Here is a 53,277-nt window from a genome sequence, read left to right on the forward strand (position 1 = left end):
TCGGCGGAACTCCTCGGTCTTGAGGTCGTCGCGGAGGTAGAGAATCGTCCAGTCGTCCGCGGTGTACCGTATCGCGACGCGGAACGCGTCGCCGGCGCGTTCGTGGACGCGTTCGAGGAGTCGCCGGTACCGCTCTGCCATACAGTCACTCACGCGGCCGACGGGGAAAACGTTCGGGGCTACGCGACCCGCGCGAGCCACCGCCCGGGCGTGTCGAGTTCGTCCCGCCGCGGGAGGTTCTCCGGCGCGTTCCAGACGAGACTCGCGGTCTCGATGCCGCGCGCGTCAACGACGGCGTCGAAGAACTCTCGGCCCTGTTCGTACTGCTTGCGCTTCAGACCGAGACCGAGCAGGTGGCGGAACAGTTTGGTGAGGGGGCCGCCGCCGCGCCGGCGGGCGTCGAGTTTCCGCCGGAGGTCGCCGTACTCGCGGTCGAACGCGCGGTCCATCAGCAACTCGGCGTACCCCTCGACGGCGGTCATCGCGAGCAACACCTCCTCGAACTCGTCGGTGTCGAGGCGGTACTCGTCTTCGAGTTCCGTGATGCCCGCGCGCAAGCGGTCTTCGAGGTAGTCCGCGAGCCAGGGCGCGGCCCCGAACTCGGCGGCGTGCGTGACCTCGTGGAAGGCTATCCAGCGCCGGAAGCGCGCGAGCGGCACGTCCAGGGACGCGGCGGCCTCGACGATGTTCGGGTGGACGAAGTAGAGTTCGTGCGCGTCGCCGTCCGCGAGCAGGAGGGGGTCGTACTGGCCGAGGACGTTCCGCGCGAGGAAGGAGAGCGCGGCCGCCGCGCCGCCCGTGTTGAGCGTGCGGGAGACGCCGGGAAGAGAGGCAGACGCGTCGTTCACGGGGCGGAACGCGCGCTCGAACGTCCCCGCGTTCGCGTCTATCCAGTGGTGGCGGTTCATCACCGACACCGTCTCGGGCACGTCGAAGTCGAGCGTGGAGACCTCGCGGATGCGCTCGCGGGCGTCCCGCACGTCCCCCGCGTACGCCTCGCGCTCGGCCGCGGTGAGGGTGAGGTCGCCGGGCGGCGTCCCGGCCTTCGCGGCGTCACGAACCGCGTTCCAGTCGACGAGCGAGTCGCCGGACGCGGACGCGACCGCGCGAACGCCCTCGAACAGACTCATACGTGTCCTCCGCCGCCCGACGAAATAGGTCTTGTGCGTCCCCGTCCGTTCAGTTCAGGAGTTTCTTCACCGCGAACGCGACGCCCGCGAGCACGGCGAGCGCGACCAGCGCCGGCACGACCGCGGACCCGCTCGAACCGGTCTCGGTCTCCTCGTCGGCGTCGAACGACGGTTCTGCGTCGAACACGCTCCCGTCCTCGTCCTCCGCGGGGCCGAAGTTCGCGATGGGTGTGAACTCGCTGTCGTGGAAGTGAATCTCGAAGATTCCCATACTCGGGGGTTCGGCGGGACGCGTGTTAGCCGTTGTGGGACTGGGGCGCTCGGGTTCCGTGGCGTTCATGGTCGCAGACCTTCGAATCGAAGTATGGACAGAGACCGCCGCGAGTTCCTCGACGCACTCCTCGACACCGCGAGCCCGTCCGGGTTCGAAGCGCCCGCCCAGCGCGTCTGGGTGGACTACGTCGAATCGTTCGCCGACGACGTGCACACGGACGCGTACGGGAACGCGGTCGCCGTCTACGAGGGCGGCGACGGCCCCGAGTTCCTGTTCGGCGGGCACGCCGACGAAATCGGCTACATGGTCGCGAAAGTGGACGACGACGGCTTCATCCACCTCACGCCCGTCGGCGGCTCCGATAAGTCCGTCTCGAAGGGCCGCCACGTCGTCGTGCACACGGAGGACGGCCCCGTGAACGGCGTCATCGGCCAGACCGCCATCCACCTCCGCGACCCGAGCGACGAGGAGTACGACGACATCGGCGAGATGACGGTCGATATCGGCGCTGAGGACGAGGCGGAGGCGCGCGAACTCGTCTCCGTCGGCGACCCCATCACGGTCGCGGAGGGCGTCCACGACCTCGCCGGCCACAAGGTCGCGGCGCGCGGCCTCGACAACCGCGTCGGCATCTGGGTCGCCGCCGAAGCCCTCCGGCGCGCCGCCGACCGCGGCGTCGATTCCACCGTGTACGCCGTCTCCACCGTCCAGGAGGAGGTCGGCCTGCAGGGCGCGAAGATGGTCGGGTACGACGTGAACCCGGACGCCGCCGTCGCCGTGGACGTGACCCACGCCTCGGACAGCCCCGAGTTCCCCAGCGACAAGCACAACGAAATCGGACTCGGGGACGGCCCGGTCGTCGCGCGCGGCTCCACGAACCACCGCGAACTCGTCGCCGCCGTCCGCGACGCCGCCGACGCCGAAGCCATCGACGTGCAACTCCAGGCCGCCGGCATCCGCACCGGCACGGACGCCGACGCGTTCTACACGAGCCGGAGCGGCGTCCCCTCCCTCAATTTGGGCCTCCCGAACCGCTACATGCACACGCCCGCGGAGGTCATCGACCAGCGCGACCTCGACGCCGCCGCCGACCTCCTCGCCGCCGTCGCCGACCACGAATCCGGCCGCGACGCCTTCACAGTCGACATATAGGTCCGATATATTTAAGCGTGCGACGGGCCGGAGTGTGGGTATGAGCGGCCGACCTCTCGACATCCTGGAGGACTCCCTCGACGAACCCGTGTCCGTCCACCTCAAGGACGGCGAAATCTTCGAGGGCGTCCTCACCGGCTACGACCAGCACATGAACCTCGTCCTCGAAGACGGCGAAGACACAACCGTTATCCGAGGCGACAACGTCGTTACCATCAAACCATGACCGGCTCAGGAACTCCCAGCCAGGGCAAGAAGAACACCACCACGCACGTCAAGTGCCGCCGCTGCGGCGAGAAGTCCTACCACGTGAAGAAGGGCGAATGCTCCTCGTGCGGCTTCGGGAAGTCCTCGAAGCGCCGCGACTACGCGTGGCAGGGCAAGACCGGCGACAACTAACTCAGGTTCTCTCGGCGACGCCGCGCGTTCGCCGGACGTCTTCTTCGAGCGTTCTCGCGTGTGCGAGCCGCCGCTCCCGCACCTCCGACAGCGATAGCGTTTGTTTCTCGAACGCTCGCGTCGTCGGCGCGTACGCATCGACCGCGAACCCCATCCGGTCGAGGTAGTCCCTGAGCGCGTCCGCGGTGAGGCCGTCGTAGATAGCGGCGTCCACGTAGTCGCGGACGGCGTCGAACGCGGGGAGGACGAGTTCGTCGTCGGTGACGCGGCCGCCGCCGTCCCCGATGCGTACGTCGGTCTCGCGGACGCGCCCGACGACGCCGGCGACGGTGTTGGCGAGGCGGAGCACGTCGCTGGGGAGGGCGGCGTCCGGCGAGCGCCACTCGACGGTCGGGAACGATTCGCGGAGCTGGACGGGCGTCCAGACGGCGCTCTCCCGGTCGAAACAGGACTCGACGGTGTCGGGGTCGACGCCGGCGTCGCGGGCGGCGGCCGTGAACGCCTCGTAGCAGGACTCGACGCGGCGCGTCCAGTCGTCGGTGTCGTCGAGGTAGGGCCAGAGGCGGCCCTGGCGGTCGAAGTCGGCGTACGCCCGTCGGCGGTAGAGGTCGGATCGCGCGCCGGGCGCGACGCGTTCGCCCCGGTAGTAGGGCGAGGAGTTCACGAGCGCGAGCGCGGGATCGAGCGCGGTGAGCGCGTTCAGTTGGTCGGTCTCGTGGCCCGGCCACTGTTCGACGTGGACGTGCGTGCCCGCGCAGTGCCGGACGTACGCGAACGACTCTCCGAGCGTCCGGTTCTGCACGCGCGTGCGAGCGCTGTCGTGTTCGGGTATCTCGTCCGCCCGGAGGGGCGTGGCGAGCGGCACGAGGTGTTTTCCGCGCTCGTCGGCCCGCCGGAGCACCGCGTCCAGTCGCGCGGTGAGTTCGTCGCGGAGTTCGCGTGGCGTCGCGCAGGGCGTGGTCTTCACCTCGACGAGCGGTTCGACGAACTCCCGTTCGACGCCGTCCGTGGCGTCGAGGAGACCGCTCGGGCTGGCGAGTTCGCCGTCGTCGTCGACGACCCAGTACTCGACCTCGACGCTCCGACGGACGGGTTCCGCGTCCGCGGCCGCCCGCGTGCGTCCCCGTCCGCCACCGCCGCCGTGTCGTGACATACGTTACCAGATAACACAATTGGCCGGAGTTCCAAGAACGCTTCGCCGACTCGGACGAAATCGCCCCGACTCCTGGATGTGCGTTCCCGGTTCGACGCGCTCCGCGTACGCACGCCCGACTCACGTTAGTATGCACGATAATGCATACTATTTGGTGGTGTTGGCGGCAACTGAGGCACAATCACGGGTGTTTTTATCTGTGGATGATTCAAGAACTATCCATGGAAGATGGCGCTGGCGCGAGCCGCCCCGCGACCGGAATGACCGAGAAGTGCGGCGTCGTCGGCATCAGTCTCGCGGAGCGGGACGCCGCGCTCCCGACGTACTACGCGCTGTACGCGCTCCAGCACCGCGGCCAGGAGTCGGCGGGCATCGTCACCCACGACGGCTTCCAGCAACACCAGCACGTCGAGATGGGGCTCGTCGGAGACGCGTTCGACGAATCCGATATCGACGCCCTCACCGGAAGCACCGGCCTCGGACACGTCCGCTACCCCACCGAGGGAAGCCTCGATAAGTCCTGCGCGCAGCCGTTCTCCGTGTCGTTTCGCGGGGGCGCGCTCGGCCTGAGCCACAACGGCAACCTCGTGAACGCCGACGAGGTTCGGGACGAACTCGCGGCGACCGGCCACGCGTTCACGAGCGACGGCGACACCGAAGTCATCGCGCACGACATCGCGCGAAACCTCCTCGAAGCCGACCTCGTCCGGGCCGTCAAGCGAACGATGGAGCGCATCCACGGCTCCTACGCGCTCACCATCATGCACGACGACACCGTGATGGGCGTCCGCGACCCCGAAGGAAATCGTCCGCTCTGCATCGGCGAACTCGACGACGGCTACGTCATCACCTCCGAATCCGCCGCCATCGACACCCTCGGCGGCGACCTCGTCCGGGACGTCCAGCCCGGCGAACTCGTCGTCCTCCACGAGGACGGCACGGGGTTCGACGCCTACCAGCTGTTCGAGCGCGACCGGAGCGCGCACTGCTTCTTCGAGTACGTCTACTTCGCGCGCCCCGACTCCGTCATCGACGACGAACTCGTCTACGAAGTCCGCCGGGATCTGGGCCGCGAACTCTGGGCGGAGTCCGGCGTGGACACCGACGTGGTGATGCCCGTCCCCGACTCCGGGCGCGCGTTCGCCTCGGGGTACTCGGACGCCGCGCACGAGGACGGCGCGAGCGTCGAGTTCGCGGAGGGCCTGATGAAGAACCGGTACGTCGGCCGGACGTTCATCATGCCCACCCAGGAGGCCCGCGAGCGCGCCGTCCGCCTGAAACTCAACCCCATCCGCTCGACCGTCGAGGGGAAGTCCGTGACCATCATCGACGACAGCATCGTCCGCGGCACGACCTCGAACCAGCTCGTCGAACTCGTGCGGGACGCGGGCGCGGAGGAAGTCCACGTCCGCATCGGCGCGCCCGCCATCCTCGCGCCCTGCTACATGGGCATCAACATGGCCACACGGGACGAACTCATCGCCGCCGACAAGAGCACCGACGAAATCCGGGAGGAGATCGGCGCGGACAGCCTCTCCTACCTCTCCGTGGACGCCGTCGCGTCCGCCATCGGGAAACGCCGCGACGACCTCTGCCTCGGCTGCGTGACCGGCGAGTACCCCTACGACATCGACGGGGAGACGACCGACCGCGAGGTCGAACGCCCCGGGGTCGCGTCCGCCGACGACTGAGCCGAGTCAGCCGGTTTTTTGCGGGCGGTCGCGCTACCCCGACGCGTGACCCGCGCCCTCCCACTCACCGCGCTCTGCATCGCCCTCGTCCTCGCCGGCTGCGGCGCGCCCGTCGCGGACACCAGCACCACCGCTCCGCGGCCGACGACCGCCGAGACGTCCGAACCGACCACAATCGAGACGACGACCGCGCCCACACCGACGACGACCGACGGGACGGCCGCGCCCGCCGACGCCGACTATCCGCCGGGCGTCACCGCCGAGGGCGTCGAGAACGCTAGTCGCCTGCTCGACGCGCACGAGGCGTCCGTTGCGGCGCAGGGCGCGCACGCGGTCGCGCAGACGACCATCGACGGCGTCGTCCGCGGGGAGGCGTTCGGCCTCGTCTCCCAGTCGGTCGTGCGGTTCGCGCCGAACGGCACTCGCGTCTACTGGACGAACGCGGGCGTGAACTCGATCGGGAACGAGACGAGCGTGCAGGACACGCGGTACTACGCGAACGAGACCGCGGTCGCGACCCGGGTCGTCCAGCGGGGGAACGCGACCGTGCGCGAGCGCAACCGCAGTGACCTCTACGACCGCGTGCTCCGGAACGCCGCGACCCAGCGCCGACTGCTCCAGTCAGCGCTCGCGAACGCCGACTACGCCGTGGCGGGCGCCGAGGAACGGAACGGCACGACCGTGACGACGCTCGTCGCGGAGAACGGCACGTACGACGGCGACCAGCCGGTGACGGCGTTCGACGCGACGCTCGAACTCTCCGAATCGGGGCGCGTGCTGTCGGTCACGCGGACGCGAACCCTCCGCACCGACGCGTCCGTCGAACACCACCGAACGACGGTGACGTGGCGGCCGGTCGCCCTCCCGGTGTCGCCGCCCGCGTGGACGCCGTGGCGTCAGTAGACGACGTACAGGAGGAGGTAGACGACGATGCCGAGGAAGAATGAGACGAGCCAGAGCGACGCCGCGACCCGGCCGACGCGCGCGTGCGGCGTCCCGGGGAGTTCCGCCACGGAGTGCGTGCCGGCGAGGACGAGCGCGTACACCACGAGCGGGACGCACACCATCGCGAGCGCCATGTGCACTATCAGCACCGGGAGGTAGAGGAACTGGTACACCGCGTCGGGGCCGCCGAACTCGGTGGTGCCGTGGACGACGAGCCGGTAGAGGTAGAGTGCGAGAAAGCCCGCGAACAACAGCGTGCTCGCGCCCATCAGCGCGCGGTGCCGGGTGAAGTCGCGGTTCCGGGCGGCCCGCCAGCCGAGCGCGATGGTGGCGATGGCGGTCGCGCTGATGAGCGCGTTCAGCGACGGAATCACGGACACCAACGGCTCGTAGGTCGGGAGGAGGCCGGCGGGAATCACGCCGCGCACCGCGGCGACGACCACCGCGAGCGCGAGCGCGCTCACCACGCCCGCGACTCCGACCGTGTGACGCCGAACGAACGACTGCATACCCGTGCTTGCGTCGCCCGCGCCAAAACACTACCGTGCGGCCGTCCCGCATTCGGCCCGTGAATCGTAGGGGTTTTATTATGGCCGCGGCTACGGTGGAGTGCAGCGAGATACGCGCGAGCGTGGGTAGCCAAGCTAGGCCAAAGGCGCAGCGTTGAGGGCGCTGTCCTGTAGAGGTTCGCCGGTTCAAATCCGGTCCCACGCATCGCACCGGACGGACACACCGTCCAACGCTGCGATGCACGGTGATATCCCCCTACCGGGACATCACCCACGCACAACTTACTGACGACGTAACACCGACCAGCCACGGTGTCGTGTGTCGGCGTGGTGGTCGGCGGCGGTGTCGTGTTTTGTCCGCGCTCGTGCCGGTAAGCGAGGTGTTAAAATGGGTAGTCCATCATAGGGGTGTGTATGGCCAAGTATTCGACCGGTGGGTCCTCCGGTGGGGGATCCAGTGGGTCCTGTGAGCTCTGCGGGACCTCGTCGGAGTCGTTGACGACGGCGAGCGTGGCGGGCGCGGAGTTGCAGGTGTGTTCGAGTTGCGCGAACCTCGACGAGTCGTCGAAGACCGAGCGCGAGGTGTCGGAAGAACAGCAGCGTCGCAAGCAGGCGGCGCAGAACACGGCGCGGCAGTTCGACGCGGCGTCGGGCGATTCGACGCGCTGGGAGGAGGAGGGGACGAGCTACGAGGGCGACCAGCTTCCCTATCTGTCGTCGGATTACGGGCGGACGATTCAGAAGGCCCGGCAGGCGGAGGGCTTGCAGTTGGAGGAGTTGGCGGACGAACTGGACATCGACGAGAACGACCTGCTGGCGGTCGAGCAGGGGCGGGCGACGCGCGCGGGCGTCGGCGGGTCGCTCATCGCGAAACTGGAGGACAGGCTCGGCGTGGACGTGACGCAGGAGTAGTTCTCGCGGCGCGTACGCTGGCGCAGTGCTGAGTAGTCGCGGGTGCGGAACCCGGCGTTTTTTCTCGTCTTCCGGCGAGTATTGCGTATGGAGCTCTCTGCGGAGCAGGAGGCGATTCGGGAGGTCGCGCGCGAGGTGGCCGAGGCGGAACTCGCGCCGGTGGCGGCGGAGGCCGACCGGACGGAGTCGTTCCCGGAGGACGTGTGGGACACGCTCGGCGACCTCGATTTGACGGCGATGACGGTGCCCGAGGAGTACGGGGGGCTGGACGTGGAGAAACTCACGTACAGCGTGGTGAACGAGGAGTTGGCGTACGGGATGCTGTCGGTGGCGACGGCGCTGTCCGTGCACTGTCTCGCCACGTCCTGTCTGGCGGAGTTCGGGAACGAGGCCCAGAAAGAGCGCTGGCTCCCGGAGATGGCTGAGGGGCGTCCGGTGGGCGCGTTCGCGCTCTCGGAACCGCAGGCGGGGTCGAACCCGGCGGGGATGGAGACGGAGGCGCGCCGGGAGGGCGACGAGTACGTCATCAACGGCACGAAGCAGTGGATCACGAACGGCGAGCGCTCGGGCGTCGTCATCCTGTTCGCGAAGACCGACCGGAGCGACCCGGGGAGCGTCACGCAGTTCGTCGTGCCGAAGGACACCGACGGCCTCTCAGTCGGCCCGCGCGAGGACAAACTCGGCCTGCGCGCGAGCGACACGACGACGCTGACGTTCGACGACGCCCGCATCCCCGCCGAGTACCGGTTGACGCCGGAGGGCGAGGGGTTGTCGGCGGCGCTCCACATCCTCACGGGCGGCCGCGTCGGCATCGCGTCGCAGGCGGTCGGACTCGCGCAGGCCGCGCTCGACGACGCGGTCGCGTACGCGAACGACCGCGAGCAGTTCGACCAGCCGATCGGCCAGTTCGGGAGCATCCGGGAGAAGATAGCGGAGATGCGAACCGAACTCCAGGCCTCTCGGCTCCTCTGCCGGGACGCGGCGGCGAAGGCCGACCGCGGCGAGAACTACCAGGCGGCGGCGGCGATGGCGAAGTACCACGCGAGCGAGGCCGCCGTCGACATCACGAACGAGGCCGTCCAGATTCACGGCGGCTACGGCTACACGACGGACTTCGACGTGGAGCGCTACTACCGGGACGCGAAGATAACGACCATCTACGAGGGCACCTCCGAGATTCAGAAGGAGGTCATCGCCCGCGGCCTCCTCGACTAATGGACGGCGTCGTCTACGACCTGGACGGCACGCTCGTCTCCCTTCCCGTGGACTGGCGGGCGGTGACGGCCGACGTCCGCGCGCTCCTCGACGCTGCGGGCGTGAACGCCGCCGAGTACGCGACGTGGGGACTGCTGGACGCCGCCGAGTCCGCGGGCGTCGGCGACGAGGCCGAGCGAATCATCAGCGAGTACGAACGCGAGGGCGCGAAAACGGCCGAACGCCTCCCGTTGGCGGACGAACTCGCCGGGAGCGACGTTCCCGTGGCGGTGTGTTCGCTGAACTGCGAGGCCGCCTGCCGGGTCGCCCTCTCGCGCCACGGCCTGCTCGACAGCGTCGAAACCGTCGTCGGCCGGGATTCGGTCGCGGAGCGCAAACCTCACCCGGAGCCGCTGCGGGCGGCGGTGCGCGCGCTCGGCGTTCCCCCGGAGCGCGTGGTGTTCGTCGGTGACGCCGAACGCGACGAGGAGACCGCTCGCCGCGCGGGCACCGACTTCCGTTACGTCGAGGACTGAAGCGCTTGCTTTCGCGCGTAGAAGAAGACGGGGACGGCGGTGAGAATCCAGACGACAGCGCCGACCCGTACGGCGAACATCGCCATCGACGCCCACGTTCTGAGGTCGGTGAACACGGAGAGCAGCGCGACGACGGGCGCGCCGACGACGATGGTGAGGACGAACGTCGTCTGCATCACCCACGCGTAATCCACGCCCTCGGTCTCGTGCGTCTCGACGCGCTCTGGCACACTCCTATTCTCGACGCGTGCCCGCATAAACCCCGCTCTTCCGGTTCGGAAACGCTTACCGGCCTGCTCGCGCATCTCGACGTATGCCGACCGTTCAGGACATCCGTCGGAAGGCGGGCGACGAGCCGATAACCATGCTCACGGCGTACGACGCGCCCACCGCGGCCGCCGTCGAAGCCGCGGGTCTCGACATGGTGCTCGTCGGGGACAGCATGGGGAACGCCGTGATGGGCTACGACTCCACGCTCCCCGTGACGATGGACGACGTGGTCAGTCGAACCGGCGCGGTCGCGCGCGCGACCGAGGACACGCTCGTCGTCGCCGACATGCCATTCCTCAGTTTCGGCGCGAGCGAGGAGGCGAGCGTCGAGAACGCCGGCCGCCTCCTCAAGGACGCGGGCGCGCAGGCCGTGAAACTCGAATGCGGAGAGCACACCGTCGAACTGACCGACACCCTCACCTCGCTCGGCATCCCCGTGATGGCTCACCTCGGCCTCACCCCCCAGCACGTCAACCAACTCGGCGGCTACACCCGCCAGGGAACCACCGAGGACACCGCGAGCGAAATCCTCCGCCTCGCCGAAGCCCACGCGGACGCCGGCGCGTTCAGCCTCGTCCTCGAACACGTCCCCGCGAACGTCGCCGCCCAAATCACCGACGCCATCGACATCCCCACCATCGGCATCGGTGCCGGCCCCGACACCGACGGCCAGGTGCTCGTCGTCACCGACGTGCTCGGGATGACCGACTGGAGTCCGCCCTTCGCCAAACAGTACGGCGACCTCAAGGCGGAGATGGAGTCCGCCATCGCCGAGTACAAGCAGGACGTCGAGAACGGCGACTTCCCCGCGAGCGAACACAGCCACACCGCAGACGACCTCGACGACCTCTACTAACCCACCTTTTTACTGTGAGGGGTCGCTCCGCGACCCCTCCAGTAAAAACCTGGAGGGAAAAGGCCGGTCGCCTCCGGCGACCGGTGAACGGCGCATCGGAGATGCGCCGACAGACAGCTCGTTCTATTCTCTTCTACCGTCGTCTCGGGCGAGCGCGGTCGGTGGAACTACCCCGTGGTGAGTGCTGGTGGCGATGGCGTTTAGGTCGGGGCGCGTGTACGTTGCGGTACGCAGTCGCTCCCCGGCGAGTGTGAACCGCAATTCTACCGTTAGTCGAAAACCGCCGCCCGTACCACCCACGCTGTAGGAAGCTTTAAATACTTAGCGTCCTAACTATGGGTTAGCATGAACGAACGAACCTCCGTCAGCGAGAGCGGCACGATGGTCCGTCGCTACGACTACGACGACCGGACCGTGGTCGCCGCCGACCTCGGCACGAGCGCCGACGGCGTCTCCGTGGACGTCGTGGACGGCACGGCCATCCTCGTCGATGAGACCGGCGAGCGCCGCCAGCGCGAGTTCGACGTCCCCGCGGGCGACGTGGCGAAAGCAACTATTACGAACGGCGTCGTCACCGTCGAGGTGGAACGATGAAACTCACGGTCAAACCCCTGAAGCAGAAGGACGCCGGCCGTGGACTGGCCGCCATCGACCGCCAGTCGATGCAGGAACTCGGCCTCGAAAACGGCGACTACATCGTCATCAGCGGGAAGGACTCGGGTCGCGCCGTCGCGCGCGTCTGGCCTGGCTACCCCGAGGACGACGGCCAGGGCGTCGCCCGCATCGACGGCCGCCTCCGCCAGGAGGCCGACGTGGGCATCGACGACAAGGTCGAAGTGGAGAAGGCGGACATCAAGCCCGCCGGCGCGATCACGGTCGCGCTCCCGCAGAACCTCCGCGTACGCGGCGACATCTCCCCGATGGTGCGCGACCGCCTGAGCGGCCGCCCCGTCACCGCCGGACAGACCGTCCACATCAGCTTCGGGTTCGGCGGCCTCGGGTCGTCGAGCGGCCAGCAGATTCCCGTGAAAATCGCGGACACGGAACCCGACGGCACGGTCGTCGTCACGGACTCCAGCGAGATTCAGCTCTCCGAGCGGCCCGCCGAGGAGATTCAGACGGGCGGCGGCGAGAGCGGCGACAGCACGCCGAACGTCGCGTACGAGGACATCGGCGGCCTGGACGAGGAACTCGAACAGGTGCGGGAGATGATCGAACTCCCGATGCGCCACCCCGAACTGTTCCAGCAACTCGGCATCGAGCCGCCGAAGGGCGTGCTCCTCCACGGCCCGCCCGGAACGGGGAAGACGCTCATCGCCAAAGCGGTGGCGAACGAGATCGACGCGCACTTCGAGACCATCTCGGGCCCCGAAATCATGTCGAAGTACTACGGGGAGTCCGAGGAGCAACTGCGCGAGGTGTTCGACGAGGCGGAGGAGAACACGCCCGCCATCATCTTCATCGACGAAATCGACAGCATCGCGCCGAAGCGCGGTGAGACGAGCGGTGACGTGGAGCGTCGCGTCGTCGCCCAGCTCCTCAGCCTGATGGACGGCCTCGAAGAGCGCGGGGACGTGACGGTCATCGCCGCCACCAACCGCGTGGACGCCATCGACCCCGCGCTCCGCCGCGGCGGCCGGTTCGACCGCGAAATCGAAATCGGCGTCCCGGACAAGGACGGCCGCAAGGAAATCCTCCAGGTGCACACGCGCGGGATGCCGCTCGCCGACGGCATCGACCTGGACGAGTACGCGGAGAACACGCACGGGTTCGTCGGCGCGGACATCGAGTCCCTCGCGAAGGAGTCCGCGATGAACGCCCTGCGCCGGGTGCGCCCCCAGATAGACCTCGAATCCGAGGAGATAGACGCGGAAGTCCTCGAATCCATCCAGGTCACGGAGAGCGACGTGAAGGACGCGCTGAAGGGCATCGAGCCGTCCGCGCTCCGCGAGGTGTTCGTCGAGGTTCCGGACGTGACCTGGGAGAGCGTCGGCGGCCTCGAAGACACGAAGGAGCGCCTGCGCGAGACCATCCAGTGGCCGCTCGACTACCCCGAGGTGTTCGAGTCGATGGACCTCGAATCCGCGAAGGGCGTCCTGCTCTACGGGCCGCCCGGAACGGGGAAGACCTTGCTCGCGAAGGCGGTGGCGAACGAGGCGAACTCGAACTTCATCTCCGTGAAGGGGCCCGAACTCCTCAACAAGTACGTCGGGGAGTCCGAGAAGGGCGTCCGCGAGGTGTTCGAGAAAGCGCGGTCGAACGCACCGACAGTGGTGTTCTTCGACGAAATCGACTCCATCGCGGGCCAGCGCGGCCAGAACATGAGCGACTCCGGCGTCGGCGAGCGCGTCGTCAGCCAGTTGCTCACCGAGTTGGACGGTATCGAGGAGTTGGAGGACGTGGTCGTGGTCGCGACGACGAACCGCCCCGACCTCATCGACTCCGCGCTCCTCCGTCCCGGCCGCCTCGACCGCCACGTCCACGTGCCCGTGCCGGACGAGGACGCGCGCCGCGCCATCCTCTCCGTGCACACGCGCAGCAAGCCGCTCGCGGACGACGTTGACCTCGACGAGGTCGCCGCGCGCACCGACGGGTTCGTCGGCGCGGACATCGAGGCGCTCGTCCGGGAGGCGACGATGAACGCCACCCGCGAGTTCGTGAACTCGGTCAGCCCCGAGGAGGCCGCGGAGAGCGTCGGGAACGTCCGCGTCACGATGGCGCACTTCGAGGACGCGCTCGACGAGGTCGGGCCGAGCGTGGACGAGGAGGTTCGCGAGCAGTACGAGGAGATAGAACAGCGCTTCGAGACGGCGGAGAGTCCCGAGGAAGAGGCGTTCGAGCCGGGACACGCCTTCCAGTAAGCCCGCGCTCGGCACGTTCTCGATTTTTCGAAGGCCGTAAGGCGTCTCCCTCACTACGTCGGGGTATGATTCCTCCCGGTGCGGACACCGTGCTCGTGCGACACGGGGACGTCGGGTCGAAGTCCGCGAAGGTGCAGTCCGACATGGAGCGCGTGCTCCGGGAGAACCTCGAACGAACGCTCGAATCGCGGGATATCGAGGCGGCCGTGGACGTGCGGTGGGCGCGGATTTTCGCGCGCGGCGACGACGTTGACGCGATAGCGGACGCCGCCACCGACGCCTTCGGCGTCGTCTCCGCCAGCCCGTGTCTCGTGGTCGACCCGTCGATGCGCGGCATCCGGCGCGCGCTCGCGAACACGGCCCGCGAACACTACGACGGCGGCGCGTTCGCCGTCGAGGCGCGGCGTGCCGGCAGCCACGACTTCACGAGCCAGGACATCGGCCGGGACGGCGGGGAAGCCGTCTGGGAGGCCGTCGAGAACGACTTCCAGCCCGAAGTAGACCTGGACGACCCCGACATCACGTTCTTCGTGGAGTGCCGGGACGACGCCGCGTACGTCTTCCTCGAAAAGCGCGACGGCCCGGGCGGCCTGCCGCTGGGAACCCAGCGCCCGCTCGTCGCGCTCGTCTCCGGCGGCATCGACTCGCCCGTCGCGGCGTACGAAGCCATGAAACGCGGCGCTCCCGTGATTCCGGTCTACCTCGACCTCGGGCCGTACGGCGGCCCCGACCACGAGGCGCGCGCCATCGAAACCGTCCGCCGGCTCTCCGCCTACGCGTCCGGCCGCGACCTCACCGTCCACCGGGTGCCCACCGGCCCCGCCGTCGAGCGCGTCGTCGAGGCGACCGGCGCGGAGCGGATGCTCGTCTACCGCCGCCTGATGTACCGCATCGCCGAAGCCGTCGCCGAGGAGGCGGGCGCGGTCGGCGTCGTCACCGGGGAGGCGCTCGGCCAGAAGTCGAGTCAGACCGCCGCGAACTTCGCCGCCGTGGACGACGCCACCACGCTCCCGATTCACCGCCCGCTCTTCACGCGGGACAAACAGGACATCGTCTCCCAGGCCCGCGACATCGGGACGTTCGACACCGCCACCGTGAACGCCGGCTGTAACCGCATCGCGCCAGACTACCCCGAGACGAACGCCGACCCCGCCGCCGTGCGCGCCGCCGTCCCCGACGACCTCCCCTGCCTCATCGAGACCGCCGTCGAAGACCGCGACCTCGTGGAGGTACCATGACATGACTCGGGTCTGCCTCGTCGAGGACGACGACTCAAGCCTCCCACTCGACCTCTACGGCTACGACACCGCCCGCCGCGCGCTCGCCACCTACGACCTCACCGAACCCTGGGACAACACCGTCGTCCTCGACACCGTCAGCCTCGGCGCGGCCGTCAGCCTCCTCAACGACCTCAACTGGTACCTCGCCCGCCTCACCAGCGACGCCTTCGTCCAAGACCCCAGCGTCAGCCGCCACGAGTGGCTCTCCCGCCCCCTCGCCCGCGAAATCCGGGACGGAAACGTCTCCCCCGACGACCCGATCAACCGCCTCAAGGTCTACGGCGTCGAAAACGGCCGCCTCGTCGACCCGACCAACGTCCTCCGCGGCAGCGGTGGCGACGGCGACTACGAACGAAGCGAATACGACGACACCGTCGTCGTCAGAGTCACCCAAGACGAGTTCTTCTGACCCACCGTTTACGCTGCGCGCCGGCGATACCGGCGCGCTCGGAAAAAGCTGGACGAAACGCCGTCGTTACCCTCTTCGCGGGTTCCTCGGCCCGCGCTTCGCGCGGCGAATCTCTGCGCTCGGGCTCTTCGAGCCGTTACCAGAAACGCGATGCGTTTCTGGTTAGCGAACGAGACGCAACGCGTCTCGTCAACGCTCGCTTGAGAACGCTCCGACCGTGTCTGCTTGGGTTTCTGTGAGCGTTCGGATTTTACCGACGGAAATCGACGGCTTCTGGCTGCATAGCGAGACGCAACGCGTCTCGCGACTGGCGACTGGCTTTAACTGGTTTCCTTTGGCGACCCATCGAGAATCGGGTATCAGAGTTCAACGATATCACAGAACGAACGATGTAGTTGTTCTAGCGAAGTTGGAGGGCGTATTTCAGTGTACGGCATATCGGGGACTGGTATACTATTCAGATATTGGACAAGTTCTTTTGGGAGATACCATTCTCGACTCAGACTGCACGCACCAACTGAAGAGGAGTGGTTAGTCGGTGTTTACGGCCCAACGCAATCGTCGTAGGAGAGATCTGCCGCGTTTACCTTCAGGGTATCTCCATTGTGGTCAGTTGCGGTATCCCACGACCCGCCAGAACTCGACCAGCTGAGTGAGATAGCTCCGACTGAGATACTCAGCCCGTCCCAGGTGCCTTCGTACGTGTGTTCGTACTCCCCATAGATAGTGCGTTGAATGGCTGAATCGGAGGTGCCTTCATTCCAGCGGAGTTCACATCCGGCTGAACAAACTCCCTGTGTGTCGACTGATATGTCGTGAACGTTGAACGCGATCCCCTCGGGGCCCTCTGATTCGTAGCCGATATCGCTTGTACTAGTCCAGTACTCGTTGCCGTTCAGATCTGGTATCCAGAAGTGGCGGTCAGACCAGGTTATTTCCTAGCACTTTGCTCGGTCTTCCCCCTGTGGACAAGGAGTATCATAGTACCAGCAACCGTCAATATAATATCTCTGGCATCGTGGCCATCTCCTCGAAACAGGGGGTGAACAAGTCCCAATAACTGTTTGTGAACAAGATCCGGCTTGGCAATAAACACGAGCACGGATAGGCTGTCCGCTGGTCGGATTATAACAATACGTAAATATGGAACCTTGTGTTACTACATCGTATTCATCTATTTTATGTATTTGGTCCTCACTGTTAACTGGTGATTCTTGCTTATTGCTTATATGGCGAATTATGCTATTGTTTTTCGTTCCGCTTACCTGGGAAAGTGGTTCTATGAGCGCATATGCGCGTTTCTCCCCCGGGGTTATGATTATAGATATACGGGTCTCGTCTTCAAAGTATCCGAGTTCACTCGGCTGGTGAAGGGTGTATTGAATTTTTGTTCGTTCTTCGCCCAGCCGTGAGCGGTAACCCAATACTATTCCAGATTCGGGTTTATCCAGATCAAACTTTGTGGATTCAAATGCCTGTCCACTTAGTAGGTCTTCTGCGTCAATACTGGCTACATCAAACACACCCTTGTCCTCTAACCGATATATGAGTTCGCTGGCTTGGTCTCTAATGTACTCGCCTAGATGATTCTGTTGCGAGTCAGAGAGTGTAATACTTGATCCGTTACGTGAATCGCCAAATATGTCTTCAAACGCGCTGTTTCTTTCTACCGGCGTCATGGTCAAGTTGCTTGGTGATTCAGCGCTAACTGACATTGGAACAGCTCCGACGCCTGATGTTGCTACAGCTCCCTTTAGAACCTTTCTCCGATTGACACTAACTTGCTCATCACCCGTGTCACTATTGTTATCGCTATTAGCCAAGCCAATACGATTACGAATCCACCTGATGATTACCATACAAAACCCCACACAATAATAACATAAATATATTACTATAGTTAGAAAGTAGTACTATATTAACAGTCGATATAACTACGCGGTGGTATTTGAGGCCCTATGATACCAAGTTGGCTGTTTTACGGGATTAGAATCTACCATCTCAAACAAAATTGTACGGTGGACAGTGGACCCTCCGGCTCTGTAAGTGATATTAAGTTGTTGGATAACGCCTTCACTCGAAACGTGCATCTGGAACTCAACCCCGGTCACTCTTGAATTAGCGAATGTCACTTCATCGGTTGTCCCGTGGATGTGGATAAGGTCTGCTCCCGCGCGTTCAACGGTTATATTTGCGTTGGCAATCAATTGGTAGACAAGATTCCGCTCAAAGACTTTCTCTGGCAGCACCCGCTTAGGTGGGACTGGTGGATCATCGGGGAAACTGTTTAACTGTGGAACGTGGTAGGTAGTATTCTTACCCCCATAGAGCCTGTATATCACGCGTTCTCCCTCAGTATATCCAATGACGGTTCCATTCGTTATGTTGAAGCCGATCGGAACTCCCTGACTAGTTCGGTTCCATCGCCAGTAGGATTGGTTCGCGTAAGAAAGTCTAGATTCTCGGATTGACGTTGTGGTAGACCCATTAACAACCTCAAAGGTAGTTCGCTTCACGAATTGCCCCGATCGGAGGGTTGTCAGATGGCTATTCGCCAATTCCATCGCATCTGACACCCCCGAAGTTGTGATTCCAGGAGCGAGTTGTTCCGGTTCTGCCATTGTCGACTGGTTATCGCTACCAGATAGGCCGGCACAACCAGCACAGGCAACAAGTATCATACACAAAATAACAGCCGTTACATTCCGGGAGCGCATAGACTTACATTTGGCTTTCTAATAAGTAAAACCTTTCATTATTTGGGAGCCATTCACAGGTCCGTGGGAGCATATATCTGTGCTGTAGAAGTAGGTTCAATTAATTATATAACCTATTAATGTGGAAATTGGATGGGGAATAGCCCGCTCCTAATCATATCCATTCGGGTCTGGACTTCCCAAAATTAATATTAATACGAACGATAGTACTGGCCGAATGAAAGTTGATGTGGTGGATTTGCTCCACCAACCGGATTACACCGGTGAAAACAGATGTGAACCGTGCACGGTACTGAACCTCGCCATCGCCGGAATCGTCGGCTCGTTGGTCGCACGAAAGACCCGGCTTGGTAGCCTTGTCGCGGTAGGGATTTCCGTTGGACTCATCTATCTCCGTGGGTATCTTGTGCCGGGAACCCCTGTATTGACGAAGCAATACCTCCCACCAACTGTTCTCGAGTGGTTCGGGAAGAACCCAGACCCAGACCTCGCGTCCGGATTCAATTCGAGCGCGACCAGAAGTTCGACGACAGGCACTCGTACGACTTTAGATACCACGCCGCAGACACCGTCGGAGCCAGCCTCGGAACTAGGTGACAACGGCAACAATGAGGTTGAACATGAACAGAACATTCCCGATAACGACCTTGAGGCGTTCTTTGTGAATCACGATATTCTTGAACCGTGCGCGGATTCCGACGACCTCTGTTTGACTGATGAGTTTGCGAACGCGTGGACTGCTGCAACCGAAGCACTCGTCGATACAGACCTCACTGCGGAGACAGTTGCAGACGCCCTCGGTATCGACGAGGAAAATCAGGCATTTGAACTTACCACCAACAACGAGGTACGAATCCTTCGATCAGAGACGGGTACCCTCGGACAGTGGCCCTCTCAGGCAGCGCTCGTCGCGGATGTCGCAGCGAGTCGCGTCCTTCAGCGCCGGATTCTAGGCTGGGATGAGTTTGATCCGGAAGAGCGGGGGCCGCTTCTGAACAGTTTGCGAATGTTCCTTGAGACGTGCCCGACGACGGGTGGCGATGTCCTACTCGGTGAGGAGGTCGTCGAGTCGTGTTGTAGTTCTCACAAAGTCCTCGCTGTCAGTTGTAAGGACTCGGGTGAACGTCTTTTCGAACACCCATTCCCAGAGTCTGAGTAGTGTTCCCGGTGTATATAGCAGGCTGGGTTGCATACTTATGTTGATAGAGCCATAGATATGAAACATGCCGATGCGAAATCAAACTGGTAAACTCCGGTTTCCGGCTAGTGTTGCCGGACTTATTCTCATTGCATTCCTCCTCGACGCCGGTATAATGTGGCTCTCAGATTCGATTATGGCCGGCACAGCATCTTGGATTCCAACTGTTGGAACAGTTGGCCAAACTATACTCCTCTACAGCTCGGCTGCAACCCTGTTTGCGTTCGTTATCGTTCCAGTCATGGCCTTCTGGCTCGGTAAAAAATACGGACAAGAAGCTGAATGATTTGCCACAGGGTGTATTGAGCACACAGGTATCGTTTATTACACGGAATTGGTAGTGGCCCCTCGTTCGGTAGGTGCGCCGTCACGAGGTCGCGTTCGTCCGTCGCAACGGACTACCCGAGCAGGCTGGGAACGGACGTATCGCCTTCCTCTTCCGTGACCGACGTTCCCGGGAGCGTTCTGGATCGGAACTGCCAGAACGATCTCGAAATCGCGCTTGCGCAGGTCGACCACGAGCGGTTCGAGAAACTCGCCGCAGATATCGTGAGTGAACGTAGGCACGCGGTCTCCCCGACCGAAGGAAGCGGGGCGGACGGGGGCCGTGATGCCGACCTCCGACGCGGCGAGAGGATTAGCCTGTGTGTTCAGCACAGCCTCTCCAACCTATCCGTACAGAGGACTTCAACAGACGCGAAACGTTCAATCGAAGGTGCCGGCGCTGAGGTAGCGTTCGCCGGAGTCGGGGAGGATGGTGACGACGAGCGGGCAGTCGTCGTACTGGCCCCCATCGGCGAGCGCGGCGGGGGGTTCGGGGCAGTCGAGTTCGGGTTGGGCGAGGCGGTCGGCGACGCGGGTGGCGGCGATGGATGCCGCGCCGCTGGACTGGCCGACGAGGATGCCTTCCTCGCGGGCGAGCCGGCGGCATTCGGCTTCGGCGTCGTCCAGCGGGACGGTTTCGACCGAGTCGAGGAGGTCGGTGTCGAGGAGGTCGCTGACGAACCCGGGCCCCATTCCCTGGTAGTCGTCCTCGCCGGGTTCGCCCGTGGTGAGCACGGGGTTCTCGGCGGGTTCGACGCCGACGACGTCCATGTCGGGGTATTCTTCGAGGAGGCGGGTGGCGGTTCCGGTGATGGTGCCGCCGGTGCCGATGGCGGCGACGAGCGCGTCCACCTCACGGCCCTCGACCTGTTCGATGATTTCCTCGGCGGTGGTGCGGTAGTGCGCGCGGGGGTTGGCTTCGTTCTCGAACTGGCTGACGAGGTAGGTGTCGGGGTTCTCGCGCGCCATCTCGGCGGCGCGGTCGTTCGCGTCCGCCATCTCGCCCGCGACGAGTTCGAGGTCTGCGCCGTACGCGGCGAGGAGATGGCGGCGTTCCTCGGACTTCGACTCGGGCATGACGATGGTGAGGTCGTAGCCGCGGGCGGCGCACACCACCGCGAGGCCGATGCCGGTGTTTCCGCTGGTCGCCTCGACGAGTCGGTCGCCCGGCCGGATGTCGCCGGCTTCCTCGGCGGCGCGAACCATCTCGCGCGCGGGCCGGTCTTTCGCGGAGCCGCCGGGGTTGAAGGATTCGACTTTCGCGGCGACGGTCGCACCCTCGGGCGACGACAGGCGAACCAGCGGCGTGCCGATGGTGTCGAGGATGCTGTCTCTCATTACTCCTACTGACGCTCCCCAGTCCTAAACACGTACTGGACGCCGGCAGGGAGTGCCGGGACACACGCGTTAAGCCCCCCGAGCGCGTACCCCGGGGTATGACGCTCGACTGCATGACGCCAGCCCCCGAGTGGGACGAGTCCGCCCACGAGGACGCCGTGAAGACGCTCGCCTCCCTCGACGACTCCACGCACTTCCGGGTGTGGGGCGCGGACTGGTGTCCCGACTGCACCGAACAACTCCCCGCGTTCGCCGCGGCGCTCGCCGCCGCCGACGTGTCCGACGACCGCGTCTCCACCTACCCCGTGGAGCGCGAGAACGGCGTGAAGACCGGCGAGAAGATGACCGAGTACGAGGTCTCGCTCATCCCGACCGTGCTGGTGGAGGACGCGGACGGCGACGAACTCGCGCGGTTCGTCGAGGAAGAAGACCAGCCCATCGCGGAGTTCCTCGCGAGCGAACTCCGCGCGATTACGGCCTGAACTCCCGAACCCACTCCTCGATTTCTCCGGCGGTCGTGAGCGGCGGCGAGCACGCGCGCCGACACACGTACGCCGTCGCCCCTGCTCCCGTCTTCCCGCTGGCTTCCCGGCCCGCCCAAATCGGCGGGGCGTCCGCAACGCCGAGGTCGTTTAGCCACCCCGCGAGCGCGCCGTCGGTCGGCGGTCGCCGGGAGAGCAGGCGGTCGGGGAGGTAGGTGTCTGCGAGTACTCGCCGCCAGTCTTCTGGAAGTTCGTCGGCGGCGACGGTGAGTTCGAGGTGGCCGGTCTCGTGGGTGTCCGCGGCGAGCGCGAGCGACGCGTGCCCGAGCGGCGACTCCCGTATCTTCGCGCCCTGCGTCTCCAGCGCTCGCTCCGCCACCTCCGCGAACCCCTCGTCGGGCGCGAACGCGTCCAGCGCGAGCAGGGTCTCGCAGGCGACGCCGACCGGCGAGGGCGTGGAGCGGTCTTCGGTCTCCTGCGGGCGCGCGAGCGGCGTGTCGGGCGTGCTGAAGTAGAGCGCGCCCGTTCCCGAATCGTAGAACTGTTCGACGAGTTCGCGGGCGAGCGACAGCGCGAACGCGAGGTGGCGGTGGTCGCCCGTCGCCTCGTACGTCGTGAGCGCGCCGCGCGCGAGGAAGGCGTAGTCGTCGAGGTAGCCCGGCCCCGAGCGCTCGCCGTCCAGCCACCGACGCGCGAGCACTCCATTTCCGTCCCAGAGTTCCTCGCGCGCGAAGTCGAGCGCCGCGGCCGCCCGCTCCGCGTACGCGTCGTCCAGCACCAGTCCTGCCTCGGCGAACGCCCGTACGGCGAGGCCGTTCCACGCCGAAATCACCTTCTCGTCGCGGGCGGGCCGCGTCCGTTCCGCTCGCGCCTCGAAGACCTGTTCGCGGGCGCGGTCGAGGCGCTCCGCGACCGCGGAGTCGCGCAGGTCGTGCTCGTCCGCCAGCGCCGCCACGGACTCAGCGACGGTGAGCACGGTGTCTCCCTCGAAGTTCCCCGTCTCGGTGACGCCGTAGCGCGCCCGGAACAGCGCGGCGTCGGTGTCGTCCGCGACGGCGGCGTCCACCTCGTCGGGCGTCCAGACGTAGAACGACCCCTCCTCGTCGCCGCTTCGCGCGTCCAGCGTCGCGTAGAACCCGTCGCCGTCGCTGAGTTCGCGGTCGATGAAGTCGAGTGTCTCCCGCGCAATCTCCGCGTACCGGTCGCCGTCCGCGACCTGGTGGGCGGCGGTGTAGGCGCGCGCGAGTTCGGCGTTGTCGTACAGCATCTTCTCGAAGTGCGGGACCGTCCAGTCCCTGTCCACGCAGTACCGGTGGAAGCCGCCGCCGACGTGGTCGCGGAGGCCGCCGTCCGCCATCGCGTCCAGCGCCCGGGTCGCCGTGTCGAGGGACGAGCGGTCGCCGGTGCGGTCGGCGGCGCGGAGGAGCGCGTGCACCCGGCCCGGCTGGGGGAACTTCTGCTGGCCGCCCCAGCCGCCGTGCTCGTCGTCCGCGCGCTCCCGGGCGGCGTCCGCGACCGCGGTGAGCGCGTCGCTCCCCGGCGCGTCGTCGAGGGGGTCGGGAACGTCCTCCAGTTCGCCTCGGGCCGCCGCCGTCCACTGGTCGGCGCGCGCCTCGATGTCCTCGCGCTCCGTCCGCCACGACTCCGCGATGTCGTCCAGGAGCTGTCGGAACCCGGGCTGGTTCCGACTCGCGTCCGGCGGGAAGTACGTCCCGACGTAGAACGGCTTCAGGTCGGGCGTGAGCCAGACGGAGAGCGGCCACCCCCCGCCGCCGCGCACGAGCTGGCAGACCGTCATGAACACGTCGTCCAGGTCGGGGCGCTCCTCCCGGTCTATCTTCACGGGCACGAACTCGTCGTTCAGCTTCGCGGCGATGTCGGGGTCGGAAAAGGACTCCTCCTCCATCACGTGACACCAGTGGCAGGCCGAGTAGCCGATGGAGACGAACAGCGGGCGGTCGCGCTCCCGGGCGGCGTCGATGGCGGCGGCGTCCCACGGCTGCCAGTGAACGGGGTTGTCGGCGTGCTGGCGGAGGTAGGGGCTTCCCTCGTCGTCCAGTCGGTTCCGCGCGAGCGGGTCGGTCATACCCGCTGGTTCGGGGGCCACGCGGAAAAACACGGAGTTCGAAGATACGCACGAACGCGCATACTCGCCCGCTCGTTAAGAGGAACCTTTACACTCCTTTGCTGACTGTCGTCGGGTATGACCGAGACCGTGCTCCTCGTCGGCGGCGGCGGCCGCGAACACGCCGTCGCGCGCTCGCTCGCCCCGGACTGCGACCTCCACGCGTGCGCGAGCAACCGCAACCCCGGCATCGACGCGCTCGCCGAGTCCTTCGAGACGCTGGACGAAACCGACCCGGACGCGGTCGCCGCGCACGCCGAGGCCGTCGGCGCTGACCTCGCGGTCGTCGGCCCGGAGACGCCGCTCGCCGCCGGCGTCGTGGACGCGCTCGAAGCCGCGAACGTGTACGCGTTCGGCCCGCGGGAGGCCGACGCCCGCATCGAGACGGACAAGGCGTTCCAGCGCGAGTTCATGCGCGAGCACGACATCCCGGGCTGTCCGGACTTCGAGACGTTCACCGACACCGAGGCGGCCTGCGAGTACATCGACGCCTACGACGGCGACCTCGCCGTGAAACCCGCGGGCCTCACCGGCGGGAAGGGCGTGAAGGTCACGGGCGACCAGGTCACCAAGGAAGAGGCGAAGGCGTACCTCCGCGAGGAGGACTACGACGAGGTCGTGCTTGAGGAGCGGTTCGTCGGCGAGGAGTTCACGGTGCAGGCGTTCGTCGCGAACGGCGACGTGCGACCGACGCCCGCGGTCCAGGACCACAAGCGCGCGTTCGAGGGCGACGAGGGCCCGAACACGGGCGGGATGGGGAGTTACTCGGACGCCGCGCGCACGCTCCCGTTCATGACCGCCGAGGACTACGACGACGCCGTCGCGGTGCTGGAGGCCGTCGTGGACGCCCTCCCCACGTACCGCGGCGTGCTCTACGGCCAGTTCATGCTCACCGCGGACGGCGTCAAAGTGGTCGAGTTCAACGCGCGCTTCGGCGACCCCGAAGCGATGAACACGCTCCCCGTCATGGAGACGCCCTTCCTGGACGTGCTCACGGCCGCGCGGGACGGCGAACCCCTCCCCGAACTCGCGTTCGACACGACCGCCACCGTCTGCAAGTACGCCGTCCCCGCCGGCTACCCGACCGACCCCGAAGCGGGCGCGCGCGTCACCGTCACCGAGGACTCGGTGGGCGAGGACGCCATCCTCTTCTACGCGAGCGTGGACGCCCGCGACGACGGCGTCTACACCACCACCTCCCGGAGCTTCGCCGTCGTCGGTCTCGGAGAAACAATCGCGGACGCCGAAGACCGCGCGAGCGACGCGCTCGCGGGCGTGACCGAGGGGTTCCGCATCCGCGAGGACATCGGAACCGCGGAGCTCGTGCAGCGCCGCATCGACCACGTCGAACGCCTCCGCGACTAACCACGAGACGGCGTAGCGATTAACTCTAAGTAGCGCGCACGCGTCTTTCTTCCTGTATGTCGAGCGACGAAGTCACCCGGTTGTTGAAGCAGGCGTACCAGGACGAAATCGAGACCGTGATGAACTACATGTCGAACTCCATCGTGCTGGACGGCGTGCGCGCCGAGGAGATCAAGGAGTCCCTCCAGACGGACATCCAGGAGGAACTCGGGCACGCCGAACAGCTCGGCGAACGCCTCAAACAGCTCGACGAGTCCCCGCCCGGCTCCGGCGAGTTCGAGGCGCACCAGGACAGCCTCCAGCCGCCCGCGGACACCACGGACGTGCTCTCCGTCATCGAGGGCGTCATCGAGGCGGAGGAGGACGCCATCTCGACCTACCGCGACCTCATCGACGCCGCGGAGGACGCGAACGACCCCGTGACGGAAGACCTCGCGGTGACGCTGCTCGCGGACGAGGAAGCCCACCGCACGGAGTTCCGCGGCTACCGCAAGGAGTACAAGAACGACTAACCCCTCGGACGCCCCAGGTGGCGTATGAACGCTATCTACGTCGTCCTCGCGCTCCTCACGGGCGCGATTACGGGCGCGCTGTTTCGCTTTCTGGACGTGCCGATTCCCGCGCCGCCCAGCCTCGCGGGCGTGATGGGAATCGTCGGTATCTACGTCGGGTACAAGCTCGTGGAGTACGCGGGCGTCGAGTACGATATCGTGGAAGCGCTCGGCCTCTAGATGCCGAAGGTCGCGCGGAGCATGTCGCGGGTTCCGGGGCCGAGTCCGACCGCGAGCACGGCGACGAGGAGGAGGACGGCGAACCGCGGGTTCTCCTCGTAGAGCTCGTCGTTGAACAGCCAGACGACGAACGTCGCCGCGACCAGTTTCAGGAGCAGGAAGCCCCAGGCGTCACCGATGACGGCGGTGATGCTCTGCGGGACGTACTGCTGGGTGAGGTCGACGACGGCGCTGTTCACGGGGTGTTTCGGGACGAGGTCGCCGTTCGGGTAGCCGAGTTCCGCGCCCCAGTCGAGGCCGATGACGTTCGACACGCCGTCGACGGCGTGCCCCCAGATGACGACCGCGCCCGCGAGCCCCGTCCCGTAGTTGATTTCGGGCGCGAACGCGTCCGCGCCCTTGTAGACGGCGACGGCGAGCACGGTGGCGATGCCGATGGTGAGCACCGTGAACACGGGGAGGAAGTGGACGCGGTCGGTGGTCGCCGCGAGGTAGCCGAGGTAGGCGAGGGACGCGGCGAGCACGGCGCTCCCGATGGCGGCGAGCGGCCGATAGTAGTCGTCCGTGTAGTCGCGCCGGGCGATCCAGACCGCGAGGACGAGCGCGCCGACCGCGAGGAAGAAGACGGTGAAGTAGATGAGCGGACTGATGATGAACGAGTTCCACGGGTAGGGGACGGCGCTCCCGCCGAGCGCGTCGTTCGCGTCCTCGACGACGCGGAGCGCGCCGCCGAAGAACATGAACGGCAACAGCGCGAACAGCAGGCGGCGGTTCTCCCCGACGTTCAGGCGGTCGAGCAGGAAGACGACGCCGCTGAGCATCACGATGAGCGTCACCATGTATCCGACTTCGCTCACGAGCGTGTATCCGGGGTACGCCACGGGCTCCGTCGCGCTCGCGCACTGGACGGCGCTGTCGAGGAGGACGGGACTGCCGCCGTTCCACGCCGCGCACGCCGCGCCGTGGGCGTCCGCGTACACCGGCCCCCAGAAGTAGTGCCAGACGAACCCGCCGTACACCGTGTCGTAGAAGAGGAGCGACCCGCCGACGAGCGCAAGCACGGCGGCACCGACGCCGGCCGCCCACGTTCGCTCGCGGTCGGTCTCCGGGAAAGTCATGTGCGAGAAATCGTCTCAGGGGCCGCTTTACGCTTCCGGTCTCAGACGGGGAGTTCGTGCGTTCGGTACTCGGTGTCGAGGACGACCATCGTCTGCGAGCGCGCGAACCCGTCCACCTGGGCGATGCGGTCGAACATGAGTTCGCGGAGTTTCGACGTGTCCGGCGCGTACACCCGCATCACGATGTCCCACTCGCCCGTCGTGAGCGTTATCTCCTGCACGCCGTCGATGCTCTTCAGGAGGTCGAGCGCCTCGTCCTCCCGGCCCTGCTCGACTCGCAGTCCGACGATGGCGGAGAGACCGTACCCGATGGCTTCCGGGTCGACGTCGGCGTGGTAGCCGCGGATGACGCCCTCTTCTTCCATGCGTTTCACGCGGTCGTGGACGGTCGCGCTCGACATGTCGATGCGCCTCGCAATCTCGCTGAACGCCACGCGCGCGTCCTCCTGGAGCGCCTGGAGGATTGCGCGGTCCGTGTCGTCGAGGTCCATACGCCCCGTGGGGTTCGGGAGCCCAATACGTTTGCTACTCGATTGCACGCCGCGCGGCGGCGAGCACCTCCTCGTGGCGGGTGTCGTTCGACGCCACCAGGCCCGTGCTCTCCGGCGTCCACTCGTCGCCCTCGATGTCGGTCACGCGCCCGCCGGCCCGCCGAATCATGTGCACGCCCGCGACCGTGTCCCAGGGGTGCGTCTCGACGTTCGTCACCGTCGCTTCCAACTGGCTTGCCGCCACCATCGACAGCGTCACCTGCGCGCTCCCGAACCGACGCATGTCCCCGAACCGCTCGACGACGCCCTCGCAGATGCCCGCGTACTCGTCGCGGTCGGCGAACGCCCACCAGACCGTCGGCGACACCGTGAACGCCTCTGGGTCGTCCTCCTCGCTCACCGACACCGGGTCGCCGTTCACCCACACGCCCTCCGCGTTCGAGACGTAGGTGTCGCCGAGCGCGGGCAGGACGTTCGCCGCCGCCACCGCCTCACCGTCCTCCACCGCCGCGACGCTCGTCGCCCACAGCGGAATGTCCCGCACGTAGTTGTTCGTCCCGTCGATGGGGTCGATGACCCACACCGGCCCCCGTCCCGGCACCTCCTTCAGTTCGTCCTCCTCCTCCCCCACGATAGCGTCCTCCGGGAACGACTCCCGAACCACCTCGATGACCTCGCGCTGGGCGTCCCGGTCGGCGTGCGTCACCACGTCCGTCTTCCCGTCCTTCGTCTCCACCTCGATGTCCGTCCGGAAGAACTCGTCCGCCACGCGCGCACCGGCGCGCGCCGCCGACTCCACCACCGACGCCCTATCGCGTTCGCTCATACTCGGTGGAACGACGGCACCGGCAAGAAAACGTCGATAAAGCGACCGCTACCGAGCACGTGAGTTTGCGGGGGAAGTCCGCCTCGCGGACTTCCGCGCATGTTCGCGCTTTCGCGCACACATGCGGGGGAAGGGATTCGAACCCTTGAACTCCTACGAGAGCGGGGCTTGAACCCGCCGCCGTTGACCAGGCTTGGCGACCCCCGCACGCGTCCCTGAATCGGGGTGTGGCGCGCTTAAGGACTGCGGATTACGGCGTGGGCGCGCCTCGTCGGATGTCGCAGGTCGCGTGGGGGAGCGCAACGCACTTCCCGAGCGCGCCCCTCCGTTCTAGCGAATGCGCGTCGAACAGTTGGGCGACGGCGACCCCGAGTTGGCCGTCGTCGGCGGAGTGCACGGCGACGAACCCTGTGGGGTTCGCGCGATCGAGCGACTCCTCGACGACGACCCGGACGTCGAACGCCCCGTGAAGTGTATCGTCGTCAACGAGAAAGCCCTGGAGCGCGGCGTCCGGTACGTGGACGCCGACCTGAACCGGTCGTTCACGCCGGACACGCCCGCGGACGCCCACGAGCGGCGACTCGCGCAGGAGCTCGCGGAGGAAGTGCAGGGGATGACCGTGTTCTCCATTCACTCCACGCAGTCCCACGCCGACCCGTTCGCGGTGAGCGACGGGCGCGCCGAGCACGTCCAGCGCATCGTCCCGCGGCTCTCCGTCGTGGCGCTCGTGGACACGCAGGACTTCGGGGAGGGCCGCATCTTCGCCGCGGACGCCGACATAGTCGAGGTCGAGGCCGGCCTCCAGGGGTCGGAGACCGCGGCGGAGAACGCGTACACGCTCACCCGGGAGTTCCTCACCGTCGAGGGCGCGCTCCCCGGCGACGCCGTCGCGCGCGAACTCCCCGCGTTCACGATGGGCGACCCGATTCCGAAACCCGCGGCCGACGAGTACGAGGTGTTCGCGGAGAACTTCTCGTTCGTCGAGGAGGGCGACCCCGTCGCCGCCGCCGACGGCGAGGTCATCCGCGCCGACCGCGACTTCTACCCCGTGCTCCTCTCCCCGTACGGGTACGCGAACCAGTTCGGCTACCACGGGCAGAAACAGGAGTCGCTCGGTCAGTCGCCCTCGGGCGCGAACTCCACGAGCGTCAACTCGCGGCCGAGCGCGCAGTAGTCGTGGGGCGGGTCGCCGACGATCTCCTCGATTTTCCGGTTCTCGTCGAAGTCCACGCCCATCGGCTCGCAGTACTCGTGGCTCGGGCACTCGGTGTGCGGACACGGCCCGAGCAACTGGCCCTTGCTCCCGGCGTACGCGCCCTTCGACGGGACGTTCGCGCGGACGCTCGCGGGTTCCACGTCCACGGCGACCACGCCACCGTCGTGCACGCCGCAGTCGAGTTCCTGGCCGTTCTTTCGGACGTCGGTCACCTCGTACCGGACGCCCTCGGTGAGGTTCAGGCACTGCTTGCGGTACGGACAGCCCTCGCAAGTGCTCGCTTCGCCCCGGTAGACGAACTCCGTCCCGGGGTCTGCGAGCCGCGTCCCGACGAGCGTCAACATACTCCGGGATTGCCGGCGAACACGCATAAGCCTCCCGTCACCGCATGAGCCTGCTCGTCGCCTTCGGCCCGCCGGCCGCCGGGAAGACCACGCTCGCGACCCGACTCGCCGCCCGATTCGACGCCCCCGTGCTCCACTCCGACGACTACACCACTCGCACCTACGAGCGCCTGCTCGACGACGCCCGCCACCTGCTCCGCGAGCACGCGCTCGTCGTGCTCGACGGCACGTTCCACGACCCCGACTGGCGAGCGTGGGCGCGCGACAGCGGCGACACCTACTTCCTGTACGCCACCGCCGACCTCGACACCTGCCTCCGCCGCGACTGGGAGCGCGCGGACTCGATAGGCGAACCGGGCGTCAGAACCATCCACCGCGCGTTCCGCGAGCAGGACGCGACCGCGGACGCCGACTTCACCGTGGACACGCGAATCCTTCCCGAAGAAACGACGTTCTCGCTCGCCAGCCGGCGAGTCGCGGACTGGCTCAGTCCGTGAGCCCTCTCAGTTCGTGAGCCGGTCGAGTTCGTCCAGGTAGTCCTCGCGGGGCACCTGGTAGGCGTCCCGGTACGTCACCTCGCCGTTCGCGAAGCGTTCCGCGAGCCGGGTGGCGGCCGCGACGGCCTCCCGGCGCGTGTCCACGGTCTCGTCCGCGGCATCGACGCGAACCTCTGGTTCGAGCGAGAGCGAGACGTGCCACGGCCCCGTTGTTCGGTCGCGCTGTCGGAGCCGTTTCTCGGGACTGCGACGGCTCACGTAAATCGTCGGCATGCAGGGCGCGGGGAAGTCAGCGCCGTCGAACACGTCCGGCCGGAACACCAGCACGGCGCGCCCGCCGTCCTCGTCGCTCCACACCGTCCAGCCGTCGGGCAGCGACCACTCCGTCATCACTCTACGATTGTACCGGATTCCGGATAAGGCGTTCGGGGAACGTCGCCACTACAAAGAATAGCTCCGTGAGAATGCTCGATAGGGGAGTCTGAACCTCGGTCACTCCGCTTCGCTTCGTTCCCTGGTTCAAATCCCCGCCGACTCTCTCGTTTCTCGGGATGTTCGGAAATAGATTCCACTACCGAGAATAGCTCCGTGAGAATGCTCGATAGGGGATTTGAACCCCTGTCGGGGGCTCGAAAGGCCCTCATGATTGGCCGGACTACACCAATCGAGCGTTCGCATTCTGAGTGAGAGGATACGGACTCTTAAATCTCTCTAATCGGAACGAGCGTGAAAGGCGTCGGCACACCGCGGTCGCTCGCGGAAAATCGGGGACTGCGAGCGGCTTACTTGCCCTGGAAGTCGGGGTCGCGGTCGCCCATGAAGGCGGTGACGCCCTCCATGAGGTCGTCGGTGTTCATGAGCTGGCCGAACGCCTGCGCTTCGGCTTCGAGGCCGGCTTCCGTGCTGTCGCGGCCGGCGCGCATCGCGCGCTTCGTGTACTTCTGGGCGAGCGGCGGGCCCTGCGCGAGCTTCTTCGCGAGGTCGAACGCCTCGTCTTCGAGGCTGTCGTTCTGCGTGACCTCGTTCACGAAGCCGTAGGACTCCATCTCGGCGGCCTCGTAGCGGTCGGCGGTGAAGATGATCTCCTTCGCGCGGCCTTCGCCGACGATGTTCTTCAGTCGCTGGGTGCCGCCCCAGCCGGGGAGCAGGCCGAGGTTGTGTTCGGGCTGGCCGAACTCGCTGCGCTGGCTGGCGACCCGGAGGTCTGCGCAGGTCGCCATCTCCATGCCGCCGCCGAGGCAGTAGCCGTCGATACCGGCGACGACGGGGAGGTCGACGCGTTCGAGTTTGCCGAACGTGGACTGGCCGAGACGGGAGAGTTCGACGGCGTCGAGGGGGTCGGCGCTCCCCGCCATGGACTGGACGTCCGCGCCGGCGCTGAACGCCTGGTCGCCCGCGCCCGTGATGAGGATGGCGCGCGCGTCCTCGTCGTCGTCCAGCACGTCCACGGCGGTGCCGAGTTCGTCCAGCAATGCCTCGTTCACGGTGTTCATGCGGTGCGGGCGGTCGAGCGTGATGTGCCCGACGTTCTCCGTCACCTCGATGCTGATGGTGTCGAAGTCCTGCTCGGTCTCCTCGCCGCCGTGCTCGGGGTGGAAGGTTCCCTCCGAATCGGCGAGTTCGACGAGGTAGTCGGCGGGCGCGTAGCGCTCCGCGCCGGTCTCCTCGTGGAGGTCGTCGAGCGTGTCGCGGAGCGTCGCGAGGTCGGACTCGTCCGCGAGGCGCGCGGGGCCGTCCGGGAAGCCCGCGCCGAGCATCACGGCCTCGTCGATTTCGGCGGGGTCGGCCACGTCGTTCCCGACGAGCTTCGCGACCTCGTTCGCCATCACGGCGGTGAGGCGGAGGCGCACGTCCTCCGAGGACTCGTCGGTCGGGATGTCAGCGCCGCCGTCCTCGTAGTCGTAGAAGCCCTGGCCGGACTTCTTCCCGAGTTCGTCCGCCTCGACCTTCTCCACGAGGAGCGGGCACGGCTCGTACGCCGCGCCGAGCACGTCGTTCATGTATTCGAGCACGTCGAGCGCCACGTCGATGCCGACCTGGTCTGCGAGCTCGAACGACCCCATCGGGAGGCCCATGTCGTACTTCGTCGTGGAATCGACCTCCGCGATGGTCGCGTCCTCCTCGTGAACCGTCCACGCCGCCTCGTTGAGGAGCGGGACGAGCACGCGGTTCACGATGAACCCCGGGCTGTCCTTCCGGACGCGCACGGGCGTCTTCCCGAACTGGCGCGCGAGGGCCTCGGTGAGGTCGAGCACCTCGTCGTCGGTGTGCTCGCCCGAGATGACTTCCACGAGCTGCATCCGGATGGGCGGATTGAAGAAGTGCATCCCGCAGAAGCGCGCGGGTCGCTCCGTCACCTCGGAGAGCTCCGTGATGGAGAGCGAGGACGTGTTCGTCGCGAACACCGCGTCGTCGGGCGCGTGGTCTTCGAGCTCCCGGTAGACGTTCTTCTTGATGTCCATCTTCTCCGGGACGGCCTCCACGACGAAGTCCGCGTCGCCCGTCGCGTCCTCCATGTCCACCACGGGAGTCACGCGGTCGAGCGCGCTGTCGGCCTCGTCCTGGGTTATCTGACCGCTGTCGGCGAGCTTGTCGAGACTCCACTCGATTTGCTCGTAGCCGTTCTGCACGAACTCCTCCTTGATGTCCCGCAGGTTCACGTCGTACCCCGCGAGCGCGGCGACCTCCGCGATGCCGTGGCCCATGTTTCCGGCGCCAAGCACCGCGATGGTGTCGATGTCTTCGACGTCCATACACGACGACTCACACGGACGCCGATTGAAGGTTTCCCTCCCGCCCGACGTGAACGATTCGCGGGTTTACACGGGTTTTCACGGGTGACGTAACGCCTATTCTCGCGGCCCTCCTTCGACGGGTATGGGAGAGCCCCACGACTTCCTCCGCGACGACCCCCACCTCGGGCCGCTGGTCGAGGCGCACGGCGAACTCACCATCGACCCCGCCGAGGACATCTTCGCGCGGTTCGTCACCTCCGTCATCCGCCAGCAGGTGTCGATGGCGTCCGCCGCCGCGACCCGCGAACGCCTCTTCGACGCCGTCGAGGTCACCCCGGCGGGGATTCGGGAAGCCGACGACGCCGTCCTTCGGGACGCCGGGCTGTCCCGGCAGAAGACGCGGTACGTGAACAACATCGCCGACGCGTTCGCCGAGAACGACTACACCAGGGAGTTCTTCGAGGAACTGAGCGACGACGAGGTACGGGACGAACTCACCGCGATTACGGGCGTCGGCGAGTGGACGGCGGACATGCAACTACTGTTCTCGCTCGGCCGCGAGGACGTGTTCCCCGTCGGCGATTTGGGCGTTCGGAAGGGTATGGAGGCCGTGTTCGAGGACGACCTCACGCGCGCCGAGATGCGCGAGCGCGCCGAGCGCTGGAGTCCGTACCGGAGTTACGCGAGCCTCTACCTCTGGCGCGCCGAGGAGGACATCGCCGAAGCCGTCGCGGAAGTCGAGGACTGAACTACTCCTCGGAGAGCTCTTCTTCCTCCGCTTCCTCGCTGTCCGTCGTCCGCGTCACGTCCACCTGGTAGTGCTTGAGGATATCCCGGCCGAGCAGGAGCGGGTAGTCCATGTGGCCGCGGTCTTCGAGGCTCGCGGCGACGGTGTGACGGTCGCCGTTCACGCTCACCACGATGTCCACGACGGGCCGCGCCTTCCCCTGCTTCAGGCTCCCCGACTTCACCTTCGTCATGCGCTTGATTGGGCCCGCGCCGATTTTCGCCGCGAACGACGTGTCGAGGCTCGTGCGGGACGCGCCCGTGTCCGACTTCGCGAGCGTGCGCTCGGTGCCGCTCGTCCCCGAGACGAGGACTTCCTCCGTGTACCCGATGACGCGGCGCTCCGTCGGTTCGCTCGGCGTCCGCGGCGCGCCCGACGGCATCGACGTGTCGAACTGGCCGCGGAGGCGCTCGACCGCGTCGTCGCTCACCGCGCCGCCCGCGCGCTGCACCGCGAGCCGCGCGATGTCCGGCGCGGGACTCGTGCCCGTCGCCTTGAACAGGCCCTTGAAGCCCGCGGTGGGATTGACTTCGAGGACGTACCAGCCGTCCTCGCCCTCCACGAGATCCACGCCCGCCATGTCGAGGCCGAGCGTCGTCGCCGCGTCCCGCGCGAGCGTCTCGGCGTCCGCGGGGAGGTCGGGGACGCCCTCCACGTCGCCGCCGAGCGCGACGTTCGTCCGCCAGTCGTTCTCGGGCGCGAACCGCCGCATCGCGCCGATGACCTCGCCGCCGACGACGTACACGCGGAGGTCGCGGTGTCTGTCCTCGTCGCGGTCGATGAGCTCCTGGAGGAACGCGTACCGCTCGCCCACGCGCGGGTTCACGTCCTCGTCCGCCCCGACCTTCCACGTGCCGCCGCCGTGCGTCCCGATGGCGGTCTTGAACACGGCCTCCTCGCCGAACCGCGGGCGCTCCTCGTTCAGGCGGTCGGCGGACAGCGAGAGGAAGGCGTCCGGCACCGACAGCCCCGCCGCCGCGAGGTGGGTGGCGGTCGCGTACTTGTGGAACGCCGTCAGCACGCTCGACGGCTCGTTCAGCATCGGCGTCACGCCTTCGAGGGTGTGCGCGAGCCCGAGCAGTTCCGCCGGCTGCTCCGTGTTCGAGAGCAGGAGCCGGTTCACCACCACGTCCACGTCCGGGTCTATCGACACCTCGCCGTCCCGCACGTCCACCGACAGCGTCTCCTCGCGCAACCACGTCCCCTGATGGCCGAGTTCCTCCACCGCGTTCAGAATCGCCTTCGTCTCCTTCGACGTGTGGAGACTCAACACCCCCACGTGTACCGAATCAGTCATACCCGACGTGACTCGCGGGCGGGCTAAAGGCGTGCCGCATCACGTCCGCTCGACCGCCCGCACACGTTTTTACGTGCCGCGCGCCGAGGAACGGGCATGACAGACGGGGCGTTCACGTACAACGGCGGCCGAGTCGACCCCGGGGAGACCGCCGACATCCGGTACAGCATCAGCGAGACCTACCTCGGCGACCCCATCCGCGTCCCCGTCACCATCGTCAACGGCCCCTACGACGGCCCGACCGTCTTCCTCTCCGCCGCCGTCCACGGCGACGAACTCAACGGCATCGAGGTCGTGCGGGAAGTCGCCCAGGACTGGCCGCACGACAACCTCCACGGCACCCTCGTCTGCCTCCCCGTCGTGAACGTCCCCGGATTCACCGCCCAGCAGCGCTACCTCCCCATCTACGACCGCGACCTCAACCGCTCCTTCCCCGGGAACGACACCTCCACGAGCGCGAAACGGATGGCCCACCAGCTGTTCACGAACTTCGTCGAACCCTGCGACTACGGCGTGGACTTCCACACCTCGACGCGCGGCCGGTCGAACATGCTCCACGTCCGCGCCGACATGGAGAACGACGACGTGGCGGCGCTCGCGCGCGCGTTCGGGTCGAACGTCATCATCGACAGCACCGGCCCCGACGGGACGCTCCGCCGCGAAGCGAGCGACGCCGGCGTCCCCACCGTCACGGTCGAGATGGGGGAAGCCCACCGGTTCCAGCGGCAGTTCATCGACGAGGCGCTCGACGGCGTCGCGAGCGTGCTCGCCCAGTACGGCCTCCACCCCGCCGCGCCCGTGGACTGGCCGGGCTGGCGAACCGTCATCGACTCCGGCGAGAAGACGTGGTTGCGCGCGGACGCCGGCGGCATCGTCGAAACCCACTACGCGCACGGCGACCTCGTCCGCGAGGGCGACCGAATCTGCACAATCACGAACCCCTTCAAGTCCACGCGGGACGAGGTCGCCGCGCCGTTCACGGGCCTGCTCGTCGGCCTCCTCGAAAACCCCGTCGTCTACCCCGGGAACCCGCTCTGCCACCTCGTCGAACTCGACGAACCCACGCGGCGCGCGTACGAACGCGACCGCTCCGGCACGATGCCCGAGCGCCCCGCGTAGGATGCGGGGTTAGTAACTTCTATGTGGAGCGGGGTCAGAGATTCACGTGGTATGAGTCAGTCGTACGACCGGGGCCTCATCGAGGACTTCGGCCGATGGCGGGAGTTCTCGGCCGGCATGTGGGCCTGGGTGTTCCATAAGTTCACGGGATGGGTACTCATCGCGTACCTGTTCACGCACATCGCCGTTCTCAGCACGTCTATCGAAGCGGCGGACGCGTCCGCCGCCGTCATCGCGAACGGCGAGGACGTCTACACCCAGACGCTCCACGGCCTCGAAAGCATCGTCATCGTCCGATTCCTCGAGGTCGGACTGCTCGCGGTCGCCGTCTTCCACATCCTGAACGGCGTTCGCCTGCTCCTCGTGGACCTCGGACTCGGACTCGAACAGCAAGACAAGAGCTTCTACGCGTCGCTCGTCCTCACCGGCGCTATCGTCGTGGCGAGCGTCCCGACGTTCCTCACGGGGGCATTCTAACATGGCAGAACGCTACTCCTCGTTCAGTCGCGGCGGCCTGGCGTGGTTCCTGCAGCGAGCAACCGCGGCGTTCCTCGTTGTGACGCTCGCGTTCCACTTCTTCCTCCTGCACTTCTACAACCACGCGCCCGAAATCACGTTCGCGGGCAGCATGGGCCGAATGGAGGTACCGGCGTACTGGCTGACGATGGTGTTGTTCCTCGGAACGGCGACGTTCCACGGCGTCAACGGCGTCTACAACGCGCTCGTCAACCAGGGAATCAGCGGCACGCCGAAGCGCGTCGCGAAGTGGGTGCTGGTCGTCGCCGGAGTCGCGCTGTTCGTGCAGGGACTCCGCGTCTCGTTCGCACTCGCCGGAGGTAGTCTACTATGAGCACGCAATCACCGGACACGCAGACGGAGTCGGAGACGGATCCGCAGGCTGAACGCCTCGAACGCAAGGAAGAACGCGCGGACGAAGCCGCGTCCTCGACCACCGAGACGGCGGAGGACACGGTCGAACTGAAGGTCTTCCGGTACGACCCCGAAATCGCGGACAAACAGGAACCCCGCTTCGACACGTTCCACGTCCCGCGAAAACAGGGGATGACGGTGCTGGACGCGCTGATGCACGCGCGCGACCACTTCGACTCCAGTCTCACCTTCCGGCACTCCTGCCGGCAGGCGGTCTGCGGGTCGGACGCGCTGTTCATCAACGGCAGTCAGCGCCTCGGCTGTCAGACCCAGATTCAAGACCTCAACAACTCGGACACGGTGCGGGTCGAACCGCTCCCGCACGCGGACGTCGTGAAAGACCTCGTCGTGGAGATGGAGCACTTCTACGACCAGATGGAGTCCGTGGAGCCGTACTTCGACCCGAGCGAGGAACCGGAGGGCGAACAGCTCCAGTCCCGCGAGAACCGGGAGAAGATCAAGATGAGCACGCGCTGCATCTGGTGCGGTGCGTGCATGTCCTCCTGTAACATCGCCGCTGGCGACAACGAGTACCTCGGGCCCGCGGCCATCAACAAGGCCTATCGCTTCTACTTCGACGAACGCGAGGGCGAGGAACGCCAGCAGGAACGCCTCGAAATCATCGAACAGGAACACGGCGTCTGGCGCTGCCAGACCCAGTTCTCCTGTACCACGGTCTGTCCGAAGGACATCCCGCTCACGGAACACATTCAGGAGCTCAAGCGGGAGGCCGTGAAGAGCAATCTCAAATTCTGGTAAATCATGTACGAACACGACGTACTCGTAGTCGGTGCAGGCGGTGCCGGCCTCCGTGCGGCCATCGCGGCGCACGAGGAAGGCGCGGACGTGGCGCTCGTCACGAAACTCCACCCGGTTCGCTCCCACACGGGCGCGGCCGAGGGCGGTATCAACGCCGCGCTGCGGAACGGCGACTCGTGGCAAGACCACGCGTACGACACGATGAAGGGGTCGGACTACCTCGGTGACGCCCCCGCCGTCGAAACGCTCGCGCAGGACGCCCCTGAGAACGTCATCCAGCTCGAAAACTGGGGGATGCCGTTCAGTCGCGAGGACGACGGCCGCGTCAGCCAGCGGCCGTTCGGCGGTCTCTCCTTCCCCCGCACCACGTACGCGGGCGCGGAGACCGGCCACCACCTCCTCCACACGCTCTACGAACAGGTCGTCAAGCGCGGCATCGAGGTGTACGACGAGTGGTACGTCACGAACCTCGCCGTCACGGACGAGGACGACCCGAACGAACGCAGCTGTCACGGCATCGTCGGCTACGACGTGCAGACCGGCGAACTCGCGGGCTTCCGCGCGAACGACGGCGTCATCCTCGCGACCGGCGGGATGGGGCAGGTGTTCGACCACACCACGAACGCGGTCGCGAACACCGGAGACGGCGTCGCGATGGCGTACCGCGCGGGCGTCCCGATGGAGGACATGGAGTTCATCCAGTTCCACCCGACGACGCTCCCCTCGACGGGCGTCCTCATCAGCGAGGGCGTGCGCGGCGAGGGCGGCATCCTCTACAACACGGAGGGCGAACGCTTCATGTTCGAGTACGGGTACGCGACCAACGACGGCGAACTCGCCAGCCGCGACGTGGTCGCGCGCGCCGAACTCACGGAAGTGAACGAAGGCCGCGGGTTCGAGGACGAGTACGTGATGCTCGACATGCGTCACCTCGGCGAGGAACGCATCCTCGACCGCCTGGAGAACATCCTCCACCTCGCGGAGGACTTCGAGGGCGTCGACGGCCTCGAAGAACCGATGCCCGTCAAGCCCGGCCACCACTACGCGATGGGTGGTATCGAGACGGACGAACACGGCCAGACGTGCATCGACGGCCTCTATGCCGTCGGCGAGTGCGCGTGCGTGAGCGTGCACGGCGGGAACCGCCTCGGCGGGAACGCCCTCCCCGAACTCATCGTGTTCGGGAAGCGCGCCGGCTCGCACGCCGCCGGCCGCGACCTCGGCGAACCCAAAATCGAGACCGGGAAACCCGCGAACCCCGAACTCGAAGACCTCGACACCACCGCCTCCCTCGGCACCGTCGGCGACGACGAAGCCGCCGCGGACGGCGGACTCGCCGCGGAAGACCCCGAAACCGTCGTGGACGCCGCCGTCGAACGCGAGGACGAGCGCATCACGCGCCTCCTGGAGAAGGACGAAGGCACCCAGCACGCCGAAATCCGCTCCGACATCCAGAAGACGATGACCGCGAACGTCAACGTCTTCCGGGAGGAGGACGCGCTCGAAGAGACGCTCCACGACATCCGGGACGCCCGGGAACGCTACGAGGACGTGTACGTCGCCGACAAATCCCGGACGTTCAACACCGACCTCCAGCACACCCTCGAAACCCGGAACATCCTCGACATCGCCGAAGCCCTCACCATGGGCGCGCTCGCCCGCGACGAGTTCCGCGGCGCACACTGGCGCAAGGAACACCAGGAGCGCAAGGACGACGAGTGGCTCAAACACACCATGGTCTCCTGGAACGACGGCCAGCCCGAACTCTGGTACCGCCCCGTCATCCTCGACGGCGAAAACAAGACCTACGAACCCAAAGAACGGTCTTACTAACCCACTTTTTCTCGTGAGGGGGTCGCTTCGCGACCCCCTCCGGAAAAACCTGGAGGGAAAAATGCTCGCTCGCTCCGCGAGCGAGTGAATCGCGGCGCGACGCGCCGCGAATGCCGGCGTTTATTTTGCTATTTGTGCACTCCGAGCGTTCAAGTACGATAGCGCGGCCAGCGGTCGGTATGTCCTGAGTAGTGGGGCGCGCCGCACTCGCGAAAGTCGGGGACGGCCGGCGCGCTCGCAGAAGTCCTCGTGTTCGCCCTAGAACGTCTGCACGCCGTCCTCGGTGACGACGCGGTCGAGGAGGCGGGTCGGCGTCTCGTCGTACGAGGGGTTCGCGACCTCGAACCCCTCCGGGGGTTCGCGGATGACTTCGCTGGCGGTGCGGAACTCGTTCTCGAACCGGAACCCCTCGCTATCGACGATTTTCGCGCTCGACCCCGCCACCGTAACGGGCGTGTCCGTGTCGTTCGCGGTCGCGCAGAGCGGGTACGTTCCGACGCGGTTGTAGAGCGTGTCGTCCACGATGCAGTCCATCCCGACGAGCACCTCGTCGCAGTCGTCGAGGTAGTAGCCCGCCGCGCCGTCCACGATGAGCGTCGGCGTGACGCGGTCGATCTCCGCGAGCACGCGCGCCGCCTTCCGGCCGAGATGACGCGGCCGGGCCTCCGTGACGTACACGTCGAGGTACGTTCCGTCCTCCGCCGCGAGCTCGATGGCCTCCAGGACGGTCGTCGAGTAGTCGTGCGTCAGGATCGTCGCGCCGTCGTCGAGGTCGTCCGCGACCTGTTCTGCGGCCGCGTGTTTCGCCGATTCGACGCGCTCGACCACGCGCTCGACCGCCGCGCGCGTCGCCTCTTTCGCGTCCTCAACGGACTCGGGGTCGGCGTCGTGAATCGCGTCCACGATTTCGCGCTGCGTCGTGACGAGACTCGCGTGCGAGGGGCTGGCTCGCCGGAGCGCGCGGCTGTTCCGCTCCAGCGCCCGCACGTACTCCTCCACGGTCGGAAACTCCTGGTCGTCGAGTTCGCGGAGCGCCCGCGCGGCCTTCACGGCGACGACCGAGGAGGAGTGCGTTCGCATCTCCCGAATCTCCTCGGCGGTCTCGTCTATCATACTCGGGGCGTCGCCGCCGCGGGGGAAATGCGTTTCGCCACGCGGCCCCAGCATCGGGTATGGCCGACGTGACGTACTACTGTCCGCGCTGTGAGACGCTCGCCACTGTCGAGCGGGACGCCTACCTCGCCGACAAGTCGGTGACGCCGTACCCATTGGAGGGCTGGTCGTACGACCCGCCCGGCGCGCTCCCCGACGCTGACGCCGCCGGAATACGGTTCGTCTGCGGGGAGAGCGAGGGCGTCGAGTGGAGCGCGGACGGCTGCGGGGAGCCGTTCTACCTGAACTTCGTTCGGCACGACGACGGACGGGAAGTCGAGTCGGAACCGGAGTCGGAGTTCGTCGAACTGAACGTCGGGCCGAGCGAGCCGCGCGGCCCGCAGGGCCCGGGCGGCCCTACCCCTTGATGTTGCAGACGGGGAAGGTTCGCGCGACCTTGTCGCCGATGCCGAGGTCGTCGGAGACCCGGATGACTTCGTCCACGTCCTTGTAGACGCCGGGCGCTTCCTCCGCGATGGTCTCGCCGCTCTGCGCCTTCACGTAGATGCGGTCGTGTTCCTCCAGTCCCGTCTGCACGTCGTCGGCGTCGAACTGCTGTTTCGCGCGAGTGCGACTCATCAGGCGGCCCGCGCCGTGCGCGGTGGAGCCGAACGTCACGTCCAGGGAGTCCGCGCCGCCGCGGAGCACGTAGCTCCCCGCGCCCATACTCCCCGGGATGATGACCGGCTGACCGACGTCGCGGTACGCGGGCGGGACTTCTTCGCGGCCCGCCGGGAACGCGCGCGTCGCGCCCTTCCGGTGGACGTAGAGTTCGCGCTCCGCGCCGTCGACGGTGTGCGTCTCCTTCTTCGCGATGTTGTGCGCCACGTCGTAGAGGAGTTCCATCCCGAGTGCTTCCCACGAGGTGTCGAACACGTCCGCGAACACCTCCCTGGTCTGGTGCATGATGAGTTGGCGGTTCACCCACGCGAAGTTGATGGCGGCGCACATCGCGCCGTAGTACTCGTCGGCGAGCGCGCTCCCGGCGGGCGCGGCGGCGAGGTTCTTGTCCGGGAGGCTGTCGAGGAAGTCCGGGTGTTCGTCCTCGATGCGCCGCAGGTAGTCCGAACACACCTGGTGGCCGAGGCCCCGCGACCCGCAGTGGATGAGCACGACGAGTTGGTCTTCTTCGAGGCCGTACGAGTCTGCCACGTCGTCTCGGAAGACATCGGTGACGCGCTGGACTTCGAGGAAGTGGTTCCCGGAGCCGAGGCTCCCGATCTGGTTCGCGCCGCGGTCTTTCGCCTTCTGACTCACCGCGCTCGGGTCGGCGTCCGGCCGCCGCCCCTCGTCCTCGCAGTGTTCGAGGTCGTCGGGCACCGCGTACCCCTCGCGGAGCGCCCACTCCATGCCGTCCTCCAGAATCTCCTCGACCGCGCTGTGACTGGAGTCCACGACGCCGCCGCCGCCGAGGCCCGTGGGGACGGCGTCGAACAGCGCGTCCACGAGTTCCTCCTCGCGGCCCGCCACGTCCTCATAGGTGAGGGTCGTCTTCACCATCCTGACGCCGCAATTGATGTCGAAACCCACGCCTCCAGGGCTGATGCAGCCGTTTTCGGCGTCCATCGCGGCGACGCCGCCGACCGGGAAGCCGTAGCCCTGGTGGCCGTCCGGCATGCAGAGCGCGTTCGTGACGACGCCGGGGAGGTGGGTGACGTTCGCTATCTGGTCGAGCGTGTCGTCGTCTTTGATGTGTTCGAGGAGTTCCTCGCTGGCGAGCACGCGCGCGGGAACGTTCATGCCGTCCTCCTGGGGGAGTTCCCAGACGTGTTCGCGGACGCGTTCGAGGGTGCGGCCGTCGGCGTCGAACGTGGTCATACTCGTCGGTGGGGCCGGGACGGAAGAATACGTTTCGTCCTACACGTCGAAGACGACGTACGCTCGCCAGCCCGTTTCGGTCTCCGCGACGTCCATCTCGGAGTACGTGACGGCCTTCAGGTCGCGGGCGTGCACGTCCGCGAGCGGGACGCCGCGCGCGCTCCCGGTGAGCCGGTAGCCGTCCGCGGTGTCGGTGACGGTGGCGGCGTTGTCCACGGGGAGGACGCCGCGCACGTCGCGTTCGTAGATGAGGCGGTCGAGGTAGTCGTAGAGCAGGCGTTCGCGCGAGTTCGCGGTCTCCGCGACCTTGAAGCGCTCGCCGCCGTCGGGAACGTCCTCGCACATCGCGGCCGCCATGCCGTCCGCGGCGGCGGCGAACGCGTCGCCGAGCGTCTCCCCGCCGGCTTCGACGGCGACGTCGGCGGTGTGTTCGCGGAGTTCGTACATCTACTCGTCGTCTGAGAGCGCGTCCGCCATGTCGCTTCCGGTGAGCCGCGAGAGTTCCTCCTGTGAGAGGCCTTCCGTGTCGTCGCCGGCGACGGCGACGCCCGTGGTGACGACGGCGCGCATCCCCTCCTCGACGGTCATGTCCACGTCCATGATGCGTTCTTCGGGGATGTGCGCGAGGAACCCGCCCATGACCGGGTTCGGGGCGAGCGGGAGGAAGAGCGTGCGGAGTGTGTCGTCGCTCGCGGCGTTCCGGAGCGGCTTCGGCGTGCGCGTGGTCTCGAACCCGAGCGTGTACGTGCCCTCGTGGGGGTACTCGACGAGCTTCACTTCCTGGAAGTTGTTCGCGTCGGATTCGAGCATCACGTCGCTCATCTGCCGGAAGCTCTTGTACACCGCGCCGATGCCGGGGACGCGCTCGACGAGTTTGTCGAAGTACGCGATGGCTTTCTGGCCGTACGAGAACGAGGCGGTGAACCCGACGGCGAAGATGACGGCGACGAGCAGGACGACGGCGGTGAGTTCGATGAGGAGCGTGGACGCGAACGGCGCGACGTCCGCCTGCAGCATCGCCTCCCGCACGGGTCGCAGCATGTCCTCGAACACGCCGATTGCGGCGGTGAGGACGTAGATGGTGATGAGGAGCGGGATGATGACGGCGACACCGGTGAGCGCCGCTTCCCGGACTTTCGCGTAGGCGTTCTCCCCGGCTTCTTGCACGCGATCCGGCGGCGGCATCGAGTCGGCGGACATGTACCTCTCCCAACGCCGCGGGGTGCCGAAAGGATTGTGGCAGGGGGACGGTGGAATTATATTCGACTACGGCGTACGCGTGGGTAGTGAGCGTCACCGTCGAGAAGCGCGTCGTTCCCCGGGGCGACGACGACTACCTCCAGGAGGCCTGGGAGTTGAAGGAGGAGATTCGGGAGGACGAAGCCCTCCTGAAGCAGCGGTGGCGGTTCTTCGCGGACGCCTACGAGCGCGCGACCGTGTACGCGTACGTCGCGGGCGACGACACGCTCGTCGGGTTCGCGGCCGCGCGCCGCGACGGCTACATCCTCTTCCTCGCGGTCTCGCCCGACTATCGCGGCGAGGGGTTCGGGGAGCGCCTCGTCGCGGCGGTTGCGGAGGACGCGGAGACCGTGTCGTGTCACGCCCGCGCGTCGAACGAGAACGCGCTCGCGTTCTACAAGCACCTCGGGTTCGAGGTGGAGCGCCGCATCGAGAACTACTACGAGGACGGCGGCACCGCGTACTACCTCCGTCTCGGGGAGCGCGGGAAGTTCCGGGACAAACTCAGCGAGTTCCTGCGGCGGTAACGACACGTCTTTTACAGCGGCCGCGGTAGGGTTCGAGAAGTATGGAGGAGCGGACGCGAGCCTACCTGCGGGGCCGGTTCCGGGACTACTACCGGAACGTGAGTCTGTCGCCGCCGCCGGGCGCGGACGACCGCGAGTGGGGGTACATCCCGTGGACGTCCGGCCCGGACACGACGATGGTTCGGCATAAGTCCCTGCTCGACCTCGGCGACCTCGACGAGTTCGCGCGCCGGGAGCGCCCGCGCCACGTCTACTTCTCCGCGGGCTACTACGACGAACCGAGCGCGAGTTCGATGGACGCGAAAACGTGGCGGGAGTCCGACCTCGTCTTCGATTTGGACGCCGACCACCTGCCGAACGTGACGCTCGGCGAGGACTCCTACGGCGAGATGCTGGCGAAGTGCAAGGACGCGCTCTACCGCCTCCTCGACTTCCTCGACCGCGACTTCGGGTTCGACGACCTCGAACTCGTGTTCTCGGGCGGCCGCGGTTACCACGTCCACGTCCGCGACCCCAGCATTCGGGGGTTGGAGCGCGAGCAGCGCCGCGAGGTCGTGGATTACGTGCTCGGGAACGGCCTCGAACTCGACTCGCTCGTTCGGGAGGAGACGGTGAGCGGCGTCGGCCTGAAGAACCCGACGACGAAGCGCACGCTCCCGACGGACGGCGGGTGGGGGCGGCGCGCGGTCGACCACATCAGCGCGTTCGTGGACGACCTCCTCGAACTCGACGAGGAGGAGGCCGTGTATCGGTTGCAGACGTTCGACGGTATCGGCGAGAAGTCCGCGCAGGCCATCTACAACGTCCTCGAAAACAACACGGCGGAGGTCAAGGCGGGGAACGTGGACGTGCATCCGGCGTTCCTGAAGCTCGCGCGGAAGCTCGTCGCGGAGGCCGTCGAAGACCAGCAGGCCGCCATCGACGAACCCGTGACGACGGACACCCACCGCCTGATTCGGTTCCCGGGCACGCTCCACGGCGGGAGCGGCCTCGCCGTCCAGCGGCTCTCCCGGGCGGAGTTGGACGACTTCGACCCGCTCGTGGACGCCGTCCCCGAGACGTTCGTCGGGCACGACATCACGGTGGAGGCGACGCGGGAGTACGAGTTCTCCCTGCTGGGCGAAACGTTTAGTGTGGAGCCGGGCGTGGTGTCGCTACCTGAGTACGCGGGCATCTTCCTGATGGCTCGCGGGTGGGCGGAGAAAGGCCAAGAATGAACTTAGAAGACCTCCGCGCGGTGCGCTCGCGCGAACGCGCCTCGGACAGCCTCCAGGATCTCCGCGACTCCTTCTACGAGGAGGTCGCGGACTACATTCAGTCGCGGAAGGACGAGCGCGAGCGGGCGGCCGAGGCGGCCGACGACCCCTTCTCCTCCGGGGAGGTGCAGACGCTCACCGACGAGATAGAGACGGCGGAGCAGGTCGCGGAAGCCATCTACGAGCGCCGGATGGGGAAGCTCGTGAAGCAGGCGAGCCTCGCGGCCGCGGGCATGACGGGCGACACGGAGGGGTTGACGAACGAGGAGCGCCGGCTGTACGACGACCTCGTCGCGCGCATCGAGGAGAACAAGTCTCACGTCCTCGACGTGCTCGCCGGCGAGGCCGACGCGCGCGAGGAACCCGCGTCCGCGAGCGGCGACGCGACTCCCGACCCCATCGACGCGTCCCACGCGAACCCCGACCCGGGCGACGGCCCCGAACCCGACCGGGACGCGGCCGATACCGGCGAGCCGACGCCGTCCCCGGAGCCGGATGAGTCGAGCGCCGCGGCGGCGATGGGCGGCGGTCTCGACGCGCCCGAGGAGTCGCCGTCTCCGGACGGGGCGAGCGGCGACGAAATCGCGGACGGGGACGACGAGGGGGACGCGGGCGCGGAGCGGACGACGGTTCGCATCACGCGGGACGTGGGTGACGTGTTCGGCGTGGACGAACGCCAGTACTCGCTTGAAGCCGAGGACGTGGTCGTGCTCCCGGAGGAGAACGCGAAACCGCTCGTGGAGAAGGACGCCGCGGAAGAACTCTAGAACGTCGTCAGTTCGCCGTCGATGACGCGTTCGGTGATGTCCGTGACGTGTTCGAGGTGGTGGTCGATGCGCTCGCGGACGTCGTCCTCGATGTCTTCGATGTCGGTGTCGTCGGTGGTGACGAGGTGGGCGTCCGCGACGTGTGGTTCGTCGATGGGGCGGCCGATCTGACTGAGGAGGCGGATGCGGAGGTCGCGGATGCCGTCTACCTCGTGCACCACGTCGTGCGCGATTTCGGTGGAGAGGAGGTTGTATATCTTCCCGATGTGGTTCACGGGGTTCTTCCCGGAGGTGGCTTCCATGCTCATCGAGCGGTTCGGCGTGATGAGGCCGTTCGCGCGGTTCCCGCGGCCCACTGAGCCGTCGTCGCCCTGTTCGGCGCTGGTGCCGGTGGTGGTGAGGTAGATGGAGCCGTCCTCGTAGTCGTCTGCGGTGTTGACGTGGACGGTCACCTCGCGGTCGGTGTACTCGGCGGCGAGGTCGGCGACGAACTCGCGGATGGACTCCACTTCGGCCTTGTACGCGTCCATGTCGGGGACGTGTTCGTCCACGAGGGCGGCGGCGACGGTGAGGTCTATCTGGTCGCCCTCGCGCTTTCCCATGACTTTCACGTCCTGGCCGAGCGCGGGGTTCTCGTCGTGGTACTCGGTGTTGAGTCGGTACTCGGTCTGGTGGACGAGCGTCTCCGTCTCCGTGAGCGGGGCGTGGCCGACGCCGAAGCTCGTGTCGTTCGCCATCGGCACGGCCTTTCCTTCTTCGCCGAAGACGGTCTGGAGGTCGCCGGAGCCTTCACCGAGTTTCACGTCCACGATGACGTCGGTTTCGAGGTCGAGCGCGGGCAGGGTCTCGCGGAGATAGTTGCGGGCGGCGTCGAGCGCGATGGCGTCCACGGGGATGCGCTGGCCCTCGTACTCCTTCGTGGCGCGCCCGACGATGAGGACGTAGATGGGTTCGATGACTTCGCCGCCGCCGAACGCGGGCGCGGCGGTGCCGGCGACGAGCTGGGTCTCGTCCGTGTTGTAGTGGAGAACCTTCCCGACCCGGTCGAGGTAGGCCTGTGCGAGCGCCTGGGAGACGCGTTCGGCGATGCCGTCACAGATGGAGTCGGGGTGGCCGAGGCCCTTTCGCTCCACGATTTCGACTTCCTCGTCTTCGACCGCGTCCCTGTCGATGGGGCGGACGCGAATATTGCGCTCCGTCATTACCCGAGATACCCGACAGCCGCTTCTATAACTTGCGGAAACGACCGACCCCGGGAATATTCCCCGTGGTTATTCGAGGAGGAGGCCGAGGTAGGAGGTTCGAATCTGGTCGTTCGGGTCGAGGCCGAGGTCGCGGAGCACGCCGTACGCGCGCTCCCGGGCGTCCGAAATCTCGGGTTCGGACTCGACTTCGAGTTCGACCTCGACGTACTCCCCGAGGTCGCGCACGTCGTCCAGCGTCACCGTCACGCCCTCCAGCGTGTAGTACGACCGCACCTTCCGCACGCGCGCCGCCTCCGCGAACCCGAGACCGTCCAGCACCGCCCGCATCTCCGCCCCCGATTCGACGCTCGTCTCGTGTTCCTCCCGCGTCTTCGACTCGTCGTCCACGAGCGGGCCCTTGTAGGTCACGCGGGAGTCCGCGCCGTCCAGCGCCTCGCTCGGGGACTCGCCCTCGCGCACGGTCGCCTGCTCGCGCACCCGGAGCGCCTCGTCCGTCTCCGCGAAGTCCCGGTGGGGCGCGTCGAAGTACGTGTCCTCCTGCACCACCGTCTCCCCCGCGCCCGCGCCCCGCTCGTTGAGTTCGCGGCGCACGCGCTCGTGGGTCGCCTCCACCTTCACCTCGACTTCGTACATACCCCGTGGTCGCGGCCGTGCCGCCGAAAGCCTGCCGACTCCGGACGGCTCCCGAGACCTATACGCGTCACATAGCAGGGCTCTTCCCCGTTCCGCGGCCTTCCACGCGTGTCGTGACTCACTCCACGCACCCGGCCGGCACCGGTGACGCGATTCCCCCGCTGCGCGCGCAGACGGTGCGCTCGACCGACGGCCCCGCCCGCTGCACGCTCTCGCCCGCCGACGCGAGCGACGACGAGCGCACGACCGCCTGGCTGACGGTGAACGCGTCCGTCCTGCGTTCGCTCGACGAGTTCCGGTAACGCACCGGAACCGTGCTTCTTAAGGATAGAACGGCAGTCCATTGGGGTATGAGCGACGAAACCGAGGCCGACACGGCCGACGAATCCGCCGAAGGACTGCAGGAAGGCGACTTCATCGAACTCGCCTACACCGCCCGCACCGTCGAGGGCGGCGAACTCGTCGACACGACCGACGAGGAAGTCGCGGAAGAGGAAGGCGTCGACACCGAAGAACAGAACTTCGCGCCCCGAACCATCATCCTCGGCGAAGGCCACATCTTCGAACCCGTCGAGGAGGACATCGTCGGCAAGGACGTCGGCGACGAGGGGAGCGTCGTCGTCGACCAGCCGTTCGGCGAGTACGACGAGGAACAGGTTCGCACCGTGAAGTCGGACAAGATTCCCGAGGACTCCCGGTTCCCCGGCGCGCACGTCGATATCGACGGCGAGCACGGTCACGTCGAAACCATCGTCGGCGGCCGCGCCCGCGTCGACTTCAACCACGCGCTCGCCGGCCAGGACGTCGAGTACGACTACGAGATTCTCGGCGAGGTCACCGACCGCCTGGAGAAGGCCCAGGGCCTCCTCTCGATGTACTTCGACGTCGACCTCGACATGCACCTCGAAACGGACGAAGTCGAGGAGGACGTCGAGAACGACGAGGGCGAGACCGAAACGGAGACGGTCGAGAAGGAGACGCTCTACATCGACCAGAACCCCCAGCTCCAGTTCAACCAGCAGTGGATGATGGGTAAGCAGCAGATCCTCCAGCAGGTCATCGACCAGCTCGACATCGACCGCGTCATCGTCCAGGAAGTCATCGACGGCTCCGGCATGGGCGGCATGATGGGCGGCATGGGCGGTATGATGGGCGGCGGCGCAGGCGGCGAAGACCTCGGCGACATCGAGGACGCGCTCGAAGACGCCGACGTGGACGCCGACGAAATCGCGGAAGAGCTCGAAGCCGAAGAGCTCGAAGAGTAAGTGAAGCCGCAGGCTTCGCTGGACGAACGAGCGCCGAGTCGGAGCGGCGCGAGTAAGCGAAGCCGCAGGCTTCGCTGAATAGACGGGCGGCGACGCCGCGAGCGCCCTGTCGATTCTCTCGTTTATTCCCTCGGTGAGCGGCGGGGCTGGAGTGCGGCGGCGAGGGCGTCGTAGGCGGCGGTGGCGTCCGCGTTCTTGAGCGGGGGGTCGCGTTCGGGGATTGCGACGGCGGTCGTGGTGTCAAGGGTGGCGGTGAGTCCGTCGGGGACGGTGTGGTGGCGGGTGACGACGACGCCGGCTATCGGGGTGTTGACGGCGCGCGCGAGTTCGGCGGTTTTGACGGCGTCCTCGATTGCTTCGCGGTCGCGGGTGGTGACGAGGACGGCGCGGTCGGCGCGGCGGAGCGGGGTGACGGCGTCGGGGCCTGCGCCGGCGGGGCAGTCCGCGAGCACGGGGCCGCGCGGATGCCGGGGGAGCAGGTCGTCGATTGGGCGGCCGCCCCGGTTCGCCACCACGTCGATGCCGGTGACGCCCGCGGTGTCGGCGGCGATGGCGAGGTTCGGCATGTCGCGGTCGGCGTCCACGACGGTGGGGCGGCGGCGCTGGCGGGCGTACGCGGCCGCGAGGCCGAGCGTGGTCGTTGTCTTTCCCGTTCCGCCCTTTCCGCCGGTGACGGCGAGCACGCCCCCGGCTGGGTCGGCTTCCCACTTGAACTCCGGGTCGGGGGATTCAAGGTATCGGCGCACCCCCTACTCGGTGATGCGTCACGACCACTTGCTGACCGCCAAACAACTCTCGCGCGCCGACATCGAGGCCGTGCTCGACCGCGCGAGCGAGTTCGCGGCCGACCCCGCGGCGTTCCGGGAGCGACACCCCGAGTTGTTGCTCGCGCTCTGCTTCTTCGAGCCGAGCACGCGCACGAAGATGAGCTTCGAGACCGCGGCGAAGCGCCTGGGCGGCGACATCGTCGATATGGGGAGCGTGGAGTCGTCGTCGGTGAAGAAGGGCGAGTCGCTCGCCGACACGGTGCGCGTCATCGAGGGGTACGCGGACGCTATCGTCCTCCGGCACCCCAAGCAGGGCGCGGCCCAGCTCGCGAGCGAGTACGTGGACGTGCCCGTGGTGAACGCGGGCGACGGCGCGGGCCACCACCCGAGTCAGACGCTCCTCGACCTCTACACGATTCGGGAGAACGCCGGGCTGGACGACCTCTCCATCGGCATCCTCGGCGACCTGAAGTACGGCCGAACCGTGCACTCGCTCGCGCACGCGCTGACGAAGTTCGACGCCCGCCAGCACTTCATCAGCCCGGAGTCCCTGAAACTCCCGCGGAGCGTCCGGTACGACCTCCACGAGGCCGGCGCGAACGTCCGCGAACACGAGAGCCTCGAAGACGTCCTGCCGAACCTCGACGTGCTGTACGTCACGCGCATCCAGCGCGAGCGCTTCCCCGACGAGGAGGAGTACCGGAAGGTCGCCGGGAAGTACAGCATCGACGCCGACACGCTTGAACACGCTCGGGACGACCTCTCCATCATGCACCCGCTCCCGCGCGTGGACGAAATCGCGCCCGAACTCGACGACACCGAGCACGCGACGTACTTCAGTCAGGCGCACAACGGCGTTCCCGTCCGAATGGCCCTCCTCGACTCCCTGCTATGACAGACACCGAACTCCGCGTCAGCAAGATCCGCAACGGCACCGTCATCGACCACGTGAACGCGGGCGAAGCCCTGCACGTCCTCGCGCTCCTCGAAATCGACGGATCGGGCGGCGAGACAGTGAGCCTCGGGATGAACGTTCCGAGTCAGACGATGGGGAAGAAGGACGTGGTGAAGGTCGAGGGCCGGGAGTTGAGTCAGAACGAACTCGACGTGCTGTCCCTCATCGCGCCGGACGCGACCATCAACATCATCCGCGAGTACGAGGTCGCGGAGAAGAAGCACGTCGAACCCCCGGAGACGGTCGAGGGCGTGCTCTCGTGTCCGAACCTCGACTGCATCACGAACGACGACGAACCCGTTCAGCCGCGCTTCGACGTGCTCTCCGAGGGCGTGCGGTGTGCGTACTGCGAGACCATCGTTCGCGACGACCTCACCGACCACCTGCTCGCGTAAGCCCTAACACTAAGGGGGGTGGCGGTCTACTGTCAGGTATGGCACGCAAACTCCTGAAGGTCGGTATCGCCCTCATCCTGCTCTACGTCGCGGTGAAGTTCCTCACGGGGAGCGACGAGGGCGAGGAAGCCGTCGACCGCATCGACTAACGAACCACTTACCCTTCCTGGAGCCCTCCGATTCTTTATGTACGGCGTCGTCACGCGGAACGCCGAGGAACTGGACTGGCCGGAGTTCGACCGCGGGTTCTACGAGGTGAAGGACGTCACGGGCCGCCACACCGACCCCGTGGAGAACGGCGTGAACATGGTGTCCTGTTTCGGCGACACCGCCACCGCCGAGACCGACCCGGGTCTCGTGCCCGTGGACGACGAGGGGAAGCGGGCGACGAAAGAGCGCACGTACTTCGACTGGGGTTACATCTGCCCGAGCGCAGGCCACTACAAGAACGGCCTCGTCGAGGTCGTGGAGGCCTGCACCGACGCGAACGACGACCTCCGACTCGACGACGTGGGCTTCCCCCGCGGCGAGTACTGTCACTGCGAGCGTTGCGAACAGGCGTTCGCGGAGAGCGACTACGACGACTGGGGCGAGTGGCGCGCGTCGGTCATCACGGAGTTCGTCGCCGAAATCCGCGACCGCGTCCCGGGGAGACTCTACCTCACCCTCCACCCCGACCCCTATCCCGGCCACCTCTACGAGCGCAGCGGCCTCGACATCGAGGCGCTCTCCGAGTACGTGGACGAGTTCGTCGTCCCGCTCTACGACACGAACTACGGCACGACCTACTGGCTCGAAACCATCGCCTCGGGCTTCCAGTCCCTCCTCGACACGCCGTTCAGCGTCGAACTCTACGCCGTCGATATCGACATCGACAACCTCCTCCACGCCGCCGAAGTCGCCGAGGAGTACGCGGAAGACGTGTTCTTCGGGTACCACGCCGGCAACGCCCGCGCTGCGCTCCGGCGCATCGACGCGGAGACGCGAGAGGGCGTGGAGTTCGGCGCGGAGTAAGGAGTTGCGTCAGGCGAGCACGCGGTTGCGCCACTGTTCGAGGTCGTCTCTATCCCGGGTGTCGTCGGGGAGGTCGTCGAACCAGCGGGCGGCGCTGATTTCGTCGTCGGGGTCGCTGATTTCGGGTTCGGTGCAGTCGGTGGCGTCGGCGGCGAACACGGGGAGGACGCCCCGGGTCTCGTAGGGGCCGGAGCGCACCGTGATGCGGGTAAGCATCGCGAGGCCGCGGTAGGCGGCGTCCACGCCGGCTTCCTCGTCGAGTTCGCGTTCGGCGGCCTCGCGGTACGTTTCGTCGGTTTCGACGCCGCCGCCGGGGAGCACCCAGAGGTCGACGCCGTCGTGGCGGACGAGGAGGAGTTCGCCGGACGGCCGGTAGACGATGGTGTGCGCGCCGAACGGCGCACCCGTTTTCTCGATGCGTTCGGCGAGCGTGCGGAAGCGCTCGCGGCCGACGTGGCGGGTGCGGGAGAACTCTACGAAG

At 66.8% G+C, this 53,277-nt stretch carries 60 protein-coding genes and 3 tRNA genes (2 of these 63 cut by a window edge); 37 read left to right on the plus strand and 26 right to left on the minus strand.

Annotated features, from left to right (window positions below):
- The 3 genes in view from LI334_RS04610 to LI334_RS04620 are tightly spaced (at most 49 nt apart) and all read right to left on the minus strand, a layout consistent with a single transcriptional unit that may run on beyond the window.
- Positions 1-141, minus strand: partial view of a hypothetical protein gene (locus tag LI334_RS04610; RefSeq protein WP_227262001.1) — the start only. 240 nt of this gene lie to the left of the window's left edge; only the first 141 of its 381 coding nucleotides appear in the window; its start codon is at positions 139-141; its stop codon lies beyond the left edge, outside the window.
- Between the two features lie 38 nt (positions 142-179).
- A complete protein-coding gene (locus LI334_RS04615) occupies positions 180-1,130 on the minus strand; it encodes a zinc-dependent metalloprotease (protein ID WP_227262002.1) in 951 nt (316 codons plus the stop codon).
- Positions 1,131-1,179: 49 nt separating this feature from the next.
- Complete coding sequence (locus LI334_RS04620) at positions 1,180-1,401, minus strand: hypothetical protein (protein ID WP_227262003.1); 222 nt, start codon at positions 1,399-1,401, stop codon at positions 1,180-1,182.
- A gap of 93 nt (positions 1,402-1,494) precedes the next feature.
- Here LI334_RS04620 and LI334_RS04625 point away from each other — a divergent pair, with 93 nt between their 5' ends.
- Genes LI334_RS04625 through LI334_RS04635 form a run of 3 tightly spaced genes read left to right on the plus strand, consistent with a single transcriptional unit; the run spans position 1,495 to position 2,955 of the window.
- A complete protein-coding gene (locus LI334_RS04625) occupies positions 1,495-2,556 on the plus strand; it encodes a M20/M25/M40 family metallo-hydrolase (RefSeq protein WP_227262004.1) in 1,062 nt (353 codons plus the stop codon).
- 40 nt (positions 2,557-2,596) lie between these two features.
- Positions 2,597-2,782, plus strand: coding sequence for an LSM domain-containing protein (locus LI334_RS04630; RefSeq protein WP_145848348.1), 186 nt, complete (start codon positions 2,597-2,599; stop codon positions 2,780-2,782).
- Positions 2,779-2,955 (plus strand): 50S ribosomal protein L37e, encoded by a 177-nt coding sequence (locus LI334_RS04635; RefSeq protein ID WP_227262005.1) that lies wholly within the window; start codon positions 2,779-2,781, stop codon positions 2,953-2,955. Before LI334_RS04630 ends, LI334_RS04635 begins: the two co-directional genes overlap by 4 nt.
- Before the next feature lies 1 nt (position 2,956).
- On the opposite strand, the gene LI334_RS04640 is transcribed toward LI334_RS04635, so the two are convergent.
- Positions 2,957-4,108, minus strand: coding sequence for a glutamate-cysteine ligase family protein (locus LI334_RS04640; RefSeq protein WP_227262006.1), 1,152 nt, complete (start codon positions 4,106-4,108; stop codon positions 2,957-2,959).
- Positions 4,109-4,368: 260 nt separating this feature from the next.
- Between LI334_RS04640 and purF the strand changes: the two genes are divergently transcribed.
- Both purF and LI334_RS04650 read left to right on the plus strand, forming a co-directional pair.
- Positions 4,369-5,799 (plus strand): amidophosphoribosyltransferase, encoded by a 1,431-nt coding sequence (purF, locus tag LI334_RS04645; protein ID WP_227262352.1) that lies wholly within the window; start codon positions 4,369-4,371, stop codon positions 5,797-5,799.
- A 45-nt stretch (positions 5,800-5,844) separates the two neighbouring features.
- Complete coding sequence (locus tag LI334_RS04650) at positions 5,845-6,702, plus strand: hypothetical protein (RefSeq protein ID WP_227262007.1); 858 nt, start codon at positions 5,845-5,847, stop codon at positions 6,700-6,702.
- Here LI334_RS04650 and LI334_RS04655 read toward each other — a convergent pair.
- On the minus strand, positions 6,696-7,253 hold the full coding sequence (locus tag LI334_RS04655) for a DUF420 domain-containing protein (protein WP_227262008.1): 558 nt from the start codon (positions 7,251-7,253) through the stop codon (positions 6,696-6,698). The genes LI334_RS04650 and LI334_RS04655 overlap by 7 nt on opposite strands.
- A 120-nt stretch (positions 7,254-7,373) precedes the next feature.
- Between LI334_RS04655 and LI334_RS04660 the strand changes: the two genes are divergently transcribed.
- The 4 genes from LI334_RS04660 (at position 7,374) to LI334_RS04675 (ending at position 9,895) form a co-directional block, all read left to right on the plus strand.
- Positions 7,374-7,458, plus strand: a tRNA-Leu gene (locus tag LI334_RS04660).
- A 209-nt stretch (positions 7,459-7,667) separates the two neighbouring features.
- Complete coding sequence (locus LI334_RS04665) at positions 7,668-8,165, plus strand: helix-turn-helix domain-containing protein (protein WP_227262009.1); 498 nt, start codon at positions 7,668-7,670, stop codon at positions 8,163-8,165.
- Between the two features lie 87 nt (positions 8,166-8,252).
- Positions 8,253-9,380: an acyl-CoA dehydrogenase family protein gene (locus LI334_RS04670; protein ID WP_227262010.1), complete on the plus strand. Its 1,128-nt coding sequence runs from the start codon at positions 8,253-8,255 to the stop codon at positions 9,378-9,380.
- Positions 9,380-9,895 (plus strand): HAD family hydrolase, encoded by a 516-nt coding sequence (locus LI334_RS04675; protein ID WP_227262011.1) that lies wholly within the window; start codon positions 9,380-9,382, stop codon positions 9,893-9,895. Before LI334_RS04670 ends, LI334_RS04675 begins: the two co-directional genes overlap by 1 nt.
- Here LI334_RS04675 and LI334_RS04680 read toward each other — a convergent pair.
- On the minus strand, positions 9,880-10,125 hold the full coding sequence (locus tag LI334_RS04680) for a DUF5822 domain-containing protein (RefSeq protein WP_227262012.1): 246 nt from the start codon (positions 10,123-10,125) through the stop codon (positions 9,880-9,882). The genes LI334_RS04675 and LI334_RS04680 overlap by 16 nt on opposite strands.
- Before the next feature lie 83 nt (positions 10,126-10,208).
- On the opposite strand from LI334_RS04680, the gene panB reads away from it, so the two are divergent.
- From panB to LI334_RS04705, 5 genes are all read left to right on the plus strand, one after another.
- Positions 10,209-11,021, plus strand: a complete 813-nt coding sequence (panB, locus tag LI334_RS04685; protein ID WP_227262013.1) for a 3-methyl-2-oxobutanoate hydroxymethyltransferase — start codon at positions 10,209-10,211, stop codon at positions 11,019-11,021.
- Between the two features lie 345 nt (positions 11,022-11,366).
- Positions 11,367-11,615: a DUF7127 family protein gene (locus LI334_RS04690; protein WP_227262014.1), complete on the plus strand. Its 249-nt coding sequence runs from the start codon at positions 11,367-11,369 to the stop codon at positions 11,613-11,615.
- Positions 11,612-13,882: a CDC48 family AAA ATPase gene (locus LI334_RS04695; protein ID WP_227262015.1), complete on the plus strand. Its 2,271-nt coding sequence runs from the start codon at positions 11,612-11,614 to the stop codon at positions 13,880-13,882. Before LI334_RS04690 ends, LI334_RS04695 begins: the two co-directional genes overlap by 4 nt.
- 65 nt (positions 13,883-13,947) lie before the next feature.
- Positions 13,948-15,120 carry a tRNA sulfurtransferase gene (locus LI334_RS04700; RefSeq protein WP_227262016.1) on the plus strand — a complete coding sequence of 391 codons (1,173 nt, stop codon included), beginning with the start codon at positions 13,948-13,950 and terminating at the stop codon, positions 15,118-15,120.
- Between the two features lies 1 nt (position 15,121).
- Positions 15,122-15,571 (plus strand): DUF5804 family protein, encoded by a 450-nt coding sequence (locus tag LI334_RS04705; RefSeq protein WP_227262017.1) that lies wholly within the window; start codon positions 15,122-15,124, stop codon positions 15,569-15,571.
- A 938-nt stretch (positions 15,572-16,509) separates the two neighbouring features.
- On the opposite strand, the gene LI334_RS04710 is transcribed toward LI334_RS04705, so the two are convergent.
- Positions 16,510-17,430, minus strand: coding sequence for a hypothetical protein (locus tag LI334_RS04710; RefSeq protein ID WP_227262018.1), 921 nt, complete (start codon positions 17,428-17,430; stop codon positions 16,510-16,512).
- Between the two features lie 1,075 nt (positions 17,431-18,505).
- Here LI334_RS04710 and LI334_RS04715 point away from each other — a divergent pair.
- Positions 18,506-19,447: a hypothetical protein gene (locus tag LI334_RS04715; protein WP_227262019.1), complete on the plus strand. Its 942-nt coding sequence runs from the start codon at positions 18,506-18,508 to the stop codon at positions 19,445-19,447.
- A 64-nt stretch (positions 19,448-19,511) separates the two neighbouring features.
- A complete protein-coding gene (locus LI334_RS04720; protein ID WP_227262020.1) occupies positions 19,512-19,772 on the plus strand; it encodes a hypothetical protein in 261 nt (86 codons plus the stop codon).
- A gap of 419 nt (positions 19,773-20,191) precedes the next feature.
- Here LI334_RS04720 and LI334_RS04725 read toward each other — a convergent pair whose 3' ends face one another.
- The gene (locus tag LI334_RS04725) at positions 20,192-21,148 is read right to left on the minus strand and encodes a PLP-dependent cysteine synthase family protein (RefSeq protein WP_227262021.1); all 957 of its coding nucleotides are present in this window, start codon (positions 21,146-21,148) and stop codon (positions 20,192-20,194) included.
- Positions 21,149-21,246: 98 nt separating this feature from the next.
- Between LI334_RS04725 and LI334_RS04730 the strand changes: the two genes are divergently transcribed.
- Positions 21,247-21,630, plus strand: coding sequence for a TlpA family protein disulfide reductase (locus tag LI334_RS04730; RefSeq protein WP_227262022.1), 384 nt, complete (start codon positions 21,247-21,249; stop codon positions 21,628-21,630).
- On the opposite strand, the gene LI334_RS04735 is transcribed toward LI334_RS04730, so the two are convergent.
- A complete protein-coding gene (locus LI334_RS04735) occupies positions 21,620-23,716 on the minus strand; it encodes a thioredoxin domain-containing protein (RefSeq protein WP_227262023.1) in 2,097 nt (698 codons plus the stop codon). The two genes, LI334_RS04730 and LI334_RS04735, sit on opposite strands and share 11 nt — an antisense overlap.
- 117 nt (positions 23,717-23,833) lie before the next feature.
- Between LI334_RS04735 and purD the strand changes: the two genes are divergently transcribed.
- From purD to LI334_RS04750, 3 genes are read left to right on the plus strand one after another with little or no spacing between them, the layout of a single operon-like run.
- The gene (purD, locus tag LI334_RS04740) at positions 23,834-25,120 is read left to right on the plus strand and encodes a phosphoribosylamine--glycine ligase (protein WP_227262024.1); all 1,287 of its coding nucleotides are present in this window, start codon (positions 23,834-23,836) and stop codon (positions 25,118-25,120) included.
- A gap of 56 nt (positions 25,121-25,176) precedes the next feature.
- Positions 25,177-25,632: a ferritin-like domain-containing protein gene (locus LI334_RS04745; protein WP_227262025.1), complete on the plus strand. Its 456-nt coding sequence runs from the start codon at positions 25,177-25,179 to the stop codon at positions 25,630-25,632.
- Positions 25,633-25,656: 24 nt separating this feature from the next.
- Entirely contained in the window at positions 25,657-25,851 is a 195-nt protein-coding gene (locus tag LI334_RS04750) for a XapX domain-containing protein (RefSeq protein ID WP_227262026.1), read from the plus strand.
- On the opposite strand, the gene LI334_RS04755 is transcribed toward LI334_RS04750, so the two are convergent.
- From LI334_RS04755 to LI334_RS04770, 4 genes are all read right to left on the minus strand, one after another.
- Entirely contained in the window at positions 25,848-26,969 is a 1,122-nt protein-coding gene (locus tag LI334_RS04755; protein WP_227262027.1) for a DUF63 family protein, read from the minus strand. The genes LI334_RS04750 and LI334_RS04755 overlap by 4 nt on opposite strands.
- A 41-nt stretch (positions 26,970-27,010) precedes the next feature.
- Positions 27,011-27,460 (minus strand): Lrp/AsnC family transcriptional regulator, encoded by a 450-nt coding sequence (locus tag LI334_RS04760; RefSeq protein WP_227262028.1) that lies wholly within the window; start codon positions 27,458-27,460, stop codon positions 27,011-27,013.
- Between the two features lie 34 nt (positions 27,461-27,494).
- Entirely contained in the window at positions 27,495-28,286 is a 792-nt protein-coding gene (locus LI334_RS04765; RefSeq protein ID WP_227262029.1) for an inositol monophosphatase family protein, read from the minus strand.
- Positions 28,287-28,408: 122 nt separating this feature from the next.
- Positions 28,409-28,493 (minus strand) — tRNA-Leu (locus LI334_RS04770).
- A 130-nt stretch (positions 28,494-28,623) separates the two neighbouring features.
- Between LI334_RS04770 and LI334_RS04775 the strand changes: the two genes are divergently transcribed.
- The gene (locus LI334_RS04775; protein ID WP_227262030.1) at positions 28,624-29,460 is read left to right on the plus strand and encodes a M14 family metallopeptidase; all 837 of its coding nucleotides are present in this window, start codon (positions 28,624-28,626) and stop codon (positions 29,458-29,460) included.
- On the opposite strand, the gene LI334_RS04780 is transcribed toward LI334_RS04775, so the two are convergent.
- A complete protein-coding gene (locus tag LI334_RS04780; RefSeq protein ID WP_227262031.1) occupies positions 29,403-29,846 on the minus strand; it encodes a UPF0179 family protein in 444 nt (147 codons plus the stop codon). The two genes, LI334_RS04775 and LI334_RS04780, sit on opposite strands and share 58 nt — an antisense overlap.
- Positions 29,847-29,890: 44 nt before the next feature.
- Between LI334_RS04780 and LI334_RS04785 the strand changes: the two genes are divergently transcribed.
- Positions 29,891-30,343, plus strand: a complete 453-nt coding sequence (locus tag LI334_RS04785; RefSeq protein ID WP_227262032.1) for an AAA family ATPase — start codon at positions 29,891-29,893, stop codon at positions 30,341-30,343.
- Between the two features lie 6 nt (positions 30,344-30,349).
- Here LI334_RS04785 and LI334_RS04790 read toward each other — a convergent pair whose 3' ends face one another.
- The 3 genes from LI334_RS04790 to LI334_RS04800 form a co-directional block, all read right to left on the minus strand.
- Positions 30,350-30,733: a DUF5820 family protein gene (locus LI334_RS04790; protein WP_227262033.1), complete on the minus strand. Its 384-nt coding sequence runs from the start codon at positions 30,731-30,733 to the stop codon at positions 30,350-30,352.
- Between the two features lie 205 nt (positions 30,734-30,938).
- A tRNA-Glu gene (locus LI334_RS04795) sits at positions 30,939-31,013 on the minus strand.
- A gap of 112 nt (positions 31,014-31,125) precedes the next feature.
- Positions 31,126-33,096, minus strand: a complete 1,971-nt coding sequence (locus tag LI334_RS04800; RefSeq protein WP_227262034.1) for a 3-hydroxyacyl-CoA dehydrogenase/enoyl-CoA hydratase family protein — start codon at positions 33,094-33,096, stop codon at positions 31,126-31,128.
- Positions 33,097-33,220: 124 nt separating this feature from the next.
- Between LI334_RS04800 and LI334_RS04805 the strand changes: the two genes are divergently transcribed.
- Entirely contained in the window at positions 33,221-33,826 is a 606-nt protein-coding gene (locus tag LI334_RS04805; RefSeq protein ID WP_227262035.1) for a DNA-3-methyladenine glycosylase family protein, read from the plus strand.
- A 1-nt stretch (position 33,827) separates the two neighbouring features.
- On the opposite strand, the gene LI334_RS04810 is transcribed toward LI334_RS04805, so the two are convergent.
- Complete coding sequence (locus LI334_RS04810) at positions 33,828-35,162, minus strand: RimK family alpha-L-glutamate ligase (RefSeq protein WP_227262036.1); 1,335 nt, start codon at positions 35,160-35,162, stop codon at positions 33,828-33,830.
- Between the two features lie 96 nt (positions 35,163-35,258).
- Between LI334_RS04810 and LI334_RS04815 the strand changes: the two genes are divergently transcribed.
- From LI334_RS04815 to LI334_RS04835, 5 genes are read left to right on the plus strand one after another with little or no spacing between them, the layout of a single operon-like run.
- Positions 35,259-36,281 carry a succinylglutamate desuccinylase/aspartoacylase family protein gene (locus tag LI334_RS04815; protein ID WP_227262037.1) on the plus strand — a complete coding sequence of 341 codons (1,023 nt, stop codon included), beginning with the start codon at positions 35,259-35,261 and terminating at the stop codon, positions 36,279-36,281.
- 51 nt (positions 36,282-36,332) lie between these two features.
- Positions 36,333-36,758, plus strand: coding sequence for a succinate dehydrogenase, cytochrome b556 subunit (gene sdhC / locus LI334_RS04820; protein ID WP_227262038.1), 426 nt, complete (start codon positions 36,333-36,335; stop codon positions 36,756-36,758).
- Position 36,759: 1 nt separating this feature from the next.
- Positions 36,760-37,131, plus strand: coding sequence for a succinate dehydrogenase hydrophobic membrane anchor subunit (locus LI334_RS04825; RefSeq protein ID WP_227262039.1), 372 nt, complete (start codon positions 36,760-36,762; stop codon positions 37,129-37,131).
- Positions 37,128-37,970, plus strand: coding sequence for a succinate dehydrogenase/fumarate reductase iron-sulfur subunit (locus LI334_RS04830; RefSeq protein WP_227262040.1), 843 nt, complete (start codon positions 37,128-37,130; stop codon positions 37,968-37,970). Before LI334_RS04825 ends, LI334_RS04830 begins: the two co-directional genes overlap by 4 nt.
- Positions 37,971-37,973: 3 nt before the next feature.
- Positions 37,974-39,803, plus strand: coding sequence for an FAD-binding protein (locus LI334_RS04835; protein WP_227262041.1), 1,830 nt, complete (start codon positions 37,974-37,976; stop codon positions 39,801-39,803).
- Between the two features lie 258 nt (positions 39,804-40,061).
- Here LI334_RS04835 and LI334_RS04840 read toward each other — a convergent pair whose 3' ends face one another.
- On the minus strand, positions 40,062-40,916 hold the full coding sequence (locus LI334_RS04840; RefSeq protein ID WP_227262042.1) for a translation initiation factor eIF-2B: 855 nt from the start codon (positions 40,914-40,916) through the stop codon (positions 40,062-40,064).
- Between the two features lie 59 nt (positions 40,917-40,975).
- Between LI334_RS04840 and LI334_RS04845 the strand changes: the two genes are divergently transcribed.
- Complete coding sequence (locus tag LI334_RS04845; protein ID WP_227262043.1) at positions 40,976-41,323, plus strand: hypothetical protein; 348 nt, start codon at positions 40,976-40,978, stop codon at positions 41,321-41,323.
- On the opposite strand, the gene LI334_RS04850 is transcribed toward LI334_RS04845, so the two are convergent.
- Genes LI334_RS04850 through LI334_RS04860 form a run of 3 tightly spaced genes read right to left on the minus strand, consistent with a single transcriptional unit; the run spans position 41,313 to position 43,973 of the window.
- Entirely contained in the window at positions 41,313-42,773 is a 1,461-nt protein-coding gene (locus tag LI334_RS04850) for an RtcB family protein (RefSeq protein ID WP_227262044.1), read from the minus strand. The genes LI334_RS04845 and LI334_RS04850 overlap by 11 nt on opposite strands.
- Positions 42,774-42,812: 39 nt before the next feature.
- Positions 42,813-43,220, minus strand: a complete 408-nt coding sequence (locus LI334_RS04855; protein ID WP_227262045.1) for an archease — start codon at positions 43,218-43,220, stop codon at positions 42,813-42,815.
- Positions 43,221-43,973, minus strand: coding sequence for a DUF502 domain-containing protein (locus LI334_RS04860; RefSeq protein WP_227262046.1), 753 nt, complete (start codon positions 43,971-43,973; stop codon positions 43,221-43,223).
- 86 nt (positions 43,974-44,059) lie between these two features.
- Here LI334_RS04860 and LI334_RS04865 point away from each other — a divergent pair, with 86 nt between their 5' ends.
- From LI334_RS04865 to LI334_RS04875, 3 genes are read left to right on the plus strand one after another with little or no spacing between them, the layout of a single operon-like run.
- Entirely contained in the window at positions 44,060-44,539 is a 480-nt protein-coding gene (locus LI334_RS04865) for a GNAT family N-acetyltransferase (RefSeq protein ID WP_227262047.1), read from the plus strand.
- Between the two features lie 41 nt (positions 44,540-44,580).
- On the plus strand, positions 44,581-45,756 hold the full coding sequence (gene priS, locus LI334_RS04870; protein WP_227262048.1) for a DNA primase small subunit PriS: 1,176 nt from the start codon (positions 44,581-44,583) through the stop codon (positions 45,754-45,756).
- The gene (locus LI334_RS04875) at positions 45,753-46,562 is read left to right on the plus strand and encodes a DNA replication complex subunit Gins51 (RefSeq protein ID WP_227262049.1); all 810 of its coding nucleotides are present in this window, start codon (positions 45,753-45,755) and stop codon (positions 46,560-46,562) included. The genes priS and LI334_RS04875 overlap by 4 nt, the downstream gene beginning before the upstream one ends.
- Here LI334_RS04875 and LI334_RS04880 read toward each other — a convergent pair.
- Positions 46,559-47,764 (minus strand): methionine adenosyltransferase, encoded by a 1,206-nt coding sequence (locus LI334_RS04880; protein ID WP_227262050.1) that lies wholly within the window; start codon positions 47,762-47,764, stop codon positions 46,559-46,561. The two genes, LI334_RS04875 and LI334_RS04880, sit on opposite strands and share 4 nt — an antisense overlap.
- A gap of 69 nt (positions 47,765-47,833) precedes the next feature.
- The gene (gene cyaB, locus LI334_RS04885) at positions 47,834-48,400 is read right to left on the minus strand and encodes a class IV adenylate cyclase (protein WP_227262051.1); all 567 of its coding nucleotides are present in this window, start codon (positions 48,398-48,400) and stop codon (positions 47,834-47,836) included.
- Between the two features lie 113 nt (positions 48,401-48,513).
- Here cyaB and LI334_RS04890 point away from each other — a divergent pair, with 113 nt between their 5' ends.
- On the plus strand, positions 48,514-48,702 hold the full coding sequence (locus tag LI334_RS04890; RefSeq protein ID WP_227262052.1) for a DUF7511 domain-containing protein: 189 nt from the start codon (positions 48,514-48,516) through the stop codon (positions 48,700-48,702).
- Between the two features lie 48 nt (positions 48,703-48,750).
- A complete protein-coding gene (locus tag LI334_RS04895; RefSeq protein ID WP_227262053.1) occupies positions 48,751-49,665 on the plus strand; it encodes an FKBP-type peptidyl-prolyl cis-trans isomerase in 915 nt (304 codons plus the stop codon).
- A 122-nt stretch (positions 49,666-49,787) separates the two neighbouring features.
- Here the strand turns inward: LI334_RS04895 and LI334_RS04900 are convergent, their stop codons facing one another.
- A complete protein-coding gene (locus tag LI334_RS04900; protein ID WP_227262054.1) occupies positions 49,788-50,411 on the minus strand; it encodes a MinD/ParA family ATP-binding protein in 624 nt (207 codons plus the stop codon).
- A 13-nt stretch (positions 50,412-50,424) separates the two neighbouring features.
- Between LI334_RS04900 and pyrB the strand changes: the two genes are divergently transcribed.
- From pyrB to LI334_RS04915, 3 genes are all read left to right on the plus strand, one after another.
- Complete coding sequence (pyrB, locus tag LI334_RS04905) at positions 50,425-51,327, plus strand: aspartate carbamoyltransferase (RefSeq protein ID WP_227262055.1); 903 nt, start codon at positions 50,425-50,427, stop codon at positions 51,325-51,327.
- On the plus strand, positions 51,324-51,782 hold the full coding sequence (pyrI, locus tag LI334_RS04910) for an aspartate carbamoyltransferase regulatory subunit (protein WP_227262056.1): 459 nt from the start codon (positions 51,324-51,326) through the stop codon (positions 51,780-51,782). The genes pyrB and pyrI overlap by 4 nt, the downstream gene beginning before the upstream one ends.
- 186 nt (positions 51,783-51,968) lie before the next feature.
- The gene (locus LI334_RS04915; RefSeq protein ID WP_227262057.1) at positions 51,969-52,796 is read left to right on the plus strand and encodes a hypothetical protein; all 828 of its coding nucleotides are present in this window, start codon (positions 51,969-51,971) and stop codon (positions 52,794-52,796) included.
- Positions 52,797-52,805: 9 nt separating this feature from the next.
- Here the strand turns inward: LI334_RS04915 and LI334_RS04920 are convergent, their stop codons facing one another.
- A protein-coding gene (locus LI334_RS04920; RefSeq protein ID WP_227262058.1) for an NUDIX hydrolase crosses the window boundary here: on the minus strand, positions 52,806-53,277 show its 3' portion. Its footprint extends 89 nt past the window's final position; 472 of the gene's 561 nt are visible here — the last part of the coding sequence; its start codon lies beyond the right edge, outside the window — the gene reads right to left on this strand; its stop codon occupies positions 52,806-52,808.

The organism is Salarchaeum japonicum, from assembly GCF_020614395.1.
In the GTDB taxonomy this organism is placed as follows: domain Archaea; phylum Halobacteriota; class Halobacteria; order Halobacteriales; family Halobacteriaceae; genus Salarchaeum; species Salarchaeum japonicum.

Excerpts from the sequence above, each read along its gene's own strand:
- LI334_RS04615 (WP_227262002.1), bottom strand. The coding sequence starts at position 1,130 with ATGAGTCTGTTCGAGGGCGTTCGCGCGGTCGCGTCCGCGTCCGGCGAC.
- LI334_RS04620 (WP_227262003.1), bottom strand. The coding sequence starts at position 1,401 with ATGGGAATCTTCGAGATTCACTTCCACGACAGCGAGTTCACACCCATC.
- LI334_RS04625 (WP_227262004.1), top strand. The coding sequence starts at position 1,495 with ATGGACAGAGACCGCCGCGAGTTCCTCGACGCACTCCTCGACACCGCG.
- LI334_RS04630 (WP_145848348.1), top strand. The coding sequence starts at position 2,597 with ATGAGCGGCCGACCTCTCGACATCCTGGAGGACTCCCTCGACGAACCC.
- LI334_RS04635 (WP_227262005.1), top strand. The coding sequence starts at position 2,779 with ATGACCGGCTCAGGAACTCCCAGCCAGGGCAAGAAGAACACCACCACG.
- LI334_RS04640 (WP_227262006.1), bottom strand. The coding sequence starts at position 4,108 with ATGTCACGACACGGCGGCGGTGGCGGACGGGGACGCACGCGGGCGGCC.
- purF (WP_227262352.1), top strand. The coding sequence starts at position 4,369 with ATGACCGAGAAGTGCGGCGTCGTCGGCATCAGTCTCGCGGAGCGGGAC.
- LI334_RS04655 (WP_227262008.1), bottom strand. The coding sequence starts at position 7,253 with ATGCAGTCGTTCGTTCGGCGTCACACGGTCGGAGTCGCGGGCGTGGTG.
- LI334_RS04665 (WP_227262009.1), top strand. The coding sequence starts at position 7,668 with ATGGCCAAGTATTCGACCGGTGGGTCCTCCGGTGGGGGATCCAGTGGG.
- LI334_RS04670 (WP_227262010.1), top strand. The coding sequence starts at position 8,253 with ATGGAGCTCTCTGCGGAGCAGGAGGCGATTCGGGAGGTCGCGCGCGAG.
- LI334_RS04675 (WP_227262011.1), top strand. The coding sequence starts at position 9,380 with ATGGACGGCGTCGTCTACGACCTGGACGGCACGCTCGTCTCCCTTCCC.
- panB (WP_227262013.1), top strand. The coding sequence starts at position 10,209 with ATGCCGACCGTTCAGGACATCCGTCGGAAGGCGGGCGACGAGCCGATA.
- LI334_RS04690 (WP_227262014.1), top strand. The coding sequence starts at position 11,367 with ATGAACGAACGAACCTCCGTCAGCGAGAGCGGCACGATGGTCCGTCGC.
- LI334_RS04695 (WP_227262015.1), top strand. The coding sequence starts at position 11,612 with ATGAAACTCACGGTCAAACCCCTGAAGCAGAAGGACGCCGGCCGTGGA.
- LI334_RS04700 (WP_227262016.1), top strand. The coding sequence starts at position 13,948 with ATGATTCCTCCCGGTGCGGACACCGTGCTCGTGCGACACGGGGACGTC.
- LI334_RS04705 (WP_227262017.1), top strand. The coding sequence starts at position 15,122 with ATGACTCGGGTCTGCCTCGTCGAGGACGACGACTCAAGCCTCCCACTC.
- LI334_RS04710 (WP_227262018.1), bottom strand. The coding sequence starts at position 17,430 with ATGGTAATCATCAGGTGGATTCGTAATCGTATTGGCTTGGCTAATAGC.
- LI334_RS04715 (WP_227262019.1), top strand. The coding sequence starts at position 18,506 with ATGAAAGTTGATGTGGTGGATTTGCTCCACCAACCGGATTACACCGGT.
- LI334_RS04720 (WP_227262020.1), top strand. The coding sequence starts at position 19,512 with ATGCCGATGCGAAATCAAACTGGTAAACTCCGGTTTCCGGCTAGTGTT.
- LI334_RS04725 (WP_227262021.1), bottom strand. The coding sequence starts at position 21,148 with ATGAGAGACAGCATCCTCGACACCATCGGCACGCCGCTGGTTCGCCTG.
- LI334_RS04730 (WP_227262022.1), top strand. The coding sequence starts at position 21,247 with ATGACGCTCGACTGCATGACGCCAGCCCCCGAGTGGGACGAGTCCGCC.
- LI334_RS04735 (WP_227262023.1), bottom strand. The coding sequence starts at position 23,716 with ATGACCGACCCGCTCGCGCGGAACCGACTGGACGACGAGGGAAGCCCC.
- purD (WP_227262024.1), top strand. The coding sequence starts at position 23,834 with ATGACCGAGACCGTGCTCCTCGTCGGCGGCGGCGGCCGCGAACACGCC.
- LI334_RS04745 (WP_227262025.1), top strand. The coding sequence starts at position 25,177 with ATGTCGAGCGACGAAGTCACCCGGTTGTTGAAGCAGGCGTACCAGGAC.
- LI334_RS04750 (WP_227262026.1), top strand. The coding sequence starts at position 25,657 with ATGAACGCTATCTACGTCGTCCTCGCGCTCCTCACGGGCGCGATTACG.
- LI334_RS04755 (WP_227262027.1), bottom strand. The coding sequence starts at position 26,969 with ATGACTTTCCCGGAGACCGACCGCGAGCGAACGTGGGCGGCCGGCGTC.
- LI334_RS04760 (WP_227262028.1), bottom strand. The coding sequence starts at position 27,460 with ATGGACCTCGACGACACGGACCGCGCAATCCTCCAGGCGCTCCAGGAG.
- LI334_RS04765 (WP_227262029.1), bottom strand. The coding sequence starts at position 28,286 with ATGAGCGAACGCGATAGGGCGTCGGTGGTGGAGTCGGCGGCGCGCGCC.
- LI334_RS04775 (WP_227262030.1), top strand. The coding sequence starts at position 28,624 with ATGCGCGTCGAACAGTTGGGCGACGGCGACCCCGAGTTGGCCGTCGTC.
- LI334_RS04780 (WP_227262031.1), bottom strand. The coding sequence starts at position 29,846 with ATGTTGACGCTCGTCGGGACGCGGCTCGCAGACCCCGGGACGGAGTTC.
- LI334_RS04785 (WP_227262032.1), top strand. The coding sequence starts at position 29,891 with ATGAGCCTGCTCGTCGCCTTCGGCCCGCCGGCCGCCGGGAAGACCACG.
- LI334_RS04790 (WP_227262033.1), bottom strand. The coding sequence starts at position 30,733 with ATGACGGAGTGGTCGCTGCCCGACGGCTGGACGGTGTGGAGCGACGAG.
- LI334_RS04800 (WP_227262034.1), bottom strand. The coding sequence starts at position 33,096 with ATGGACGTCGAAGACATCGACACCATCGCGGTGCTTGGCGCCGGAAAC.
- LI334_RS04805 (WP_227262035.1), top strand. The coding sequence starts at position 33,221 with ATGGGAGAGCCCCACGACTTCCTCCGCGACGACCCCCACCTCGGGCCG.
- LI334_RS04810 (WP_227262036.1), bottom strand. The coding sequence starts at position 35,162 with ATGACTGATTCGGTACACGTGGGGGTGTTGAGTCTCCACACGTCGAAG.
- LI334_RS04815 (WP_227262037.1), top strand. The coding sequence starts at position 35,259 with ATGACAGACGGGGCGTTCACGTACAACGGCGGCCGAGTCGACCCCGGG.
- sdhC (WP_227262038.1), top strand. The coding sequence starts at position 36,333 with ATGAGTCAGTCGTACGACCGGGGCCTCATCGAGGACTTCGGCCGATGG.
- LI334_RS04825 (WP_227262039.1), top strand. The coding sequence starts at position 36,760 with ATGGCAGAACGCTACTCCTCGTTCAGTCGCGGCGGCCTGGCGTGGTTC.
- LI334_RS04830 (WP_227262040.1), top strand. The coding sequence starts at position 37,128 with ATGAGCACGCAATCACCGGACACGCAGACGGAGTCGGAGACGGATCCG.
- LI334_RS04835 (WP_227262041.1), top strand. The coding sequence starts at position 37,974 with ATGTACGAACACGACGTACTCGTAGTCGGTGCAGGCGGTGCCGGCCTC.
- LI334_RS04840 (WP_227262042.1), bottom strand. The coding sequence starts at position 40,916 with ATGATAGACGAGACCGCCGAGGAGATTCGGGAGATGCGAACGCACTCC.
- LI334_RS04845 (WP_227262043.1), top strand. The coding sequence starts at position 40,976 with ATGGCCGACGTGACGTACTACTGTCCGCGCTGTGAGACGCTCGCCACT.
- LI334_RS04850 (WP_227262044.1), bottom strand. The coding sequence starts at position 42,773 with ATGACCACGTTCGACGCCGACGGCCGCACCCTCGAACGCGTCCGCGAA.
- LI334_RS04855 (WP_227262045.1), bottom strand. The coding sequence starts at position 43,220 with ATGTACGAACTCCGCGAACACACCGCCGACGTCGCCGTCGAAGCCGGC.
- LI334_RS04860 (WP_227262046.1), bottom strand. The coding sequence starts at position 43,973 with ATGTCCGCCGACTCGATGCCGCCGCCGGATCGCGTGCAAGAAGCCGGG.
- priS (WP_227262048.1), top strand. The coding sequence starts at position 44,581 with ATGGAGGAGCGGACGCGAGCCTACCTGCGGGGCCGGTTCCGGGACTAC.
- LI334_RS04875 (WP_227262049.1), top strand. The coding sequence starts at position 45,753 with ATGAACTTAGAAGACCTCCGCGCGGTGCGCTCGCGCGAACGCGCCTCG.
- LI334_RS04880 (WP_227262050.1), bottom strand. The coding sequence starts at position 47,764 with ATGACGGAGCGCAATATTCGCGTCCGCCCCATCGACAGGGACGCGGTC.
- cyaB (WP_227262051.1), bottom strand. The coding sequence starts at position 48,400 with ATGTACGAAGTCGAGGTGAAGGTGGAGGCGACCCACGAGCGCGTGCGC.
- LI334_RS04895 (WP_227262053.1), top strand. The coding sequence starts at position 48,751 with ATGAGCGACGAAACCGAGGCCGACACGGCCGACGAATCCGCCGAAGGA.
- pyrB (WP_227262055.1), top strand. The coding sequence starts at position 50,425 with ATGCGTCACGACCACTTGCTGACCGCCAAACAACTCTCGCGCGCCGAC.
- pyrI (WP_227262056.1), top strand. The coding sequence starts at position 51,324 with ATGACAGACACCGAACTCCGCGTCAGCAAGATCCGCAACGGCACCGTC.
- LI334_RS04915 (WP_227262057.1), top strand. The coding sequence starts at position 51,969 with ATGTACGGCGTCGTCACGCGGAACGCCGAGGAACTGGACTGGCCGGAG.